The 57,671-nt window shown below is 56.3% G+C and carries 46 protein-coding genes and 1 pseudogene (2 of these 47 running past the window's edge); 24 read left to right on the plus strand and 23 right to left on the minus strand.

Translation table 11 applies throughout. From position 1 onward, the window contains the following. The 3 genes and pseudogenes from aceE to lpdA form a co-directional block, all read left to right on the plus strand. A protein-coding gene (aceE, locus tag ACXIZX_RS02975; protein ID WP_008108564.1) for a pyruvate dehydrogenase (acetyl-transferring), homodimeric type crosses the window boundary here: on the plus strand, positions 1–1,422 show its 3' portion. It extends 1,245 nt beyond the left edge of the window; only the last 1,422 of its 2,667 coding nucleotides appear in the window; its start codon lies off the left edge, out of view; it ends in the stop codon at positions 1,420–1,422. 14 nt (positions 1,423–1,436) lie between these two features. After that, positions 1,437–3,332 carry a pyruvate dehydrogenase complex dihydrolipoyllysine-residue acetyltransferase gene (aceF, locus tag ACXIZX_RS02980; RefSeq protein WP_179451979.1) on the plus strand — a complete coding sequence of 632 codons (1,896 nt, stop codon included), beginning with the start codon at positions 1,437–1,439 and terminating at the stop codon, positions 3,330–3,332. A gap of 173 nt (positions 3,333–3,505) precedes the next feature. Continuing rightward, a pseudogene (gene lpdA / locus ACXIZX_RS02985) lies at positions 3,506–4,929 on the plus strand (dihydrolipoyl dehydrogenase). A gap of 143 nt (positions 4,930–5,072) precedes the next feature. On the opposite strand, the gene ACXIZX_RS02990 reads toward lpdA, so the two are convergent. Then, positions 5,073–5,219: a Hok/Gef family protein gene (locus tag ACXIZX_RS02990; protein WP_137385164.1), complete on the minus strand. Its 147-nt coding sequence runs from the start codon at positions 5,217–5,219 to the stop codon at positions 5,073–5,075. 279 nt (positions 5,220–5,498) lie between these two features. Beyond that, a complete protein-coding gene (locus ACXIZX_RS02995) occupies positions 5,499–6,398 on the minus strand; it encodes a LysR family transcriptional regulator (RefSeq protein ID WP_479403569.1) in 900 nt (299 codons plus the stop codon). A gap of 98 nt (positions 6,399–6,496) precedes the next feature. Between ACXIZX_RS02995 and ACXIZX_RS03000 the strand changes: the two genes are divergently transcribed. The 3 genes from ACXIZX_RS03000 (at position 6,497) to yacL (ending at position 10,863) form a co-directional block, all read left to right on the plus strand. Then, positions 6,497–7,492 (plus strand): aldo/keto reductase, encoded by a 996-nt coding sequence (locus ACXIZX_RS03000; protein WP_479403570.1) that lies wholly within the window; start codon positions 6,497–6,499, stop codon positions 7,490–7,492. Positions 7,493–7,730: 238 nt separating this feature from the next. Further along, complete coding sequence (gene acnB / locus ACXIZX_RS03005) at positions 7,731–10,328, plus strand: bifunctional aconitate hydratase 2/2-methylisocitrate dehydratase (RefSeq protein WP_479403571.1); 2,598 nt, start codon at positions 7,731–7,733, stop codon at positions 10,326–10,328. A gap of 172 nt (positions 10,329–10,500) precedes the next feature. Continuing rightward, entirely contained in the window at positions 10,501–10,863 is a 363-nt protein-coding gene (gene yacL / locus ACXIZX_RS03010; RefSeq protein WP_008108552.1) for a protein YacL, read from the plus strand. A 32-nt stretch (positions 10,864–10,895) separates the two neighbouring features. On the opposite strand, the gene ACXIZX_RS03015 is transcribed toward yacL, so the two are convergent. The 4 genes from ACXIZX_RS03015 to ACXIZX_RS03030 form a co-directional block, all read right to left on the minus strand. Continuing rightward, positions 10,896–12,221 carry an MFS transporter gene (locus ACXIZX_RS03015; RefSeq protein ID WP_154192965.1) on the minus strand — a complete coding sequence of 442 codons (1,326 nt, stop codon included), beginning with the start codon at positions 12,219–12,221 and terminating at the stop codon, positions 10,896–10,898. 44 nt (positions 12,222–12,265) lie between these two features. After that, complete coding sequence (locus ACXIZX_RS03020; protein ID WP_179451981.1) at positions 12,266–13,219, minus strand: phosphoglycerate dehydrogenase; 954 nt, start codon at positions 13,217–13,219, stop codon at positions 12,266–12,268. Positions 13,220–13,381: 162 nt separating this feature from the next. Further along, complete coding sequence (locus ACXIZX_RS03025) at positions 13,382–14,266, minus strand: dihydrodipicolinate synthase family protein (protein ID WP_479403572.1); 885 nt, start codon at positions 14,264–14,266, stop codon at positions 13,382–13,384. Between the two features lie 17 nt (positions 14,267–14,283). Next, positions 14,284–15,432 (minus strand): iron-containing alcohol dehydrogenase, encoded by a 1,149-nt coding sequence (locus tag ACXIZX_RS03030; protein ID WP_479403573.1) that lies wholly within the window; start codon positions 15,430–15,432, stop codon positions 14,284–14,286. A 181-nt stretch (positions 15,433–15,613) separates the two neighbouring features. Here ACXIZX_RS03030 and dtnK point away from each other — a divergent pair, with 181 nt between their 5' ends. From dtnK to ACXIZX_RS03045, 3 genes are read left to right on the plus strand one after another with little or no spacing between them, the layout of a single operon-like run. Next, the gene (gene dtnK, locus ACXIZX_RS03035) at positions 15,614–16,885 is read left to right on the plus strand and encodes a D-threonate kinase (RefSeq protein ID WP_179451984.1); all 1,272 of its coding nucleotides are present in this window, start codon (positions 15,614–15,616) and stop codon (positions 16,883–16,885) included. Then, complete coding sequence (locus ACXIZX_RS03040; protein ID WP_179451985.1) at positions 16,878–17,858, plus strand: D-threonate 4-phosphate dehydrogenase; 981 nt, start codon at positions 16,878–16,880, stop codon at positions 17,856–17,858. The genes dtnK and ACXIZX_RS03040 overlap by 8 nt, the downstream gene beginning before the upstream one ends. Positions 17,859–17,864: 6 nt before the next feature. Then, on the plus strand, positions 17,865–18,623 hold the full coding sequence (locus ACXIZX_RS03045; protein WP_008108534.1) for a DeoR/GlpR family DNA-binding transcription regulator: 759 nt from the start codon (positions 17,865–17,867) through the stop codon (positions 18,621–18,623). 59 nt (positions 18,624–18,682) lie between these two features. Here ACXIZX_RS03045 and ACXIZX_RS03050 read toward each other — a convergent pair whose 3' ends face one another. Further along, positions 18,683–19,030: a YacC family pilotin-like protein gene (locus tag ACXIZX_RS03050; RefSeq protein ID WP_007888732.1), complete on the minus strand. Its 348-nt coding sequence runs from the start codon at positions 19,028–19,030 to the stop codon at positions 18,683–18,685. A 177-nt stretch (positions 19,031–19,207) separates the two neighbouring features. On the opposite strand from ACXIZX_RS03050, the gene cueO reads away from it, so the two are divergent. Beyond that, positions 19,208–20,797 carry a multicopper oxidase CueO gene (gene cueO / locus ACXIZX_RS03055; protein WP_179451986.1) on the plus strand — a complete coding sequence of 530 codons (1,590 nt, stop codon included), beginning with the start codon at positions 19,208–19,210 and terminating at the stop codon, positions 20,795–20,797. On the opposite strand, the gene ACXIZX_RS03060 is transcribed toward cueO, so the two are convergent. Beyond that, positions 20,790–22,079: a cystathionine gamma-synthase family protein gene (locus ACXIZX_RS03060; RefSeq protein WP_179451987.1), complete on the minus strand. Its 1,290-nt coding sequence runs from the start codon at positions 22,077–22,079 to the stop codon at positions 20,790–20,792. The genes cueO and ACXIZX_RS03060 overlap by 8 nt on opposite strands. A 165-nt stretch (positions 22,080–22,244) precedes the next feature. Between ACXIZX_RS03060 and hpt the strand changes: the two genes are divergently transcribed. From hpt to ACXIZX_RS03075, 3 genes are all read left to right on the plus strand, one after another. Next, complete coding sequence (hpt, locus tag ACXIZX_RS03065) at positions 22,245–22,781, plus strand: hypoxanthine phosphoribosyltransferase (protein WP_008108528.1); 537 nt, start codon at positions 22,245–22,247, stop codon at positions 22,779–22,781. 192 nt (positions 22,782–22,973) lie between these two features. After that, positions 22,974–23,900, plus strand: a complete 927-nt coding sequence (locus ACXIZX_RS03070) for an ABC transporter ATP-binding protein (protein WP_008108526.1) — start codon at positions 22,974–22,976, stop codon at positions 23,898–23,900. Further along, positions 23,897–24,667, plus strand: a complete 771-nt coding sequence (locus ACXIZX_RS03075) for an ABC transporter permease (RefSeq protein ID WP_179451989.1) — start codon at positions 23,897–23,899, stop codon at positions 24,665–24,667. Before ACXIZX_RS03070 ends, ACXIZX_RS03075 begins: the two co-directional genes overlap by 4 nt. An 84-nt stretch (positions 24,668–24,751) precedes the next feature. Here the strand turns inward: ACXIZX_RS03075 and panD are convergent, their stop codons facing one another. The 9 genes from panD to thpR form a co-directional block, all read right to left on the minus strand. Continuing rightward, positions 24,752–25,132, minus strand: a complete 381-nt coding sequence (panD, locus tag ACXIZX_RS03080; protein WP_007888760.1) for an aspartate 1-decarboxylase — start codon at positions 25,130–25,132, stop codon at positions 24,752–24,754. 41 nt (positions 25,133–25,173) lie between these two features. Further along, complete coding sequence (panC, locus tag ACXIZX_RS03085; RefSeq protein ID WP_479403574.1) at positions 25,174–26,028, minus strand: pantoate--beta-alanine ligase; 855 nt, start codon at positions 26,026–26,028, stop codon at positions 25,174–25,176. Between the two features lie 15 nt (positions 26,029–26,043). Beyond that, positions 26,044–26,838 (minus strand): 3-methyl-2-oxobutanoate hydroxymethyltransferase, encoded by a 795-nt coding sequence (gene panB / locus ACXIZX_RS03090; protein ID WP_061718097.1) that lies wholly within the window; start codon positions 26,836–26,838, stop codon positions 26,044–26,046. Between the two features lie 42 nt (positions 26,839–26,880). Then, entirely contained in the window at positions 26,881–27,366 is a 486-nt protein-coding gene (gene folK / locus ACXIZX_RS03095) for a 2-amino-4-hydroxy-6-hydroxymethyldihydropteridine diphosphokinase (protein WP_479403575.1), read from the minus strand. Beyond that, a complete protein-coding gene (gene pcnB / locus ACXIZX_RS03100; protein WP_353620989.1) occupies positions 27,363–28,775 on the minus strand; it encodes a polynucleotide adenylyltransferase PcnB in 1,413 nt (470 codons plus the stop codon). Before pcnB ends, folK begins: the two co-directional genes overlap by 4 nt. Positions 28,776–28,813: 38 nt before the next feature. Further along, positions 28,814–29,743 carry a tRNA glutamyl-Q(34) synthetase GluQRS gene (gluQRS, locus tag ACXIZX_RS03105; protein WP_479403576.1) on the minus strand — a complete coding sequence of 310 codons (930 nt, stop codon included), beginning with the start codon at positions 29,741–29,743 and terminating at the stop codon, positions 28,814–28,816. A 70-nt stretch (positions 29,744–29,813) separates the two neighbouring features. Continuing rightward, the gene (gene dksA / locus ACXIZX_RS03110; protein ID WP_007888770.1) at positions 29,814–30,269 is read right to left on the minus strand and encodes an RNA polymerase-binding protein DksA; all 456 of its coding nucleotides are present in this window, start codon (positions 30,267–30,269) and stop codon (positions 29,814–29,816) included. Positions 30,270–30,516: 247 nt separating this feature from the next. Then, complete coding sequence (sfsA, locus tag ACXIZX_RS03115) at positions 30,517–31,221, minus strand: DNA/RNA nuclease SfsA (RefSeq protein WP_179451993.1); 705 nt, start codon at positions 31,219–31,221, stop codon at positions 30,517–30,519. After that, the gene (gene thpR / locus ACXIZX_RS03120) at positions 31,222–31,761 is read right to left on the minus strand and encodes an RNA 2',3'-cyclic phosphodiesterase (protein WP_179452020.1); all 540 of its coding nucleotides are present in this window, start codon (positions 31,759–31,761) and stop codon (positions 31,222–31,224) included. A 36-nt stretch (positions 31,762–31,797) separates the two neighbouring features. On the opposite strand from thpR, the gene hrpB reads away from it, so the two are divergent. Then, positions 31,798–34,272 carry an ATP-dependent helicase HrpB gene (hrpB, locus tag ACXIZX_RS03125; RefSeq protein WP_179451994.1) on the plus strand — a complete coding sequence of 825 codons (2,475 nt, stop codon included), beginning with the start codon at positions 31,798–31,800 and terminating at the stop codon, positions 34,270–34,272. 223 nt (positions 34,273–34,495) lie between these two features. Further along, positions 34,496–37,036 carry a bifunctional glycosyl transferase/transpeptidase gene (gene mrcB, locus ACXIZX_RS03130; RefSeq protein WP_061718092.1) on the plus strand — a complete coding sequence of 847 codons (2,541 nt, stop codon included), beginning with the start codon at positions 34,496–34,498 and terminating at the stop codon, positions 37,034–37,036. A 54-nt stretch (positions 37,037–37,090) separates the two neighbouring features. Here mrcB and ispD read toward each other — a convergent pair whose 3' ends face one another. Then, entirely contained in the window at positions 37,091–38,476 is a 1,386-nt protein-coding gene (ispD, locus tag ACXIZX_RS03135) for a 2-C-methyl-D-erythritol 4-phosphate cytidylyltransferase (protein ID WP_179451995.1), read from the minus strand. 3 nt (positions 38,477–38,479) lie between these two features. Next, positions 38,480–40,306 carry a glycosyltransferase family 25 protein gene (locus ACXIZX_RS03140; protein WP_479403577.1) on the minus strand — a complete coding sequence of 609 codons (1,827 nt, stop codon included), beginning with the start codon at positions 40,304–40,306 and terminating at the stop codon, positions 38,480–38,482. A 26-nt stretch (positions 40,307–40,332) separates the two neighbouring features. On the opposite strand from ACXIZX_RS03140, the gene ACXIZX_RS03145 reads away from it, so the two are divergent. The 5 genes from ACXIZX_RS03145 to fhuB all read left to right on the plus strand — a co-directional run bounded on the left by ACXIZX_RS03145 (position 40,333) and on the right by fhuB (position 46,559). Then, positions 40,333–40,497, plus strand: coding sequence for a hypothetical protein (locus ACXIZX_RS03145; protein WP_155726974.1), 165 nt, complete (start codon positions 40,333–40,335; stop codon positions 40,495–40,497). A gap of 143 nt (positions 40,498–40,640) precedes the next feature. Further along, a complete protein-coding gene (gene fhuA / locus ACXIZX_RS03150) occupies positions 40,641–42,845 on the plus strand; it encodes a ferrichrome porin FhuA (RefSeq protein ID WP_179451997.1) in 2,205 nt (734 codons plus the stop codon). Positions 42,846–42,900: 55 nt separating this feature from the next. Continuing rightward, positions 42,901–43,695 carry a Fe3+-hydroxamate ABC transporter ATP-binding protein FhuC gene (gene fhuC / locus ACXIZX_RS03155; RefSeq protein ID WP_008108501.1) on the plus strand — a complete coding sequence of 265 codons (795 nt, stop codon included), beginning with the start codon at positions 42,901–42,903 and terminating at the stop codon, positions 43,693–43,695. Positions 43,696–43,704: 9 nt separating this feature from the next. Further along, entirely contained in the window at positions 43,705–44,583 is an 879-nt protein-coding gene (gene fhuD, locus ACXIZX_RS03160) for a Fe(3+)-hydroxamate ABC transporter substrate-binding protein FhuD (RefSeq protein WP_265301265.1), read from the plus strand. Continuing rightward, positions 44,583–46,559 (plus strand): Fe(3+)-hydroxamate ABC transporter permease FhuB, encoded by a 1,977-nt coding sequence (gene fhuB / locus ACXIZX_RS03165; RefSeq protein WP_479403578.1) that lies wholly within the window; start codon positions 44,583–44,585, stop codon positions 46,557–46,559. The genes fhuD and fhuB overlap by 1 nt, the downstream gene beginning before the upstream one ends. Before the next feature lie 57 nt (positions 46,560–46,616). Here fhuB and hemL read toward each other — a convergent pair whose 3' ends face one another. Further along, positions 46,617–47,897: a glutamate-1-semialdehyde 2,1-aminomutase gene (hemL, locus tag ACXIZX_RS03170; RefSeq protein WP_008108498.1), complete on the minus strand. Its 1,281-nt coding sequence runs from the start codon at positions 47,895–47,897 to the stop codon at positions 46,617–46,619. A 200-nt stretch (positions 47,898–48,097) separates the two neighbouring features. On the opposite strand from hemL, the gene erpA reads away from it, so the two are divergent. Beyond that, complete coding sequence (gene erpA / locus ACXIZX_RS03175; protein ID WP_007893884.1) at positions 48,098–48,445, plus strand: iron-sulfur cluster insertion protein ErpA; 348 nt, start codon at positions 48,098–48,100, stop codon at positions 48,443–48,445. Between the two features lie 35 nt (positions 48,446–48,480). On the opposite strand, the gene ACXIZX_RS03180 is transcribed toward erpA, so the two are convergent. The 3 genes from ACXIZX_RS03180 to mtnN all read right to left on the minus strand — a co-directional run bounded on the left by ACXIZX_RS03180 (position 48,481) and on the right by mtnN (position 50,342). Beyond that, positions 48,481–48,732 (minus strand): hypothetical protein, encoded by a 252-nt coding sequence (locus tag ACXIZX_RS03180; RefSeq protein WP_479403579.1) that lies wholly within the window; start codon positions 48,730–48,732, stop codon positions 48,481–48,483. 109 nt (positions 48,733–48,841) lie between these two features. Further along, on the minus strand, positions 48,842–49,651 hold the full coding sequence (btuF, locus tag ACXIZX_RS03185; protein WP_479403580.1) for a vitamin B12 ABC transporter substrate-binding protein BtuF: 810 nt from the start codon (positions 49,649–49,651) through the stop codon (positions 48,842–48,844). Continuing rightward, a complete protein-coding gene (gene mtnN, locus ACXIZX_RS03190) occupies positions 49,644–50,342 on the minus strand; it encodes a 5'-methylthioadenosine/S-adenosylhomocysteine nucleosidase (protein ID WP_008108495.1) in 699 nt (232 codons plus the stop codon). Before mtnN ends, btuF begins: the two co-directional genes overlap by 8 nt. Positions 50,343–50,439: 97 nt before the next feature. On the opposite strand from mtnN, the gene dgt reads away from it, so the two are divergent. The 3 genes from dgt to ACXIZX_RS03205 form a co-directional block, all read left to right on the plus strand. Next, the gene (gene dgt / locus ACXIZX_RS03195; RefSeq protein WP_479403581.1) at positions 50,440–51,933 is read left to right on the plus strand and encodes a dGTPase; all 1,494 of its coding nucleotides are present in this window, start codon (positions 50,440–50,442) and stop codon (positions 51,931–51,933) included. A gap of 136 nt (positions 51,934–52,069) precedes the next feature. Next, positions 52,070–53,518, plus strand: a complete 1,449-nt coding sequence (degP, locus tag ACXIZX_RS03200; RefSeq protein WP_154192928.1) for a serine endoprotease DegP — start codon at positions 52,070–52,072, stop codon at positions 53,516–53,518. 243 nt (positions 53,519–53,761) lie between these two features. Next, positions 53,762–57,671, plus strand: the 5' portion of a protein-coding gene (locus ACXIZX_RS03205) for an invasin domain 3-containing protein (protein WP_479403582.1). It continues 911 nt past the right edge of the window; only the first 3,910 of its 4,821 coding nucleotides appear in the window; it begins with the start codon at positions 53,762–53,764; its stop codon lies beyond the right edge, outside the window.

Raw genomic sequence — 57,671 nt, forward strand, 5'->3', positions numbered from 1 at the left:
ATGGATGGCGTTCGCTACATCCGCGATCGCTTCAATGTGCCGGTTGCCGACGACAAAATCGAAGAGCTGCCATACGTCACCTTCGAGAAAGGTTCTGAAGAGTACAACTATCTGCACGGTCAGCGTGAGAAGTTGGGCGGCTACCTGCCAACCCGTCAGGCGGAGTTCAGCGAGAAGCTGGAAATGCCTACGCTGGAAGAGTTCCGTCCGTTGCTGGAAGAGCAGAACAAAGAGATCTCAACCACTATCGCTTTCGTGCGTGCCCTGAACGTGATGCTGAAGAACAAGTCGATCAAAGATCGTCTGGTTCCGATCCTCGCGGACGAAGCGCGTACCTTCGGTATGGAAGGTCTGTTCCGTCAGATTGGTATCTACAGCCCGAACGGTCAGCAGTACACCCCGCAGGACCGCGAGCAGGTTGCTTACTATAAAGAAGACGAGAAAGGACAGATTCTGCAGGAAGGGATCAACGAGCTGGGCGCAGGTTCATCCTGGCTGGCTGCGGCGACCTCTTACAGCACCAACAACCTGCCGATGATTCCTTTCTACATCTATTACTCGATGTTCGGCTTCCAGCGCATCGGCGATCTGATGTGGCTGGCCGGCGATATGCAGGCACGCGGCTTCCTGGTTGGCGGTACTTCAGGTCGTACTACCCTGAACGGCGAAGGTCTGCAGCACGAAGATGGTCACAGCCATATTCAGTCGCTGACTATCCCGAACTGTATCTCTTACGATCCGTCTTACGCGTACGAAATTGCGGTCATCATGCAAGATGGTCTGGTGCGTATGTACGGCGAAGCGCAGGAAAACATCTACTACTACATCACCACGCTGAACGAAAACTACCACATGCCTGCTATGCCGCAGGGTGCGGAAGAGGGTATCCGTAAGGGTATCTACAAGCTGGAAACCGTAGACGGTAGCAAAGGCAAAGTGCAGCTGCTGGGTTCAGGTTCAATTCTGCGTCACGTGCGTGAAGCCGCGCAGATCCTGGCGAAAGATTACGGCATCGGTTCTGACGTCTACAGCGTGACCTCGTTCACCGAGCTGGCGCGTGATGGTCAGGATTGCGAGCGCTGGAACATGCTGCATCCAACAGAAACCCCGCGCGTGCCGTACATCGCTCAGGTGATGAACGAAGCACCGGCCGTCGCTTCAACCGACTACATGAAGCTGTTCGCAGAACAGGTTCGCAGCTACGTACCTTCTAGCGATTATCGCGTGTTGGGTACCGATGGCTTCGGTCGTTCCGACAGCCGTGAAAACCTGCGTCACCACTTCGAAGTGGATGCATCGTATGTGGTTGTGGCTGCGCTGGGTGAGCTGGCTAAACGCGGCGAAATCGATAAGAAAGTGGTGGCAGAAGCAATCACCAAGTTCAATATCGACGCCGATAAAGTTAACCCGCGTCTGGCTTAAGAGGTAAGAGAGTAATGGCTATCGAAATTAACGTACCGGACATCGGGGCAGACGAAGTTGAAGTCACCGAAATCCTGGTCAAGGTGGGCGACAAAGTTGAAGCTGAACAGTCGCTGATCACCGTGGAAGGCGATAAAGCCTCCATGGAAGTGCCTTCGCCGCAGGCGGGCGTGGTTAAAGAGATCAAAATCTCTACCGGCGACAAAGTAGAAACCGGCAAACTGATCATGATCTTTGAAGCTGAAGGTGCCGCAGAAGCGGCGCCAGCGCCAGCCGAAGAGAAGAAAGCGGAAGCCGCTCCTGCTCCAGCAGCCGCTGCTGCGGTCAGCAAAGAAGTCAACGTACCGGACATCGGCGGCGACGAAGTTGAAGTCACTGAGATCCTGGTCAAAGTTGGCGACAAAGTTGCCGCTGAGCAGTCGCTGATCACCGTTGAAGGCGACAAAGCCTCAATGGAAGTTCCGGCACCGTTCGCGGGCGTGGTGAAAGAGATCAAAATCGCCACCGGCGATAAAGTGAACACCGGTTCACTGATCATGGTGTTCGAAGCAGAAGGCGCAGCGCCAGCCGCTGCCGCTCCAGCAGCCAAACAGGAAGCCGCACCAGCTGCAGCGCCTGCGGCTTCTGGCGCGAAAGACGTCAACGTGCCGGACATTGGTGGCGACGAAGTTGAAGTTACCGAGATCCTGGTGAAAGTGGGCGACAAAGTCGCTGCTGAGCAATCCCTGATCGTGGTTGAAGGCGACAAAGCCTCAATGGAAGTGCCTGCACCGTTCGCCGGTACCGTGAAAGAGTTGAAAGTGGCGACTGGCGATAAAGTCAGCACCGGTAAACTGATCATGGTGTTCGAAGTGGAAGGCGCTGCACCGGCTGCGGCACCTGCAGCTAAGCAGGAAGCGGCTCCGGCGGCAGAAGCAGCGAAACCTGCAGCGGCCCCAGCAGCAGCGAAAGCAGATGCGAAAAGCGAGTTTGCTGAGAACGACGCTTATGTACACGCTACGCCGGTGATTCGTCGTCTGGCGCGCGAGTTCGGTGTGAATCTGGCGAAAGTCAAAGGCACCGGCCGTAAAGGTCGCATCCTGAAAGAAGACGTGCAGACTTACGTTAAAGATGCGGTGAAACGCGCTGAAGCGGCTCCGGCTGCAGCAGCCAGCGGCGGAAGCCTGCCAGGTCTGTTGCCTTGGCCGAAAGTGGACTTCAGCAAGTTCGGCGAAATCGAAGAAGTGGAACTGGGCCGTATCCAGAAAATCTCGGGTGCCAACCTGAGCCGTAACTGGGTGGTTATCCCGCACGTTACGCACTTCGACAAAACCGATATCACCGACCTGGAAGCGTTCCGCAAACAGCAGAATGCCGAAGCTGAGAAACGCAAACTGGATGTGAAATTCACGCCAGTGGTGTTCATCATGAAAGCCGTTGCTGCTGCGCTTGAGCAGATGCCACGCTTCAACAGTTCACTGTCTGAAGATGCACAGAAATTGACGCTGAAGAAATACATCAATATCGGTGTGGCGGTCGATACGCCAAACGGTCTGGTGGTTCCAGTGTTCAAAGATGTGAACAAGAAAGGCATCACTGAACTGTCTCGCGAGCTGATGGCGATTTCCAAGAAAGCGCGTGATGGCAAGCTGACCGCTGGCGATATGCAGGGCGGTTGCTTCACCATCTCCAGCCTTGGCGGCCTGGGCACCACGCACTTCGCGCCAATCGTCAACGCGCCTGAAGTGGCTATCCTCGGTGTTTCCAAGTCAGCGATGGAGCCGGTGTGGAACGGTAAAGAGTTTGAGCCGCGTCTGATGATGCCGATCTCACTCTCCTTCGACCACCGCGTGATCGACGGTGCTGATGGTGCGCGCTTTATCACCATCATCAACAACACACTGTCCGACATTCGCCGTCTGGTGATGTGAAGTTAATCAAGGCCGGCGAAAGCCGGCCTTGTTGTAAGCATTCAATGTTGCCGCGGTTGGCAGTTTGTTAACAATTCTGTAAACTCTCGCGGTGAAATGTCCCGGCGGATATAGGGCATTAGAGCTTGGGAAAAGCTTTCTCCTGACTGCCGGTAATCAAACAAGAGGTCATGATGAGTACAGAGATTAAAACTCAAGTCGTGGTACTTGGGGCAGGTCCTGCAGGTTACTCTGCAGCCTTCCGTTGCGCTGATTTAGGTCTGGAAACCGTAATCGTTGAGCGTTACAGCACCCTCGGCGGTGTTTGTCTGAACGTAGGCTGTATCCCGTCAAAAGCGCTGCTGCACGTCGCCAAAGTGATCGACGAAGCAAAAGCCCTGGAAGAGCACGGTATCGTGTTTGGCCAGCCGCAAACTGACATCGACAAAATTCGTTCGTGGAAAGAGAAGGTTATTAACCAGCTCACTGGCGGCCTCGCGGGTATGGCGAAAGGTCGTAAAGTGAAAGTGGTCACTGGCCTCGGCAAATTCACCGGTGCTAACACGCTGGTGGTTGAAGGTGAAGGTGGCGCAACCACCATTAACTTCGATAACGCGATCATCGCGGCCGGTTCTCGTCCAATTGAACTGCCATTCATTCCGCACAACGATCCCCGCGTGTGGGACTCTACCGATGCGCTGGAACTGAAAGAAGTGCCGAAGCGTCTGCTGGTAATGGGCGGCGGTATTATCGGTCTGGAAATGGCCACCGTTTATAAAGCGTTGGGTTCAGAGATTGACGTGGTTGAGATGTTCGACCAGGTGATCCCGGCTGCCGATAAAGACGTGGTGAAAGTCTTCACCAAGCGTATCAGCAAGAAATTCAACCTGATGCTGGAAACCAAAGTTACCGCTGTTGAAGCGAAAGACGACGGTATCTACGTCTCAATGGAAGGCAAAAAAGCACCAGCCGATGCACAGCGTTACGACGCGGTGCTGGTGGCGATTGGTCGCGTACCAAACGGTAAAGGCCTTGATGCTGGTAAAGCAGGCGTGGAAGTGGACGATCGCGGCTTTATCCGCGTCGACAAGCAGATGCGCACCAACGTACCGCACATCTATGCTATCGGCGACATCGTGGGTCAGCCAATGCTGGCGCACAAAGGTGTGCACGAAGGCCACGTAGCGGCGGAAGTGATCTGGGCCTGAAGCACTACTTCGACCCGAAAGTGATCCCATCCATTGCTTACACCGAGCCAGAAGTTGCCTGGGTTGGTCTGACCGAGAAAGAAGCCAAAGAGAAAGGCATCAGCTACGAAGTGTCCACCTTCCCGTGGGCGGCTTCAGGCCGTGCTATCGCTTCTGATTGTGCAGACGGTATGACCAAACTGATCTTCGACAAAGAAACTCACCGTGTTATCGGTGGTGCGATTGTCGGTACCAACGGCGGCGAGCTGCTGGGTGAAATCGGTCTGGCGATTGAAATGGGCTGTGATGCCGAAGATATCGCTCTGACCATTCACGCGCACCCAACGCTGCATGAGTCTGTCGGCCTGGCTGCCGAAGTGTTCGAAGGTAGCATTACTGACCTGCCGAACCCTAAAGCGAAAAAGAAATAAGTTTCCGCTTTGAATAAATTAACGGCTCCTTTAAGGAGCCGTTTTTTATTAGTGGTTCTATTTAAATAAAGAAATAAAAAAGGCGCGAGAGCTACTTTGTGAGTCATGCCGGAATAGCGGGAGCGAACTCCCGCTAGTGAATTTTACTGTTGTGCTTCGTAAGCCATAACAGCCGATAATTCAGCAGTGAATATCCGTAATCGTAATTCACAGAGTGAGCTGCGATTAACCAGACACAATCCTAATAGAATGAGCCCGCTGATAATCAGCTTGCTGAATATTGACTTCATAGTCACGTTCCTCTTGATTTAGCACGAGCAAGCGACTACCCTGACATTTCTGACGTGTAGGGTAGTTCGCTTGCCCGTGCGGTTAATGAAAGTTAACTGCACGGTTTTACGCTCCACAACCCACCTCAATCTTTTCAGCTTGAAGCAAGTTGCCTCAAGCGCCCGCAGGCAGTCTACGCCAAACTTCTTTTATTTCACCTTAATTTTTAAATTATTTATAATTAATGTATTTATATATTATCTAACCATTTAAATAGAACGCGTAATGGATGTTTTTAATTAAAGGTTAATTTCTTTAAGCCAATCAATAAAATGCCTTAGCGGTGCGGATAGATATTTTCGGCTCGGATAGTAAAGCCAAAAGCCTTCTTCTACCTGAGTGAAGTCCGCCAGTATTTCTACTAACTCACCGCGAATTAAATCTTCCCGCACCGTACCTTCATGCAGAAAGGCAATGCCGACGCCCGCGCGCGCTGCCTGTAATATCCGCTCATTGTTATCCAGCACCAGCGACCCTTTTACCGCCACTTCCTGTTTGCGGCCATCCTGCCAGAATTCCCAGCGATAACGTCGTCCACTGGGAAAGCGTCGCTCAATGCACGGAAATTGCAGCAGCTCAGCCGGTTGCTGTGGCGCGCCATGCTGCGCAATAAACGCCGGGCTCGCCACTGCCAGCGCCCGCATCGCTGTGCCAAACGGCACTGCCACCATATCCTGCGCCAGCACATCGCCGTAGCGCACGCCGGCATCAAATCCGGCCTCTACGATATCCAGCAGTGAATCGTTGCTGTCGATCTCCAGCGTAATCTCGGGATAGCGCAGCAAGAACGGCAAAATCAGCGTATCGAAGAACAGCGCTTCCGCCGATCGCGGCATGCTAATGCGCAATACGCCGCGTGGATCGCTGCGCCAGTCGTTGAGCTCATCCACCGCTTGCGACAGATCGGCAAGCGCAGGCTGAATGCGCTGTAAAAAGCGTTCACCGGCTTCGGTGAGCGCCACTTTGCGCGTGGTGCGATTGAGCAGCCGCACACCTAAACGCGCTTCGAAATGGCGCATCGCGTGGCTCAGGCTGGAAGGTGTGACATTGCGCTCCTCCGCTGCTTTACGAAAGCTCAGATGCTGCGCGATGGCAGCAAACATCTCCAGTTCCTGCATAGACGCACGGTATTTATTCATTGCTGAGTTTTACTCACTAAATCGGCAAAAATGCCTCAATTGTTGCCGTTATTGCTGAGGTTTATAACATTAACACCAACAGCGAAGAGGATTAAACAATGCAACAACGTCAATTAGGCAATCAGGGATTACAGGTTTCGGCGCTGGGATTAGGCTGCATGGGCATGAGTTTCGCCTATGGGCAGAACGATGAAAAACAGGCGCTGAACACGCTGGCGCGGGCGTTTGAGCTGGGCGTGAATTTCCTTGATACCGCAGAAGTATATGGTCCATTCACCAACGAGAGCTTGTTGGCAAAAGCAATTAAAGGGCGCAGCGATATCAAAGTGGCGACCAAGTTTGGTTTTCGCATTACCGATCAGGGAGAAGGTTGGGAACGAATTACTGGGGTGAATAGCGATCCGGCGCATATTCGACGTGCGGTCGAAGGATCTTTGCAGCGTCTCGGTGTGGAAACCATCGAACTGCTCTACCAGCATCGTCTCGATCCGGCGGTGTCGATTGAAGAGGTGGTGGGCGTGATGGCCGATCTGGTGCGGGAAGGGAAGGTGAAGTATCTCGGTTTGTCTGAGGTTTCATCCGCCACCTTGCGCCGTGCGCATGCGGTGCATCCGATTTCGGCGCTGCAAAGCGAATATTCGCTGTGGTCACGCGATCCGGAGCAAGATGTCCTCGCCACCTGCCGTGAACTAAACATCGGCTTTGTGCCATATAGCCCGCTAGGGCGCGGCTTCCTCACCGGGAAATTCCCCGCCGCCACAACCTTAGCGGAAGATGACTTCCGTCGTTCACTGCCGCGTTTTCAGCAGGATGCGCAGGCGCATAACCAAAAGTTAGTGAATCAGCTCACTGAGATGGCTGCAGGTTATGACGCAACCGCCGCTCAGCTGGCGTTGGCGTGGGTGCTGGCCAAAGGCGAGTATATTGTGCCGATTCCCGGTGCCAGCAAAATCGCCCATCTGGAACAGAACTGCGCCGCCGCCGATTTAGCATTACGTCATGCGGATGTCGCCACGCTGAATGAGTTGTTTAGCGAGGAAAACATTCTGGGTGAACGCTATAACGACAGCGAGTTTGTGCTGGTCGATCGTTAAAACTCTCCTCCGAAAATGAGAACTAGCAGGCTTTCAAAGCCTGCTTTTTTATGTGATCCCGCTCAATTTGCAGATGAAGCTGCTAAAAAACGCACGGATGTTGCTTTTTTGTAAACAGATTAACAATCAGGCGAAATGCTGCTATGCTGCCCCACGCGGAACCGGGCACCTCACCCTACTGTTCGACAGCATCAAGGGGTGCACCGGAAAGCTATACAATGAGAGCGAGGAGAACGTCGTGCTAGAAGAATACCGTAAGCACGTTGCCGAGCGTGCTGCCCAGGGAATCGTACCTAAGCCGTTAGATGCTTCCCAGATGGCCGCGCTGGTTGAACTGCTAAAAAACCCGCCAGCGGGTGAAGAAGAATTCCTTACCGACCTGTTGGTCAATCGTGTTCCACCAGGTGTTGATGAAGCGGCGTATGTTAAAGCCGGTTTCCTGGCAGCTGTCACTAAGGGCGAAGCCCACTCTCCTCTGGTTACTCGCGAAAAAGCCGTTGAGCTGCTGGGCACCATGCAGGGCGGTTATAACATCCATGCGCTGATTGAAGCGTTAGAAGATGAAGCCTTAGCCCCCATCGCTGCCGAAGCCCTGTCTCACACGCTGCTGATGTTCGATAACTTCTACGATGTCGAAGAGAAAGCCAAAGCGGGTAACCCACACGCGAAAAAAATTATCCAGTCCTGGGCCGATGCCGAATGGTTCCTGAAGCGTCCAAAACTGGCTGAAAAAATCACCACCACCGTGTTCAAAGTGACCGGCGAAACCAACACCGACGACCTCTCTCCGGCGCCGGATGCATGGTCACGTCCGGATATTCCACTGCACGCGCTGGCAATGCTGAAAAACGCCCGTGAAGGCATCGAACCCGACGATGCTGGTAACATTGGCCCGATCAAACAGATCGAAGCACTGCAGACCAAAGGCTTCCCGCTGACCTATGTTGGCGACGTGGTCGGTACCGGTTCTTCGCGTAAATCCGCCACCAACTCGGTGCTGTGGTTTATGGGCGACGATATCCCTTACGTGCCGAACAAAAAGGGCGGCGGTCTGTGCCTCGGCGGTAAAATCGCTCCAATCTTCTTCAACACCATGGAAGATGCGGGTGCCTTGCCAATCGAGCTTGACGTTGATCGTCTGAACATGGGCGATGTCATCGACGTTTACCCATACAAAGGCGAAGTGCGCAATCACGAAACTGATGAAGTGCTGGCGACCTTCGAGCTGAAGACCGACGTGCTGCTGGACGAAGTCCGTGCTGGCGGTCGTATTCCGCTGATCATCGGTCGTGGCCTGACCACCAAAGCGCGCGAGTTATTGGGTCTGCCGCACAGTGATGTGTTCGTGCAAGCCAAAGATGTTGCCGCCAGCACCCGTGGTTACTCACTGGCGCAGAAAATGGTTGGCCGCGCGTGTGGCGTAGACGGTGTTCGTCCGGGCGCGTACTGCGAACCAAAAATGACTTCAGTCGGTTCTCAGGACACCACCGGTCCAATGACCCGTGATGAACTGAAAGATCTGGCGTGCCTCGGCTTCTCCGCTGACCTGGTGATGCAGTCATTCTGTCACACCGCCGCCTATCCGAAGCCGGTTGACGTGACCACGCACCATACGCTGCCAGACTTCATCATGAACCGTGGCGGCGTGTCGCTGCGTCCGGGCGATGGCGTTATCCACAGCTGGCTGAACCGTATGCTGCTGCCAGATACCGTTGGTACCGGCGGTGACTCGCACACCCGTTTCCCAATCGGTATTTCATTCCCGGCGGGTTCTGGTCTGGTAGCGTTTGCTGCAGCGACCGGCGTAATGCCGCTGGATATGCCGGAATCGGTGCTGGTGCGCTTCAAAGGCGAAATGCAGCCGGGCATCACCCTGCGCGATCTGGTACACGCTATTCCGCTTTACGCGATCAAAGCGGGCCTGCTGACCGTTGAGAAGAAAGGTAAGAAAAACATCTTCTCTGGCCGCGTGCTGGAAATTGAAGGTCTGCCGAAACTGAAAGTTGAGCAGGCATTTGAGCTAACCGATGCCTCGGCTGAGCGTTCTGCAGCTGGCTGTACCATCAAGCTGGATAAAGAGCCGATTATCGAGTACCTGAACTCGAACATCGTGCTGCTGAAGTGGATGATCTCGGAAGGCTACGGCGATCGTCGTACGCTGGAGCGCCGCATTGAAGGCATGCAGAAATGGCTGGCCGATCCGCAACTGCTGGAAGGTGATGCGGATGCGGAATACGCGGCGGTGATCGACATCGATCTGGCCGAGATTAAAGAGCCGATTCTGTGCGCACCGAACGATCCAGACGACGCGCGTTGGTTGTCTGACGTGCAGGGCGAGAAGATCGACGAAGTGTTTATCGGTTCGTGCATGACCAACATTGGTCACTTCCGCGCGGCCGGTAAACTGCTGGATGCCCATAAAGGCCAGCTGCCAACCCGCTTGTGGGTTGCGCCGCCAACCAAAATGGACGCCGCCCAGCTGACCGAAGAGGGCTATTACAGCGTCTTCGGTAAGAGCGGTGCGCGTATCGAGATTCCGGGCTGTTCACTGTGCATGGGTAACCAGGCGCGTGTGGCGGACGGCGCGACGGTGGTTTCCACCTCAACCCGTAACTTCCCGAACCGTCTGGGTACCGGCGCGAACGTCTTCCTGGCGTCGGCTGAACTGGCGGCGGTCGCTTCGCTGCTTGGCAAGCTGCCAACGCCGGACGAGTATCAGCAGTTCATGCTGCAGGTTGATAAGACCGCGGCTGACACTTATCGCTATCTCAACTTTGATCAGCTGGGACAATACACTGAAAAAGCGGATAGCGTGATCTTCCAGACTGCCGTTTAATCGGCTATCGGGATGAACAAGGGGACGATGAAGATCGTCCCTTTTTTTATGCCCTTTTTTCCGCTGACATCTCCAGGCATAATGCGAGCGCGATCCCACTTTATTCAGCGTGCTGCGCACAAAATGCACTAACACGGTGCCGCACGGCGCGTCATCAGTATGAGGCAAACCCATGGAGTACGAATTTCTGCGTGATTTGACCGGTCAGGTCAAAGTGCGTATGTCGATGGACCACGAAGCGGTGGGGCACTGGTTCAACGAAGAGGTCAAAGACAATCTGCCGTTGCTGGATGAGGTTGAGGCCGCCGCCCAGCAGGTGAAAGGCACTATTAATCAGTGGCAGCGCGTTGGACATGAATACACGCTGTGGCTGGATGAAGAAGAGGTGATGATTCGTGCCAACCAGCTGGCGCTGGAAGATGACGGCATGGAAGAGGGCATGACCTATTACGACGAAGAGAGCCTCTCTTTTTGCGGAGTCGAAGATTTTCTCGCGGTGATTGCCGCTTATCGGCTGTTTATCGCCGGTAAATAACGTAGGGCCGCCATTCATGGCGACCCAGCCGATTACCGTGCCGCGCCGCTTGCAACGGAATGTGAATGTGAAACCTGCTCCTCATCGACGATAGGTTCAACTTTACCCATCAGGAACAGATAGTTAAGAATACCAATCACCACCAACACCGCCGAGAACACCAGCGCCCAGGTAAAGTGGCCGGTTGCGCCAACAATCGCGCCGGTAATAATCGGTCCCACCGCACCGCCCATGTTGGATACGGTATTCTGCAGGCCCGCGACAATCGACACGCTGTTTTGCGGCGCAACATCGCCCGGCAAGGCCCACACTTGTGATGCCGCCACTGTGGTGCCGGATTTGGCGATACACAGCAGCAGCACGGTCATAAACACCGAATCAGTGAACGGAGCAAAGCCGATGCACAGCGCCATCAGCAGGCCGATGGTGAGGAACAGTTTGCGTGTGGCGGTCAGCGACAGCACTTTGTTATGCACCATACGATCCGATGCCCACCCCGCCAGCACTTCAATCACCATGCCGCAGATCAGCGGCAGCGCGGCTACCATTCCCATTTTGAGGAAATCCATGCCTTTATCTTTCACCAGATAGGTCGGCAGCCAGGTGATAAAGAAATAGGAGGTGTAATTGATGGTGAAGAAGCCAATGCACATCGCCCAGATATTGCGGTAGCGCAGCAGTTTGTACCACTTCATCGGACGCACGCTTTTATCGCCGTGCTTCTGCGCCTGGCCGTCACGGATGAAGCGCACTTCTTCTTTACTGATCGACTTATGATCTTCCGGGTTCTCGGCGTAGATAAAGTACCAGGCAATCACCCAGAACAAACCGAGCGCACCAATGGCGAGGAAGGTCAGACGCCAGTCGAACAGGGCGATCATAAAGACAATCAGCGGCATAGCCACCGCACCACCAAACTTGGAGGCGCTGTCGAACAGGCCAGAAACCGTGGCGCGTTCGCGGTCCGGGAACCAGCGCGCGGTAATGCCCGCGTTGCTGGGATAGGCGGCGGCTTCACCGACGCCGAGGGCTAAACGCAGCGCCAGCAGCGATTTAAAGCCGGTTGCGAGGCCCATTGCCATGGTCGCGATTGACCACCAGCCGACGGCGATGCCAAGGCCTTTTTTCTGACCGAAGCGATCGGCGAACCAGCCCGCCGGGATCTGCAATAGCGCATACGACCAGAAGAACGCCGCCATGATGAAGCCCATCATTTCAGGATTGATATCGAGCTCTTTGATCAGATGCGGTGCCGCTGCCGAGAGCACGGTGCGGTCAATGTAGTTAATGGCGATGGCCAGCCACATCAGGCCAGCAATCCACCAACGGATACGACTCGAGCGCGCAGAGTTAGTCATAATAATTATCCACTCGAAAAAGGGTTACAGAGAAAGGCGGGGTGTTATTCCAGCCCGTTCATCACGTTGATTGGGCGTTCGCCCTGTTGGATGCACTGCACAATTTGCGACACGCAACGTTCACCAATCGCGCTGATTGCGCCGTCGGTGTAACCGGCAATGTGCGAAGTGGGAATGAAGTTGTTGAGCGTAAACAGTGGATGCTCGCTCAGCGGTTCCTGCACAAACACATCAGCTGCAGCACCGGCAATCACGTTATCCAGCAACGCCTGATAGAGATCCTGCTCGTTCACCACGCCGCCGCGTGAGGCATTAATCAGGAAGGCAGTTTTCTTCATGCGTTTGAGGCGTGCGGCATCAAATAAATTCTGCGTCTTGTCGGTAAGCGGCATGTGCAGAGTGATGAAATCGCTGGTTTCGGTCAGATGATCCAGCGTGACGAATTCGATGCCGTGCTCGGCAGCAAACTGCTCATCGGGATAAAAATCGAACGCGATAACCCGCATGTTGAAGCCTTTGGCGCGCAGCGAGACCTGCTTGCCGATATTGCCCAGCCCAATGATGCCTAACGTTTTGCCGTAGACGTCGGTGGCAAAAATTCGCGGCCAGCTGCCCGCGCGGGTTTCAATGGCGGCTTGGGTGATCTGACGCGCGCTGTTGAGGATCAAAGCAAAGGCGAAATCGGCAACCGCGTGTTTGTTGGCATCGGGCACGTTAGTGACGTAAATACCGCGTGCGCGCGTCGCTTCCAGATTGATATTGTCGACGCCAACGCCGTGCTTACAGACGATTTTCAGTTGCGGCGTTAATGCCAGCAGTTCTTCATTGATGTCGGTAAAGGCCACAATCATCGCTACGGTGTCAGCCAGATGTGGCTCAAGTGCGCTCAGCGGCGCATCGGCGGGCAGTGCAATCAATTCGAAACCGTGCTGTTGCAGCACCTCAATCGGCGCTGCGTCGTATTTGGCGAATGACGGTGAAGTACAGATGACTTTCATGATTCTTCCCGGGATTAGTAAATGCTGCCAAATTGGGCAGGTCACCATAAATGGCGACCCTACAAAACCGCATTCATATGTGCGTTCGTACCCGCATTCATATGCGCATTCATACGCCGCAGGGTCGCCCTTTAGGGTGACCAAACCAACGGCGCACCTGCATTACTGCAAATACTGATTCACAATCTGGCGGATCTTCTGCTCTTCTTCGGCAGAGAAACTCACCGCATAGCGGCTGTCGCCAACCTCAAAGCCCAGCAGCGTCACCGCTTTTTTCACTGCGGCGGGAGAGAAGCCCACGCTATACAGATCGGTGCGCAGACCGGTGACGTTTTCCTGCGCCAGGCGCGAACCTTCGATATCGCCGGCATGAAAGCGTGCCCAAATCGCATTGATCTCTTTAGGCGCCACGTTAGCGAGACCAGAAATACAGGCCGAGCAGCCGTCGACAAAGCCCTGATGAATCAACGAATCCGGACCGTTCAGCACATCAAAACTGTCGATTCCTGCAGCCGCTTGCAGAAAGCCGCTCAGGCTTTCATAGCTGCCGGCGCTGTCTTTAATGCCGATGATGTTCGGGTGCGCGGCCAACGTGCGCACGGTTTCCGGCTGCAGCGTGTTGCCGGTGCGTGCCGGAATGTTGTAGAGGAACAGCGGCAGGTCGATGGCATCGGCCACCGCGCGATAGTGGGCGATCAGCTCTTCCTGCTTTAGCGGCACGAAATAGGGCGTGATCACTGAAACCGCATCCACGCCCAGCTTCGCCACTTGTTTCCCAAGGCGAATGGTTTCACGCGTGGAGATCTCGCCAATGTGCGCCACCACCGGCGCGCTGCCGTTCACTTCATCAACGCAGGTTTGCGTCACCGTCAGCTTCTCCTGTTCGTTCAACACGAAGAATTCGCCGTTGGTGCCGCCGCAGAAGATGCCGTTGCCGGCGCTTAACTGACGTTTAACCTGTTCGCGTTGGACGGCTGGATTGAATGCGCCGTCGCGATCGAAGGTGGTGACGATGGCGGTTAACACGCCCTGAATTTTCTTGCTCATGTTGTCCTCGATAATCCTTAGTGATTCAAAGCCGGAAATAGCGTCAGGTAGACGTTGCGTACGTCATCGGCGCCCACTTTCATCGGTACATTCTTCATCAGGCGCTGCACGTCGAGCGCGGCTTCCACCAGATACGGCAGATGATCCGGGCCGATACCCAGCTCTTCCAGGCTGGCGGGCAGCTTCAGGCGTTTCACCAGCGCGGCAAAGTACGCCACCAGCGCGTGGGATTTGGCTTCGTCGTCCAGCGAGGTATCGGCATCCGGTAGCAGATCGTAAGCCTGAGCGAATTTGCTCACCGCCGCCGGACGCACAAAGCGCATGCAGGGCGCGAGCAGAATGGCGTTGGCGACGCCGTGCGGCAGGTGATATTTGCCGCCCAGCGGATAAGACATTGCATGTACCAGATGCGTACCGGCATGCGCAATCGATGCGCCACCGTAATAAGACGCCCACAGCATATTCAGGCGCGCCTCAAGATTATCCGGCTCCGCGATGGTGGTTTCGAGGCTGGCAAACAGCTTTTTCATGCCGATCAGCGCATAGTTATCGCTCACCGGATTCGACACGGTTGCGGTAAAACACTCGATTAAATGGCACAGCGCATCGATACCGGTGGAAGAGGCGATATGTGGCGGCATGCTGGTGGTGAGTTCCGGCACCAGCGCGACATAATCTGGCAGCATCACCGGCGTGATAATGCCGACCTTGGTCTCTTTCTCGGGGATCGCCAGAATCGCATTGGGCGTGGCTTCTGAGCCAGTACCTGCGGTGGTGGGAATCAGCAGCGAAGTGGTGCGTGTTTGCGGCTTTTCACCCGCCAGCAGCGCCTCCAGTGTTGGCGCGCCTTCAACACACAGAATCGACAGCAGCTTGGCGACATCCAGTACGCTGCCACCGCCGACGCCAATCACCAGATCCACATCGGTGCTCGGCAGCGCGGCAACAATGGCTGCCACATCGTGCTGGCTGGGCTCTGGCGGCACCGTATTGACGATGCTCAGGCTGGCAATCTGCTGCTTCAACTGGGCGATCAGCGTCTGCACCGCCGGAATGCCTTCAATATTCTTATCGGTCACCAGCAGCGCTTTTTCTTTACCTTGCAGTAAATAGCTGAGGTCATTAAGCGCTTGAAAGCCACTGATCACGGTGCTGTTGATATTCATCTCTTACCCTTACGTTTTTTGCGCTGAATGATTAAGTTTGCTCATGCAGCACGAGGTCTATCACTACAGTGCTAATTTTATAGGACAAATTGATTTCGATTAATTTGATCTTGCTCACATATAATCAATCATGATTGAATATAATCATTGCAGCACGGCAGCGGCCGGAACAGGAGAGAGCATGACTTTACCGCCATGGAAAACGCCAGTCCTGGTGATTGCCGATGATTTCACCGGCGCCAATGACGCGGGCAGCGGGCTGGCACAAGCCGGGGCGCGAGTGCATGTGCTGTTTGATAGCAGCACGCCGCATGACGCTGATGCCGCCGATGTGCTGGTAATCAGCACCGATAGCCGTGCGCTCAGCGAACAGGAAGCAGCCCGGCGCACGCGAGCGGCGATTGAGCAACATCGGGCCATCGCTAACGATGGTTGGTTGTTTAAGAAGATTGATTCCACGCTGCGCGGCAATCCCGGCGCGGAAATCGAAGCCGCGATGCAGGCCAGCGGCAAATCATTAGCCTTAGTGGTGCCGGCGGTGCCGAAGCTTGGACGCACCACGCGAGCGGGTGAAGTGTGGATCCATCAGCAACGTCTGATCGACAGCGAATTCGCCAGCGATCCTAAAACGCCGGTCACCAGCGGCCATGTGCTGACGCGGTTGCAGATGCAGAGCACATTGCCGGGTGAAACCCTCGATCTCGCTACGCTGCGCGGCGGCCAGTTGGCGCAGGTGCTCGGCAGCAAGCAAGGTTTGCTGGTGGTGGATATCGAGCAGGACGGCGACATTGCCTTATTAATGGCCGCGGCAGCCACGCTGGAGACGCGTCCATTGCTGGCCGGTGCGTCCGGGCTCAGCGATGCGCTTGGCGCGATGCTGGCGGCGCGTCAGCCTCGTCCGGTGCTGGCGGTGGTTGGCTCGATGAGCGCGATTGCGCAGCAGCAGATTACGCGCCTCGCCAGCCAGCGCGACATCCGCATTATCGACATTGATATCCGCCAGCTGTTTGCCCAACCGGCCTGGCCGCTGGCTGAACAGTGGCAGCAGGCAATGCAGCAGGCTCTGTACGACGGCGCGCATTGCGTGGTGCGTACTACGCAACACGCCGATCAGCGCCACGAGATCGAGCAGTTGTGCCAACAACATCAGGTTTCACGTCAGTTATTGGGCGAGCGCATCTGCCAGTTTCTCGCGCAGTTAACCCGCAGCGTGTGCCGCGAGGTGCAGCCTGCTGGACTGTATCTCTCTGGAGGTGATGTGGCGATTGCCGTGGCGCAGGCGTTTGGCGCGAGCGGTTTCCAGATTCAGGGCCTTGTGGCGGGCTGCGTGCCGCACGGGGTTTTGCTTAACAGTGAATTACACCTGCCGGTGATGACCAAAGCAGGTGGCTTTGGTGACGAAAACACCCTGGTAGAAGCCATTCGTTTTATTGAGGAGAAGTCGAGTGAGTAAAATTATTGCGATTACCATGGGCGATCCGGCGGGCATCGGCCCGGAGATCATCATTAAAGCGCTGGCAGAAGGTGAGTTAGCGGGCGTACCAGCGGTGGTGGTGGGTTGCGCCAACACGCTGCGTCGGGTGATGGGACTCAATATCACGCCGCAGGCTGAACTGCGCGTGCTCGACCAGGTCAATGATGCGCACTTCGCGCCCGGCATTATCAACGTAATAGATGAGCCGCTGGCGGATGCCGCCGCGCTGCAGCCCGGCGTGGTGCAGAAAGCGGCGGGCGATTTGGCCTGGCGCTGCGTGAAACGTGCTACCGAACTGGCGCTGGCTGGCGAGGTGCAGGCGATCGCCACCGCACCGTTAAATAAAGAGGCGCTGCATTCGGCGGGACATCTTTATCCCGGCCACACCGAACTGCTGGCGCAGCTGACCAACACCAAAAATTACGCCATGGTGCTCTACACCGATAAGCTGAAAGTGATTCACGTCACCACGCATATTGCGCTGCGAAAGTTCCTCGATACCTTAAACGGCGAACGCATTCAGACGGTGATCGGCATGGCCGACAGCTTCCTGCGCCGCGTCGGTTTCGACAAGCCGCGCATCGCCGTGGCGGGCGTCAATCCACATGCCGGTGAAAACGGCTTGTTTGGCGATGAAGAGATCACCATCGTCGCGCCTGCTATCCAGGCGATGAAAGCGCAGGGCATTGATGTCAGCGGTCCATGCCCGCCCGATACCGTGTTCCTACAGTGTCAGGAAGGGCAGTACGATATGGTGGTAGCGATGTACCACGATCAAGGACACATCCCGCTGAAATTATTAGGTTTTTATGATGGTGTAAATATCACCGCTGGCTTGCCGTTTATCCGCACTTCGGCGGACCACGGCACCGCGTTTGATATCGCCTGGACAGGTAAAGCGAACTCTGCGAGCATGGCGATCTCCATTAAACTCGCGATGCAGCTTGCATAGGGAAATATGAAGGGACAAAGCCGTCTCGACCAGATTATGGACTATCTGAAGAGCCATAATTTGGTCACTGTTGAACAACTGGTGAGCGCTATTTCTGCCTCGCCAGCGACGATCCGCCGCGATCTGATCAAGCTGGATAAAGAGGGCGTTATTAGCCGCAGCCACGGCGGCGTCACGCTGAATCGCTTTATCCCCAATCAGCCGACCACGCTGGAGAAGATGCAGCGTAACCTCGCCGAGAAGCAGGCCATCGCGCAGTTTGCCGCCAGCTACGTGCAATCGGGTGATGCGGTGGTATTGGATGCCGGTACTACCATGCTGGAGCTGGCGCGCCAGCTAACGCACCTCAAGCTGCGGGTGATCACTGCCGATCTGCACATCGCGCTGTTTCTTTCCGAATTTAAGCAAATCGAAACCACCATTATTGGTGGACGCATCGATGATTCCAGCCAGTCGTGTATTGGTGAACATGGACGTCGCTTGCTGCGCAGCATCAATCCCGATATCGCGTTTGTCAGCTGCAACTCTTGGAGCATCGAACGCGGGATTACCACGCCAACCGAAGATAAAGCCGGATTGAAAATGGATCTGCTGGCTAATGCGCGCCGCCGTGTTCTGCTGGCTGACAGCAGCAAGTACGGTTCATGGTCGCTGTATTGCGCCGCGCCGATTGATAGCCTGACTGATGTGGTAACGGATGCGCGTCTGGATGAAGCGGTGTGCCGCGACCTGCGCGAGCGTGGATTGGGTTTGCAATTAACTTAACATTCTCCTCTCCTGTGGGAGAGGAATGGGGTGAGGGCATCAGCCCGCACCCAATCTGATTACTTAACGTAAGCCAGCAAACTCAGCGAATCGCGCGCCAGCGACTTACACTTTTTGTCATTGGTGATGGCGATGCCGCTCAAATCCTTGTAGCTCTCTTCGCCCAGCGACTTCATGTTGTAATTGCTGTAGTTGCTTAAATCCCAACGGTTTTGTTGGGCGAAAAACACCAGCGCTTTACGAATCTGTGCGTCCGGCAAATCCTGATAGCCACAATCGTTCTTGAGATAAACGAACACGGCGGTGAGGTCGGCCAGATCTTCTGCTTCGGATTCGCTCAGGGCAAAACTGGTGGAGGAGAAGCCAAGGAGTCCCGCCAGCAGCAGGATCTTGATGCTTTTCGTCATAATGATTCTCAACAAGGGACAATTTATTGACGTTAGCACAGTTATTGCCGGTATTCCGCTAAATTTGCCCTTTCGGGCCATTCCCACCATTTTTATCAGCGCATTCTGTTTCAGGGCTTGACCCTCCCGCAGGGTAAAGGTTTACGCTGTGCCCTTATTCACGACAAGGATAAGAATATGCAACGTCGTCATTTTCTAAAGTTGACTGCCGCACTCAGCGCCGCCGGTGCGCTGCCGCTGTGGAGCCGCTCACTAATGGCCGCCACACGCCCATTATTGCCGATTCCCTCTATTTTGCAGCCTGATGCCCGCGGGCAATACAACTTAACCGCGATGATCGGCAGCAGCCAATGGAATGGCAAAGCGGTGCCAACCTGGGGATACAACGGTGGATTGCTCGGGCCTGCGCTGCGTCTGCAACGCGAAAAAACGGTTACGGTGAATATCCATAACCAGCTGCCAGAAGCCACCACCTTGCACTGGCATGGTCTGGAAATTCCCGGCGATGTCGATGGCGGCCCGCAGGGGATTATTGCGCCCGGTGCAACCCGTCAGGTGAGTTTCACGCCCGACCAACCCGCCGCAACCTGCTGGTTCCATCCGCATCAACACGGTAAAACCGGTTATCAGGTGGCGCAAGGTCTGGCCGGTTTGGTACTGCTGGAAGATGAAGCTTCCGGCAAGCTGCGTCTGCCGATGCAATGGGGCGAAGACGATGTGCCGCTGATTTTCCAGGATAAGCAGTTGAATAAAGCGGGAACGCAAATCGATTATCAGCTCGATATCATGCGTGCCGCCGTCGGCTGGTTCGGCGACCTGATGCTCACCAACGGCGTGCAATATCCGCAGCATGCGGTGCCGCGCGGCTGGCTGCGTCTGCGTTTACTCAACGGCTGTAACGCGCGTTCGCTGCATATCGCTACCAGCGATCAACGTCCGCTGTATGTGATCGGCAGCGACGGCGGTTTGCTGGCCGAACCGGTGAAAGTGGAGAGCTTGCCGCTGCTACCGGGCGAGCGTTTTGAAGTGCTGGTGGATACTTCAGATGGCAAAGCCTTTGACGTGGTGACGCTGCCGGTCACGCAGATGGGCATGACGCTGGCGCCGTTCGATCAACCGCTGCCGCTGGTCAATATTCTGCCGCTGCGCGTGCTGGCTAGCGGCACATTGCCGGACAAACTGGTGGATCTGCCGCCGATTCCTGCCACCGAAGGTCTGCAAAGCCGCTGGCTGCAGCTGATGATGGATCCGCAGCTTGATCAGCAAGGCATGCAGGCGTTGATGGATCGCTACGGCGATAAAGCCATGGGCGGCATGAAAATGGATCATGGCAACATGGATATGACTAACAGCGCCAAGCCGATGGATCATGGCGATATGGCGATGGATCACGGCAACCACGGCAAAACCGCTGGCTATGATTTCCACAACGGCAACAAGATCAACGGCCAGGCGTTCAACATGACCAAGCCAATGTTCAATGTTGAGTTGGGCAAGCTGGAAAAGTGGACGATTTCCGGCGAAGGCGATCAAATGCTGCATCCGTTCCACATTCACGGCACGCAGTTCCGCATCCTGTCAGAAAATGGCAAGCCGCCCGCGCCGCATCGCGCCGGCTGGAAGGACATGGTCAGCGTTAACGGCTGGCGCAGTGAAGTGTTGGTGCGCTTCAACTATGTCGCTAACGCCGACAATGCCTACATGGCGCATTGTCATCTGCTGGAACATGAAGATACCGGCATGATGCTCGGTTTTAGCGTCAGTTAAGCGAGGCTTCCAGCGCCAGGCGCATGTCTTCAATTAAGTCGTCAGGATGTTCGATTCCAATCGACAGGCGCACGGTCGCATCGGTGATGCCAATACGTTGCCGAACATCCTGCGGCACGCCCGAATGGGTGGTGCTGGCAGGATGGCTGGCGAGCGATTCGGTGCCGCCGAGGCTCACCGCCAGCTTGAACAGTTCCAGCGTGTTGAGAAAACGGAACGCCGCCGCTTGCCCGCCACGAATATCAAACGAGAAGGTTGAACCCGCGCCGCTGCACTGGCGCTGATACGTTTTGCCCGCCGGACTTTCAGCCGTCAGATATGGCAGCCAATGCAGTTTTTCCACCTGCGGATGATCGCGTAAAAACGCCGCCACTTTTTCGGCATTGCTGGTGGCTTTCTCCATGCGCAGCGATAGCGTTTCCAGCGAGCGACCAATCATCCAGCTGGAGTGCGGATCCAGCTGCGTGCCTATGGCGCTGCGCAGCGAACGTACTTTGCCGACCAGCGCTTTGCTCCCCAGCACTGCACCGGCAATCAGGTCCGAATGGCCGCCAACATATTTGGTCAGGGAATAGAGCGACAAATCCGCGCCGTGCTGCAAGGGACGTTGAAACAGCGGGCCGAGCAACGTGTTATCACAGGCTAGAATTGGCCGCGATCCTTGCTGCTGCGCGATCACATCCGCTACCTGCTGCATCAACTGAATATCCACCAAGCTGTTGGTTGGATTGGCAGGCGTCTCAATCAGAATCAGCGCCACGCGTCCGCGCTGCCACGCCAGTTTCGCCGCCTCATGCACCTTATCTTCGTCGGTGCCATCGCTGAAACCCACCGCTTTGATCTCCAAATCGTGCAGCGTTTTACTCAGCAACGTTTCGGTGCCGCCATACAGCGGCTGGGAATGCAGAATCACTTCACCTGGACGCGCAAACGTCAGCAGCGTGGTGGCAATTGCCGACATGCCGGAAGAGAACAGCGCCGCGCTTTCCGCGCCTTCGTACACCGCCAGCCGATCCTCCACGATTTCGCTGTTGGGATGGTTGAAGCGCGAATAGACCAGCCCGCCACTTTTGCCTTCTGGCGGTTGTTTACGCCCAGCGACGAAATCGAAAAAGTCCTGTCCCTCTTCGGCGCTGTTAAACACAAAGGTGGAGGTGAGAAATACCGGTGGTTTCACCGCGCCTTCCGATAACTGCGGATCGTAACCGTAATTCAGCATCTGCGTTTCCGGGTGCAACTCGCGCGTACCAATCTTGGTTTTTTTACTGGATGAAGCGGTCATAGGAACTCCAGAACTCGGCGGTGAAGGGGCGGACAGGTTCCTACAGTTAACGCCAGCGCGATAAATTTCGCCACGGAATCGTTTGCGTTCTGTGCGCGGCGTTAGACGCTGGCTCGACTATGATAGACTTCGTGGCTTTCCAAAAACCGTAACTGGACGCATGCAATGAAACATACCGTCGACGTGATGATCTCCGAGCAAGAGATCGCAACCCGAATTGCCGAACTGGGCAAGCAGATTAACGAGCACTACCGCGACAGCGGCAGCGAAATGGTGCTGGTGGGTTTGCTGCGCGGCTCCTTTATGTTTATGGCCGATCTGTGCCGCGCCATCGACGTGCCGCATGAAGTCGACTTTATGACTGCGTCAAGCTACGGCAGCGGCATGTCGAGCACCCGCGATGTGAAAATCCTCAAAGATCTCGATGAAGATATTCGTGGCAAGGACGTGCTGATCGTGGAAGACATCATCGATTCCGGCAACACGTTGAGCAAAGTGCGTGAGATCCTGCGCCTGCGCGAGCCAAAGTCATTGGCGATTTGTACTTTGCTGGATAAACCCGAGCGCCGCGAAGTGGACGTCACCGTCGAATACGTGGGCTTCACCATTCCCGATGAGTTCGTGGTGGGCTTTGGTATCGATTACGCCCAGCGCTATCGCCATCTGCCGTATATCGGCAAAGTTATCCCGACCGGTGAATAACCGCACAATCGTCCAAGGCTAATCTTCCCCGCCTGCGATACACTGCGCAGCCCGTGAGTCAACGACTTATGGGCTGGCTTCACTCTCTGCTAAACTCCATTGATTTCTTAATGTTAATGACCGCGACATCGTTCGTGCGCATTATCATTTTCATAGGCCTTTGATGTCTCTACAACAAGGTATGGATTCGCAATGACATATGCACTGGAAATTTCCGGGCTGACCAAAACCTATCCCGGCGGCGTACAGGCGCTGAAAGGACTCGATCTCAACGTGGAAGCGGGCGACTTTTACGCCTTGCTGGGGCCAAACGGCGCCGGAAAATCCACTACCATCGGTATTATCAGCTCGTTAGTGAATAAAACCGGCGGCAGCGTGCGCGTGTTTGGCTATGACCTGCAAAAAGACGTGGTCAACGCCAAGCGCCAGCTCGGGCTGGTGCCGCAGGAGTTCAACTTCAACCCGTTTGAGACCGTGATGCAGATTGTGGTTAATCAGGCTGGTTACTACGGCGTTGAACGCGCCGAAGCAAACAAGCGCGCGGAAAAATACCTCAATCAGCTCGATCTGTGGGGCAAACGCAACGAACGCGCGCGCATGCTCTCGGGCGGTATGAAGCGTCGCCTGATGATCGCGCGTGCGCTAATGCATGAGCCGAAGCTGCTGATCCTCGACGAACCGACCGCGGGCGTGGATATCGAACTGCGCCGTTCGATGTGGAGCTTCCTGAAAGAGCTGAATATCAAAGGCACCACCATCATCCTCACCACGCACTATCTGGAAGAGGCGGAAATGCTGTGCCGCAATATCGGTATTATTCAGAGCGGCGAGCTGGTGGAGAACACCTCGATGAAAGGGTTGCTCTCTAAGCTGCAATCCGAAACCTTTATTCTCGATCTGGCACCGCGCAGCCCGCTGCCGCAGTTGGAAGGCTTCCAGTATCGTCTGGTCGATACCTCTACGCTGGAAGTGGAAGTGATGCGCGAGCAAGGTCTCAACAGCGTGTTCAGCCAGCTGAGCGCGCAGGGCGTGCAGGTGCTGAGCATGCGCAATAAAGCTAACCGCCTTGAGGAGCTGTTCGTCAGCCTGACACAGGGAAAAACAGGAGTGAAAGCATGACGCACTTGTATTGGGTGGCGCTCAAGAGCATCTGGAGCAAAGAGATCAACCGCTTCGCCCGCATCTGGATTCAGACGCTGGTGCCGCCGGTGATCACCATGACGCTCTATTTCATCATCTTCGGCAACCTGATTGGTTCACGCATCGGCGATATGCACGGTTTCAGCTACATGCAGTTTATCGTGCCGGGCCTGATCATGATGGCGGTGATCACCAACGCTTACGCTAACGTGGCGTCATCGTTCTTCAGCGCCAAGTTCCAGCGCAACATTGAAGAGCTGCTGGTGGCGCCGGTGCCAACGCACATCATCATCGCCGGTTATGTCGGCGGTGGCGTGGCGCGCGGCGTGTGCGTGGGGATTTTGGTGACCGCGATTTCGCTGTTCTTCGTGCCGTTCCACGTGCATTCGTGGTCGATGGTGGCGGTGACGCTACTGCTGACGGCGATTCTGTTCTCGCTGGCAGGCCTGCTGAATGCGGTGTTCGCGCGCACCTTTGACGATATCAGCCTGATTCCGACTTTTGTGCTGACGCCGTTAACCTATCTCGGCGGCGTGTTCTACTCGCTGACGCTGCTGCCACCGTTCTGGCAAGCGGTGTCGAAGCTGAATCCGGTGGTGTATATGATCAGCGGCTTCCGTTACGGTTTCCTTGGTATTAGCGATGTGCCGTTGGTGTTTACCCTGTCGGTGTTGGTCGCCTTTATCGTGGTGTTTTATGTGCTGGTGTATTCGCTGATTCAGCGTGGGCGCGGGTTGCGTACGTAGGTTTTAGAGTGATATTCAAGAAGGTCGCCATGAATGGCGACCCTACAAATAACAAGGGCGGGATTTAATCCCGCCCTTGTTGTATCAGGCGACCTGAACCGGCAGCGCCTTGGCGAGGCGCTTCATTTCGTTATCGCCTTCAAAGTAGGCGACTTTCGGCTGCCAGCTACGCGCGACTTCATCTTCGACCTGCACGTAAGAGCAGATGATCATGATATCGCCAGCGCAGGCGCAACGCGCGGCGGCACCGTTGACTGAGATGATCTTCGAGCCACGTTCAGCGGCAATCGCGTAGGTGGAAAAACGCTGGCCGTTGGTGACGTTGTAGATGTCGATGGCTTCGTATTGCAGAATGCCGGAGGCGTCGAGGAAATCCTGGTCAATGGCGCAGGAACCTTCGTAATGCAAATCTGCCTGAGTGACTTTAACGCGATGCAGTTTGCCTTGAAGTACGGTGCGAATCATAACTGTCTAACCTTGTTAAGCTGCCAATAAACGACGGAAAACTACTCCGTCAGATCCACTTGCTGATTATCAATCAGACGCGCATTGCCCAGCCATGCGGCCATCAGAATCACCGCGCGCTGGCTGTCCACGTTCAGCGCTTGTAAGGTTTCGGCATCGCAAATCGCCAGTCCGTCCGGACGAAAACCCTTCTCACGCAACGCCACTTCCGCGTGCTCGATAATCTCTTCGACATGCCGCTCGCCGTTGTTCAGACGTTCGGCCATGCTGTTCATCACCTGGCTGAGACCAGCGGCGATGTTACGCTCGTCGGCGGTGAGATAGCCATTGCGCGAACTCAGCGCCAGGCCATCTTTCGCGCGCACCGTTGGCACGCCCACAATCTCAATATCGAAGCCCATATCCGCCACCATCTTGCGGATGATCGCCAGCTGCTGGAAATCCTTCTCGCCAAAGCAGGCGATGTCGGGCTGCACCAGATTAAACAGTTTGCTGACGATGGTGGAGACGCCACGAAAATGTCCCGGACGGCTGGCACCTTCCAGCAGCGATGATAAACCCGGCACTTCCACGAAGGTTTGGCTATCAAGGCCTTTTGGATAGACATCAGCCGGCGCGGGTGCGAACACCAGATCTACGCTATGACGATTCAGCTTCTCGCAATCGTCCTGCAGCGTGCGCGGATAGCGCGCCAGATCGTCGGGACGATCAAACTGCATCGGGTTAACGAAAATCGAGACCACCACAACGTCGGCGCGCTCGCGCGCTTCATCGACCAACGTCAGATGACCGTCGTGCAGGTTGCCCATGGTGGGCACCAGCGCGATACGTTTGCCTGCCTGACGCCAGCGACGAATTTCTCGACGCAGCATCGGCAGTGTTTCAATGATCAGCACTGCAAATCTCCTGATTTACTGGAAACTGTGTTCAGCGGCTGGATAGAGGCCCGCTTCAACGTCGGCGATATATTGGCGAATCGCCGCGCGAATGTCGCCGGTTTCAGCGAGGAAATTTTTGGCAAATTTGGGAATATGGCCGCCGGTAATGCCAAAGGCGTCGTGCATCACCAGAATCTGTCCGTCAGTGACGTTGCCCGCGCCGATGCCGATCACCGGCACCGACAACGCTTTGGTGACGCGTTCCGCCAGCGCCACCGGCACGCACTCCAGCACCAGCAGCTGCATACCAGCGGCTTCCAGCGCCAGCGCATCGGCCAGTAGACGCTCAGCGGCGGCTTCATCGCGGCCCTGCACTTTATAGCCACCGAAGATATTCACCGACTGCGGCGTCAGACCCAGATGGCCGCATACCGGCACGGCGCGTTCGGTCAGCATACGCACGGTTTCCGCCAGCCACTCGCCGCCTTCCAGCTTCACCATATTGGCACCCGCGCGCATCAGCTGTGCGGCGTTAGTGAACGTCTGTTCCGGCGTGGCATAACTCATAAACGGCAGATCGGCCATCAGCAGCGCCAGCGGCGCGCCACGACGCACGGCGGCGGTGTGATAGGCGATATCGTCCACGGTGACCGGCAAGGTCGATTCGTGTCCCTGCACGGTCATGCCGAGCGAATCACCAATCAGCATCACCTGAATGCCTTCATCGGCAAACAGGCGGGCAAAACTGAAGTCGTACGCCGTCAACGTGGCAAATTTGCGACCGCTGGTTTTGAGTTGGCGTAAATGGGAGAGGGTTGTTGGTTTCATCACACGCTCCAGAGTTTTCTGATGCGCGCAGTGTACTACGGCTTACTCAGACCACAAACGGATAGCGCTGCGATCCAGAGTGGCGAGAATGGCAGACAAGGCTTGCCCGTTCGGCAGCGATAATTGCGGGGCAATTTCCAGCAGCGGCACCAGCATAAAAGCGCGATTGTGCATGTCGTAATGCGGTACGGTCAGACGCGGCGTGGAAATGGTTTCGTTGCCAAACAGCATGATATCGAGATCCAGCGTACGCGGTCCCCAGCGTTCGGCTTTGCGCACACGACCGTGCTCCAGCTCAATGCGCTGGGTATGATCGAGCAGCGCGTCGGCCTCCAGCGCGGTGTCCAGCGCCACAACCGCATTAAGATAATCGGGCTGATCCGGCGGACCGTACGGCGGTGTGCGATACAGCGATGAAGTGGCGATGCGCGTAGTATGCGGAATGGCGTCTAGCGCGGCCAACGCTGCATCAACCTGATGCAGCGGATCGGCCAGATTACTGCCTAAAGCGAGGTAAACGCGGGTCATTGCGGGCTGTTAGTGCGAGGCCCGGTTGGACGGCGACGCGGACGGCGCGGTTTGCGGCGCGGCGCCGGATCATCGCCAAGCGTGGTCATCATGGTTTTCTGCTGCACCGGTGCCGCCGCCTGGAACTCGCCCCACCAATGCGTCAGCTTTTGCAGCTCAGGATTGTTTTCCACGTCGGCACGCAGTGCCATCAAATCGTAAGCGGCACGGAACTTAGGATGCTCCATCAGCTTCCACGCACGCTTGCCGTGACGGCGCGACATGCGTAGCTGCAGCTGCCAGATATCACGAATCAGCGTAGTAATACGCTTTGGAATCGCCAGCGCGCGGCAGGCTTCGTCCAGGGTTTCGTTCATCGACAAGGCGAAAGCATCGTAATAGGTCAGTCCGCTTTCCTGCGCAATGCGTTCGGCGGATTCCAGCTGCGGATACCAGAACATCGCGGCAAACAGGAAGGCCGGATTGACGCGCATATCATTTTGAATGCGGGTGTCGGTATTTTTCAGTACCTGCGCCACCATACGTTCCATCAGGCTGTCGCTTTCGGAGGTGAAACCGCGCGTCAGCGTAGGGAACAGCGGCTGGAACAGCTGATATTCACGCATCATCTGATAGGTGCGGTAGCCGTAACCGGCCTGCAGCAGCTTGAGCGACTCTTCAAACATACGCGCTGGCGGAATGTCATTCAGCAGCGTCGCCAGACGCGGGATCGGCTCGGCAGTTTCTGCCGCGATACGCATCTGCAGCTTGGCGGCAAAGCGCACCACGCGCAGCATACGCACCGGATCTTCGCGATAGCGGGTTTCCGGGTCGCCAATCATGCGAATGATGCCTTCGTGCAGATCGTGCAAGCCACCGACGTAATCACGTACGGTGAAATCGGCCACGCTGTAATAGAGGCTGTTGATGGTGAGATCGCGTCGCTGGGCATCGTCTTCAATGCTGCCGAAAATGTTGTCACGCAGCAGCATGCCGTTTTGGCCGCGCTGCGAGCTGTTGCGATCTTCTTCGCTCTCTTCATGATGATGACCACGGAAGGTGGCGACTTCGATCACTTCAGGACCGAACATCACATGCGCCAGACGAAAACGACGACCCACCAAACGGCAGTTGCGGAACAGCTTACGCATCTGTTCAGGCGTGGCGTTGGTGGTGATATCAAAGTCTTTCGGCTTACTGCCGAGTAACAAATCGCGCACGCCGCCGCCCACCAGGTAGGCTTCGAATCCGGCTTTGTTCAGGCGATAGAGCACTTTGAGGGCGTTTTCGCTGATATCTTTGCGTGAGATGTTGTGGCTTTCTCGTGGAATGACAGTCATCTGACCAGGACTTTCAGCTTCCACCTCTTCAGGCGCCTCCTCATCACGCTTGAGGACTCTCCGGCAAAAATTAGCGACTCGGGTAAAAATGGGACACCTCGACAGTGAGAAAAAGGGTGTTAATAAAATCAGCGGCTAATCATAGCCTGTTGAGAACCATTTAGGAATGGTGATGTCGTTTCATCCTCTTTAAGACCGTTCTGCAACGGAATCAGACGGATATTCCACTGCGCGACCGCCTGTTTCAACAGGCTTTCCAGCGATTCATCCTGCCAGCCTGACGAAACCGGCTGACCAAGAAAGCGCAAAGCTTGCACCAACAACGGGCGCGCATCACCATCGGGCAGCGCGGGCGCATGATTCTGCTTGGAAAGCTTGTTGCCATCGCGATTAACCGCCAGCGGCAAATGCAGGTAATCCGGCACTGGCCAGGCAAACTGCTGATACAAGGCAATCTGGCGCACCGTTGGCTCAATCAAATCCGCGCCGCGCACAATTTCCGTCACGCCCTGAAAATGGTCATCAACCACTACCGCGAGGTTGTAGGCAAAAAGCCCATCACGGCGATGGATAATAAAATCTTCTTGCGCAAGCTGCGGTTCCGCCTGCAAATGGCCGCGCAGGCGATCGTTAAAGCCGCTAACCGGCGCATGTTGACGCAGGCGCAGCGCGGCATTATCCGGCGGCAGCTGCAAATCGCGGCAGTGACCATCATAAAAGCCGCCCAGCTGCTGGATGCGGCTGCGTGTGCAGGTGCAGAAGTAACTTTGACGATGCGTTTGCAGCCAGCTCAGCGCGGCGCGATAGGCGTCGTGGCGCTGTGACTGCCACAAAACCTCGCCATCCCAATGCAGACCATAATGTTCCAGCTGCTGCAAAATACGCGTTGCAGCACCGGGAACTTCACGTGGGGGATCAATATCTTCAATGCGCACCAGCCAGCGTCCCTGTTGCGCGCGCGCGCTCAGGTAACTGCCTAATGCAGCAATCAGCGAACCAAAATGGAGGTCACCAGAAGGAGAGGGAGCGAAACGCCCAATGCAGAGTGAAGGATTCATAACGAAGTGTACCGCACGTCGGGAAAACAGGGATTTTCCCGGCTGTGCGGTAGCAATTTGCTCACGGCCATTAGCCAGCCATCTGCTTCTCGCGGATTTCTGCCAGCGTTTTGCAGTCAATGCAGAGATCGGCAGTCGGACGCGCCTCAAGGCGGCGAATACCAATTTCTACACCGCAGGAGTCGCAGTAACCGAAATCGTCGTCATCCACTTTCTTGAGCGTTTTCTCAATCTTTTTAATGAGTTTGCGCTCACGATCGCGGTTACGCAATTCCAGGCTGAACTCTTCTTCCTGCGCAGCACGGTCGACCGGATCCGGGAAGTTAGCAGCTTCGTCCTGCATATGTGACACAGTGCGATCTACTTCATCCCGAAGTTGGTTGCGCCAGGCTTCCAGAATTTTACGGAAATGGCCTAGCTGGGCGTCGTTCATATACTCTTCGCCCGGTTTCACCTGATAAGGCTCAACTCCAGCGATGGCGAGGATACTCAGGGACGATGTTTTACGGTTTTGCCCTTCTTGCATGTTGTTTCTCCTGGATAACACGCACTTCCCTAAATACGTCAAGTTGCATGTGCGTTAACTGTGTGCCTACAACCCGAACGATTTAGGGCTTATCGATTCCCATAAAGGGAAAAAAACAGGCCGCTATAAATAGCAGAAGCAATCAAGGTTGGCAATTATTCCTGACCACTACTTGACAAGCCTCTGAACAATCGCGTATTCAGCGCCTCGCCCAGAACATTCCTATCACACCAAATTGCTATAAATATTACAACGCTACGTTAATCGGATGCGTCAGTAATATCTTTAACGGTGAGATTTGAGCTTGATACGCTAAAATTTCCACACCACAACGCTGCGCCTGTTCCAGTAGTTCTGCGTAGTGCACGTCGATATGGCGTGCCGGGGAAACGTCCTCAATCCCCGTATGCAAAACTGCGAACAACAAAACGGCTCGATGACCTTCTGCCACGATAGTGCTCAATTCGCGCAGATGTTTCTGTCCACGAGCCGTCACCGCATCCGGAAAATAGCCTTTACCTGCCTGTAACAGGGTGACGGACTTGACTTCAATATAGCAGTTCGATCGGCCATCCGCTTGCAGCAGGAAATCAATTCGGCTTTTTTCCGTGCCGTATTTCACTTCAGGCTGGCAGCGGCTGTAAGCGGATAATTCCGGAATGTTATCGAGCGTCAGCGCCTCGCGCACTAGCTGATTGGCGCGCAGCGTATTGACGCAGATCCAGTGGCCTTGTTGGGTCTCGGTGAGTTCCCAGCTGTGCGGATATTTTCGCGTGGCACTGTTGGATGTCGAATACCACACGGTATCGCCCGGCGTGGCGCAGCCGGTCATCGCGCCGGTATTGGCGCAGTGAATGGTCAGCGTTTCACCTTCTGGCGTAACCACATCGGCTAAAAAGCGTTTGTAACGGGCGATCAAGCGGGCGGGTTTGAGTGGCGGATCGAACTCCATTTACTCTCCTGTGGATGATAGTAGCGGCCAGCGGGCCAGCGCCTGATAACGCGTGCGGCCGCGCGTGACGTTCGAAGCGAACAGCGCAAAATGGCGGATATCGGCGCGCCAGTGAAAGCCGCGCGGCGGTAGCGCAATCTGTGGCACCACGTGGCGCAACAGCGTGATGTGCGGATGAAACGGTTGCGGGCTCTGCGCGCAACCATGACGCGCCGCTTGCGCACGCAGCAGGCTGGCGAGCTGCAGTAATCCGCGCGGCGCGCGCTGGCAGCCGAGCCACACCACGCCGGGACGCGGCCAGTGGCCGGCGTCATCCAAATCGAGGGAAAAACCCGGCTGTTCGATGCGTGAGGCCAGCAGCTGCAGCTTACGTGAGGTCTCATCGCTGACCTCGCCAAGAAACGCCAGCGTCAGGTGCAGGTTGGCCGCCGCCACCGGTTTCCCGGCTTCGGCAGCAAAATTATCCGCGCGCCACTGTACCAGCTGTTGCTGGAGCGGAGCGGGCAGTTCAAGAGCAAAAAACAGACGTTGCGTTGCCAGGTTGGCCTCCGGTAATCCGCGCCTCAGAGTGCTACAATGCGCGCCATCTTAGCACAGGCATTTTGGGAGTTGAGTTTGAGTGAGTTACCGGTAAGCGAGGTGCTGCCTGCGTTGCTGGCCGCGCTGGCGCAGTCGCCGCAGGTGTTGCTGGCGGCGCCGACCGGCGCAGGTAAATCGACCTGGCTGCCGTTACAGCTGCTAAAACACGCCCAATTGCCCGGCCGCATTATCATGCTGGAGCCGCGTCGGCTGGCGGCGCGCAACGTGGCGCAGCGCCTGGCGGAACTGCTTGGCGAGCAGCCGGGCGGCACCGTTGGCTATCGCATGCGCGGTGAAAACTGCTGCGGTGCCAACACGCGCCTCGAAGTGGTCACCGAAGGCATTTTGACGCGCATGCTACAGCGCGATCCGATGCTGGAAGGTGTTTCGCTGGTGATCCTCGATGAATTCCACGAACGTAGCCTGCAGGCCGATCTGGCGCTGGCGCTGCTGCTCGATGTGCAGCAAGGATTGCGCGACGATCTGAAAATCCTGCTGATGTCGGCCACGCTCGACAATCAGCGTTTGCGTCAGCTGCTGCCGGATGCGCCTTTTGTCGTCTCGCAAGGCCGCAGCTTCCCGGTCACGCGCCGCTATGCTTCGCTCAACAGCCAGCAACGTTTTGAGGAAGCGGTGGCACGCGAAGTGGCACAACTGCTGCGCGACGAGTCAGGATCGCTGCTGCTGTTCCTGCCGGGCGTAGCAGAAATTGAAAGAGTGAAGCGCGAGCTGGAAGCGCGGGTCGGTGACGAGGTGGATCTCTCTCCTTTATATGGTGCGCTGTCGCTGGAGGCGCAACGCCGCGCCATCCTGCCGTCTCCAGCGGGTCGACGCAAAGTGGTGCTGGCGACCAACATTGCCGAAACCAGCTTGACCATCGAAGGTATCCGTTTAGTGGTCGATAGCGCGCTGGAACGCTCGGCGCAGTTTGACGTGCGCAGCGGCGTGACGCGGCTGCAAACGCAGCGTATCAGCCAGGCATCGATGACGCAGCGTGCCGGTCGCGCCGGGCGATTAGAACCGGGCATCTGCCTGCATTTGCTGCCGCAAGAGCAGGCGCTGCGCGCGGCAGCGCAGAGCGAACCGGAAATTCTCCAGAGCGATCTGACCTCGCTGCAGATCGATATGCTGCAATGGGGTTGTCAGGATGCGACGCAGCTTACCTGGCTTGACGCGCCGCCGCCGCGCAACTTGCGAGCGGCGTGCGAGCGGTTAACTCAGCTAGGCGCGCTGGAGAATCACCAGCTCAACGCGCGCGGTCGAAAAATGGCCGCGCTGGGCAGCGATCCGCGCCTGAGCGCGATTCTGGTGGCCGCCGGGCAAAACAACGATGCCATCGCCAGCGCCGCGCTGCTGGTAGCGATTCTGGAAGATCCTCCACGCAGCGGCAGCGTCGATCTGCGTGATGCGCTCAATCATCCGCAGTCGCACTGGCAGCGCCGTGCGTGTCAGTGGCAGAAACGCCTCAACGCCAGCGGCGGCACCATTAATCCAGATCTGTTCCCGCAGCTATTAGCCGCCGGTTTTGCCGATCGTCTGGCGCAGCGTCGTGGCGATAGCGCGCGTTATCAGCTGGCGAACGGCATTGGCGCGATGCTCAACGAGCAGGATGGTTTAAGCCGCTATGAATGGCTGATTGCGCCGACGCTGCTGCAGGGCGCCAGCGCTGCCGATGCGCGCATGTTGCTGGCGCTGCCGGTGGATATCGACGCGCTACGCCGCGCGTGTCCAACCTTAGTTGAGCAGCGCACCGACGTGGAGTGGGACGAGGAGAAAGGCACCTTGCGCGCGTGGAAACGCGAACTCATCGGCGCGCTGGTCCTGAAAGCACAGCCGCAGGCGCGTCCGGAAGCCGAAATATTGCATCCGGCGATGCTGCGCTGGATCCGCGAAAAAGGATTGTCGGTGCTGGGCTGGAAAGAAGACGCTGAGCAGCTACTCTTGCGGGTGCACTGTGCCACGCAGTGGTTGCCGGAAGAGGCGTGGCCGCCGCTTGACGATGAGAGCCTGCTCGAAACGCTCGAAAGCTGGCTGCTGCCGGAGATGAGCACGGTGCGCGATCTGAAAGGATTGCAGAGCATCAATCTTGTCAGCGCATTATTACATTTGCTGACATGGTCACAACGTCAGCGGCTGGATACTGTGCTGCCAACTCATTACACTGTGCCGACCGGAAGCCGCCTGCCGATCCGCTACGATGCAGAGAAGCCACCCGCGCTGGCGGTGCGGATTCAGGAGATGTTTGGCGAAGCACAGAATCCGGCGGTGGCCGATGGCCGCGTACCGCTGGTGTTAGAGCTGCTTTCGCCCGCGCACCGTCCGTTGCAGATCACCCGCGACCTCGCGGCGTTCTGGCGCGGTGCCTATCCCGAAGTGCAGAAAGAGATGAAAGGGCGCTATCCAAAGCATCCGTGGCCGGACGATCCGGCCAACGCCTTACCCACAAGGCGGACCAAGAAATTTTCATCGTGAAACGCTGTGGATCGAATTCAGAGGGTTCTGCCATGCGCAGCACGAGAAAGCAGTTGTAGACTAAATAATTCGATTTGCAGGAAGGCAGCAAACGAGAGAATCCCGATGAGCTTACTTCAGTAAGTGATTCGGGTGAGCGAGAGCAGCCAACGCACCTGCAAATCGAATTATGACGTATATAGAGTAACGGCCGCCGCCGTAGCAATGCCTGGAGAATAAAAGCATGTCTGGGAACGATCGCGAACCTATTGGGCGCAAAGGAAAAGCGCCAAAGCCGCCGCGCAGCACTGCGCGTCGGGGTCGCCGCAGGGAACTTGATGATGATATCGATCAGGACGATTTTGATGAAGAAGATGAGGAGAGTGGACCGGTGCCACCAAAAAGTAAAAAACGTCCGCCACGCGGTAAACGTCGCTGGTTAGGCTGGTTGATTAAACTCTTCCTGGTCTTTGTGGTTGTGATGGCTGCCTGGGGCGTCTATCTCGACTCGGAAATCCGTAGCCGCATCGACGGTAAAGTGTGGCAACTGCCGGCCGCCGTTTATGGCCGCATGGTAAGCCTTGAACCGGGCATGCCGTACGACAAAAAAGAGATGATTGCGCTGCTGGAAGGCACGCAGTATCGCGAAGTGTCGCGCATCACCCGTCCGGGCGAGTTTAGCGTCAAAGGCAACACCATTGACCTGCTGCGTCGTCCGTTTGATTTCCCGGACAGCAAAGAAGGGCAGATCAACGCGCGCCTGACGTTTAGCAACGATGAGCTGAGCGAGATTAAAAACCTCGATACCGGCCGCGACTTTGGCTTCTTCCGCCTCGATCCGCGCCTGATCACCATGTTGCAGTCGCCGAACGGTGAACAGCGTCTGTTCGTGCCACGCGCCGGTTTCCCGGATCTGCTGGTCAGCACCTTGATCGCCACTGAAGACCGCCATTTCTACGAGCACGACGGCATTAGCCCGTACTCGATTGGTCGTGCGTTCCTCGCCAACATCACCGCCGGTAAAGCGGTGCAGGGCGGCAGTACGCTGACGCAGCAGCTGGTGAAAAACCTGTTCCTCACCAACGAGCGTTCGCTGTGGCGTAAAGCGCGTGAAGCCTATATGGCGGTGATCATGGATGCGCGTTACAGCAAAGACCGCATCCTCGAGCTGTATCTCAACGAGGTGTATCTCGGCCAGACCGGTAACGATCAGATTCGCGGCTTCCCGCTGGCGAGCTTGTACTACTTCGGTCGTCCGGTGGATGAGCTGAGCCTTGATCAGCAGGCGATGCTGGTCGGCATGGTGAAAGGGGCGTCGCTGTACAATCCGTGGCGTAACCCGAAACTGGCGCTGGAGCGACGTAATCTGGTGCTGCGTTTGTTGCAGCAGCAGAACGTCATCGACCAGGAACTGTATGACATGCTGTCGGCGCGTCCGCTGGGCGTGCAGCCAAAAGGCGGCGTGATCACGCCACAGCCGGCGTTTATGCAGATGGTGCGTAACGAGCTGCAGGCTAAGCTCGGCGACAAAATGAAAGATCTCTCCGGCGTGAAGATTTTCACCACGCTGGATGCGATCTCGCAGGATGCCGCCGAGAAAGCGGTGGTTGAAGGCATTCCGACGCTGAAAAAACAGCGTGGCCTGAAAGATCTGGAAACCGCGATGGTGGTGGTTGACCGCTTCAGCGGTGAAGTGCGCGCCATGGTTGGCGGTGCCGATCCGCAGTTTGCCGGTTACAACCGCGCATTGCAGGCGCGTCGTTCGATTGGCTCGCTGGCAAAACCGGCGACCTATCTCACCGCGCTGAGCCAGCCGAACAGCTATCGCCTCAACAGCTGGATCGCCGATGAGCCGATTGCGCTGAAACAGCCGAACGGCACCATCTGGAAACCGATGAATGACGATCGTCGTTTCAGCGGCAAAGTGATGCTGGTGGATGCGCTGACCAACTCAATGAACGTGCCAACCGTCAACCTCGGTATGACGCTGGGACTGGATGCGGTGGTCGATACCTGGAACAAACTCGGCGTGCCGAAAGATCAGCTGCATCCGGTGCCATCTATGCTGCTGGGTGCACTGAACCTGACGCCGATTGAAGTGGCGCAGGCGTTCCAGTCGATTGCCAGCGGCGGTAACCGCGCTGAGCTGTCGGCGGTGCGTTCGGTGATTGCGGAAGATGGCACGGTGCTGTATCAGAGCTATCCGCAGGCGCAGCGCGTTGAACCAGCGCAGGCCGCGTATCTCACGCTCTACACCATGCAGCAGGTCGCCGATCACGGTACCGCTCGTGCGCTGGGTGCGCGTTATCCTAAAGCGCATCTGGCGGGCAAAACCGGTACCACCAATGACCTGATCGATAGCTGGTTCGCCGGTGTCGATGGCAAAGAAGTGGCGATTACCTGGGTTGGTCGTGATAACAACCAAACCTCGAAACTGTACGGTGCCAGCGGTGCGATGCAGCTTTATCGTCGCTATCTCGACAACCAGGCGCCGATGCCGTTGGTGTTGACGCCGCCGGAAGATATCACGCAGATGAACATCGATTCCGCCGGTAACTTCGTTTGCGGTAGCGGTAGCAGCACATGGCGTTCGCTGCCGGTGTGGTCGCTGGATCCGAATGCGCTGTGTCAGCAGCAGCAACAGCAGGTTCAGCAACAACAGCAGCAGTTGCAGCAGCAACAAGAGCAGCAACAACAGCAACAACAACAGCAGCAGCCACAGAATGAGCAGAAAGATTCTGACGGCGTCGCGGGTTGGATAAAGGATATGTTCGGCAGCAAGTAAGTTGCCGAAAAAATACAAGGGCGCTGCGGCGCCCTTTTTCATTGGGATAGGTGGTTAGCCGGGCTGGTTCTTACCGCTATTTTTGCGAATATCAATAACCATACCAGTACTCTGCGTTACGAGAACTTCCAGGCTTTTTACTGCAACGTCTCGTGCATGTAGCAGTGAGTCTGCCGGTTCCTCGCCAAAATTAACGGTTCTCATCGGCGTTGCGGTTCGCTCAGGATTAATGCAGTTCACTTTGACTTTATCCTCAATCCACTCTTCTGCCAGCGCCTGAGTCAAATTGACTACCGCAGCTTTTGCAGAGGAGTAAAGGGCATAAAAGGCCCGTCCGCGCGTATAGGAACTGGATGTAAAATTCAATAACATGCCGGAATTACAGGTTAAGCGCTCTTTTGCCGCAATCGCCACGTTTACTGCCCCGAGATAATTAATGTTAATCAGCGCCATAACTTCTTGCTTAGTTAGCGTGGAAAGCGGTTTCTTAATTAATATACCCGCAGTGTTGACGATATAATCAATATTGCCATGCTCGGCAATGATGTTATTTAAATAGTTTTTAATGCTGTCGAGCTGAGTGATATCGATATCATTATGTGAACGGCTGGCAATATGCACTTTTGCCCCGCACAGCGTGGCAACTTTCATCATCTCCAAACCAATTCCACTACCGCCACCAAAAATAACCAAATGCTTATCGCGCAGGAAATCGAGATTTGCGGCATTCAGCGAGTGTGAACTTCTTTCCTGCAGCAATTTCTCTGCGATATAGAGATCAAGTGGATGGGTGATTTTGATATTGTCCTCATCGCCCTCGACGGTAATTACACGCGTTTCAGGCAACATATTACGCAGCACGCCGCAGTCGCAGGTAAACGTAAACTTACCCATGGCCGCCGCTTTCTCATAAGCCTGACGAATTTTATCCAGACGGAATGCCTGAGGTGTCTGGCCACGGCGCATGCTGGCACGATGAGGAATATTGGCAATGCAGCCATCATCGTGCACTTCTACTAAGGTATCTGCTGAGGGGATCACCACATCTACGGCGTCAAAGGATTCCAGTGCATCTACGCATTTACGAATTATTGTGTCGCTAATTAATGGCCGCACGGCATCATGCAGTAAGATTTTGCATTGACCGTCATAGTTGATAAGGGCTTTCAGCGCGGAATATGTCGAGTCAAAGCGTTCCTTGCCGCCGTGCACCACTTTACTAACTTTATGCCACTGATTTTTAGCCACCAGCTCCCACATATAATCGATGTACTCATTTTGCGAGACAATAATAATCTCATCAATGTCGACCGAAGTTTCAAAACGCTCGATGGTGTATTCAATCACCGCACGTCCCGCCAACTTAGCAAATTGTTTCGGCTTATCACTGCCAAAGCGGGTTCCTGTACCGCCAGAAAGTATTATGGCTACATTTTTCATTTTTTATTCCGCCGCTTGCGGTCTTAGTGATGAACAAATAATTTCAGCGATCTTTTCGCCCGCCGTTTTCTTTTCTATCTGCAATTCCTCTTGCAGCACCTGTTCCCGGCACATTTTCATTGCATCGCGCCCCGCGACAATATTGTTAACAAAGTTGAAAATATCCTCCTCACACCAGGCCACGTCGTAGGCGTCATAAATGAAATCTGCAGTGCGATTCAAACCGTGGCATGTTTCGTGAGTGAGATAGAGGATGGGTTTTTTTGACGGCAGATATTCCAGCAGGAAGGAACCGGCGTCCGCGATGAGTGCATCGGAACGTGCAAAAGTAAGCGTGTAATCATGCCCGTGATCCCACTCGAGATTGGCGTGTTGCTGTGCTGCGCGCAGTAACTGCTGATAAAGGCTTTGCGCCGTTGGGCTGGCTTCGCCTATCCATTGGCTTAGCAGCGGATGAGGGCGAATAATCAGATGAATATCCTGACGCTCAATCAGCTTCAGGAACGCGCTGCCGTAAAGGTTGAAAGTGGTGTACATCTTCTGGTCGCCCGGCAACACGAAATGCGGTGTCCACAGGAAAGTGGTTACTGTGCGTGGCTGCGGCTTGTCTGAAAGAGGGAAACGACGCTGGTAGTGGTCAAATTTGGGATGGCCGGTAACGTGCACATGGCGATTTCCTGCCTGACATTGCAGTGCAAACTCAGCTTTATGTTTTTCTGAACGGGCGAATATCCACGTCGCCAGATTCTGACAGAGCAAATTATATTGATACACCATACTTTCAGCGCCAATTCCGGTGTCGAGCGCGTAAGGGATGTAGGCGATTTTCACGCCGCGTTCATGCAGGTAGTCGCTGCGAAAGGCTTCGGGTCGCGCTTCGTCGTAAGGGTTTTGCAGGAACACCACATCCGGCTGACGCTCCTCCAATTGATAATCTTCAAAACCTGTGTAATCGAGCCCTCTTTCGCGCAGAATCTCACGCTGAATATCGCCCTTAACATCGCTGGCTTTCCAGTTCAGGTAAGGCACAACTACGATGCGGCAATCGAAGGCGGGATTAGCCTGCATCGCCTCAATCACCGATTCAAAGTTTGTCCAACCCGGCGGCCACTGAAAGTAAAAATCGACCTTAATTGGACCGCTAATGGAGGGCATGAATTTGGCGGGCGAAACGATTTGACTCAACGGCTTTCTGAAGAGGGCGCGGTAATCTACCGTTCTATTTTCGATATCGCTTTTGTCGAGCCGTTGTGCACCGGCGTTGGGGAATATGCCCAGCCACAGATCCTGCTGCATCAGGCTATTCCAGTGCACATCAAGGGCATATTGTGCCTGCGCGCCACCTTGCAATTGTGCCTGCAGCGCTGCGCGAAAGTTATCAATCAGCGTGGCGTAATAGCGGTGATTGACAATATACGCGCAGGCGCACCACGCTAAATTAGCGCGCACGATATAGTCCACGCTTTTCAGCGGCGTCACGCGACGATAATTGGCCGCCAGAAAAGCCACTTGCCAGTTGATTTGCGGCAGGGCGGCAAAGTAGCGGTTGAGATTGTCATAATTCGCCTGGTTTTCATCAAAGCTGAAGTCATCTTCCAGAATCAGCACCCGCTCCCAGCCGTTATCGCGTGCCATCTCCAGCGCGGCAATATGCGATTGCGTGCAGCCGATGTAGCCCTTTTCATGCTTGATCGCATCCAGACGAACGATTTTTTCAGCGGTTAGACCCAACTTTTTAAGTTGTTTAGTGATGCGGGTTAATCGGTCTTTGCGTTTCTTCAAATTGATGAAAATAACGCGATCAACAATGTTCCAGTTTATAACTGCCATGACGGTTTCTGTAGGAAGGAGAATGCATGACAAAAGCAATTAGCGGGCCAGATTTTAAAATAATGATTTTATTCATTATTTTTGATTGTGAGCTCTATCGGGATGAAATGAATTTCCGCTTTGCGGCAGTGCAATTTCCCGATTGCTGGCCTCCATTTCCTTCATCGCTAATTTATTATTCGCGATCATGAATAGGCGCGATCTGGCTGCAAACACCGCGCTAATGGGCATTAGTCGTTGCGAATATGACGCTATTTCGCCTAAAATCCGTGCGTCATAATAATCATTCTCGTTTGTATTCGCCTGCATCGACTTTTTTCGAGAGACCTCACTTATGAATACGCGAAACACCAATCCTTGTTTTTTCCGCCCGCGTTCGCTGGCTTGGCTTATTTCACTGACTCTGGGTACGTTCAGCGTGCAGGCGTTGGCAGAAGATACCGTGGTTGTCAGCGCCGATGGCGGCAGCGGCGTGGCGCAAGAGAATGCATGGGGCCCGTCGCCAACCATCGCCGCCAAACGCAGCGCCACCGGCACCAAAACCGATACTCCGATTGAAAAGAACCCGCAGTCGATCTCTGTAGTCACGCAAGAAGAGATGGCGATGAAAAACGTCACCAGCGTGAAAGGGGCTTTCAACTATACGCCTGGCGTATTGACCGGCAACCGCGGTAGCTCCAATGTCATTGATGCGCTTTCTATTCGCGGCTTCAGCGAAACCAACACCAATCAATATCTTGATGGCCTGAAGCTGCAGGGTGATAACTACTCTGAGTTTGCTATCGATCCCTATTTCCTCGAGCGCGCTGAGCTGTTGCGCGGTCCGGTTTCGGTGCTGTACGGCAAGAGCAATCCGGGCGGCGTCGTTTCGCTGGTGAGTAAGCGTCCGACGCAAGAGACGCTACGTGAAGTGCAGTTCCAGATGGGCACCAATAATCAGTTCTCCACCGGTTTCGACTTCGGCGGCTCGCTGGATGATGACGGCGTTTACAGCTATCGCCTGACCGGCCTCGCGCGCAGCGCCGATGCGCAGCAGGAGATGAACAAAGAGAAGCGCTACACCATTGCGCCATCGTTCAGCTGGCGTCCGGATGAGAACACGCGTTTTGATCTGCTGACCTACTTCCAGAACGAACCGGAAACCGGTTATTACGGCTGGTTGCCGCGTCAGGGCACCGTTGTGGGCATTACGCGTCCTGACGGCAGCAGTTACAAGCTGCCGACCAACTTTGATGAAGGCGAAGACAGCAACAAGATTTCGCGCAACACCAAGATGGTGGGCTACAACTTCGAGCACAGCTTCAACGATACCTGGACGGTGCGACAGAATCTGCGCTATGCGGATTTGAGAACGGATTATCGCAGTATTTACGGTAATGGCTTTAACTCAGAAACGCAGCAAATCACGCGCGGTTCAGCGGTTTCTGATGAAAAGCTCAATCAGTTTGCCGTTGATAACCAGGCGCAGGCTAAATTTGCGACGGGGCAGGTTGATCACACGCTGTTGTTGGGTGTCGATTTCCAGCGCACCCGCAACGATATTGATGCGCAATTTGGTACCGCATCACCGCTGAATGCTGTTAATCCGCAATATGGCGATGACAGCGTAACGCCGTTCGCGACACCTTATCAGCACCTCAATAAGCAGCGGCAAACCGGTTTATACGCACAGGATCAGATGGAGTGGAATCGCTGGGTGTTGACCCTCGGCGGTCGCTACGATTATGCGATGAACTCGGTATACGATCGCGTGGCCGATAGCGTTGATCGCCAGAACGATCAGGCTTTCACCTGGCGTGGCGGTCTGAACTATGTGTTTGATAACGGTATCGCGCCTTACTTCAGCTATAGCGAGGCCTTTATCCCGAATGCGGGTGCGACTTTTGGCGGTGAAGCCTTTGATCCTTCGCGCGCCAAGCAGTATGAAGCCGGTGTGAAATACGTTCCTAAAGATCGTCCGGTGGTACTGACGGCTGCGGTATATCAGCTGACCAAAACCAAAAACCTGACGGCCGATCCGGATACGGTTAACCATCCATTTGCCAGCATTCAGAGCGGTGAAATCCGTTCACGTGGCGTTGAACTGGAAGCTAAAGCGGCGCTGAATGCCAACATCAACATGACCGCGTCTTATACCTACACTGATGCGGAATATACCGAAGACACCAATCTGAAAGGTAAAACGCCGAATCAGGTGCCGAAGCATATGGCATCGCTGTGGGGCGATTATACCTTCCATGAAACTGCGCTTTCAGGCGTGACGCTTGGTGCAGGTGTACGTTATGTCGGCGAAAGCAAAGGTATTTACAGCGCCAATGACCCGGCGAACGAGAACCAAAACTTCGACGTCGCCGGTTACACCACGGTTGATGCCGCGCTGAAATACGATCTCGCACGCTTTGGCATGCCGGGATCAAGCATCGGCGTTAACGTCAATAACCTGTTCGATCGTGAATACGTCGCTAGCTGCTACCGCGATTACGCCTGTTACTGGGGCGCTGAGCGCCAGATCGTCGGTACTGCGACCTTCCGTTTCTAATCGTGTTACGTAGGTCGCCATAAATGGCGACCCTACAGATTAACCAGGGATTATCATGCAGCATCCGCACCACGCAGAAACCACCTTCAGGCTGGATAACGTCAGTTTTCGTGTGCCGGGCCGCACGCTACTTCATCCGCTGTCGCTAACATTTGCACCGGGTAAAGTCACCGCGTTGATTGGTCATAACGGTTCCGGCAAATCCACGCTGTTGAAAATGCTTGGTCGTCACCATGCGGCGAGTGAAGGGCGCGTATTGCTGAATGAGGACGCGGTCGATAACTGGGGCAGCAAAGATTTTGCGCGCCAGGTAGCGTATCTGCCGCAGCAGCTGCCAGCGGCGGAAGGCATGACGGTGCGCGAGCTGGTGGCGATTGGCCGCTATCCGTGGCACGGCGCGCTGGGCCGTTATGGTCAGGAAGATCGCGATCGGGTGGATGAAGCGATTACGTTAGTGGGATTAAAACCTTTTGCTGGTCGTTTGGTCGATAGCCTTTCCGGCGGCGAGCGCCAGCGTGCCTGGCTGGCGATGCTGGTAGCGCAGAACAGTCGCTGCCTGCTGCTGGATGAACCGACGTCGGCGCTGGATATCGCCCATCAGGTTGATGTGCTGGCGCTGATTCAGCGTCTCAGCCGCGAACGTGGGCTGACGGTGATTGCGGTGCTGCACGATCTCAACATGGCGGCGCGCTATTGCGATCGTTTGGTGGCGCTGCGCGGTGGCGAAGTGATTGCCGAAGGCGGCCCTGAGGTGATCATGCAGGCCGATGTGCTGGGCAACATTTACGGTATTCCGATGGGCATTTTGCCGCATCCGCTGGGCGGCGCGCCCGTCAGTTTCGTTTATTAAGGCCTCGCCATGTTCGACATTTCTCGCCGCCGCCTGCTGACGGCGCTGGCGCTTTCCCCGTTGATGTCCGCGTTGCCGCTGCGTGCTGCCGTGCCAGATGCGCAGCGCATTCTGGCGCTGGAGTGGCTGCCAGTGGAGCTGCTGATGGCGCTCGGCGTGACGCCACTCGGCGTGGCCGACATGCACAACTACAACATTTGGGTCGGCGATCCGCAGCTGCCGTCCGGCGTTATCGATCTCGGTCTGCGCACCGAACCCAATCTGGAGCTGATGACGCAGCTCGAACCTTCGCTCATTCTGCACTCCAATGGTTACGGCCCGGCGCTGGATAAGCTGCAGCGCATCGCGCCAACCATGGGTTTTGACCTTAATAGCGGCGACGGCAAACCGCTCAGCACCGCGCGTCACTCGCTGCAGGCGCTCGGCGCGCGTCTTGGCCGTGAAGCGCAGGCCGTGCAGCATCTGCAGTATGTGGATGAGCAGCTGGCGGCGGCGCGTGAACGCCTCAAACCGTGGGCCGACCGTCCGGTGCTGCTGATGTCGCTGATGGACAGCCGCCATGCGATTACCTTCGGCAAAAACAGCCTGTTCCTCGAGGTGATGGAGATCCTCGGCTTGAGCAACGCGTGGCAGGGCGAAACCAACTTCTGGGGCAGCGCGGTGGTTGGGCTGGAGCGGCTGGCGGAAGTGGGCGATGTGCAGGTGATCTGCTTCGATCACGATAACGATCGCGATATGCAGCAAGTGATGGCTACCGCGCTGTGGCAGGCGCTGCCGTTTGTGCGCGCGCAGCGTTTCCAGCGCGTGCCGGCGGTCTGGTATTACGGCGCAACCTATTCGGCGCTGAAATTTGTCCGCGTGCTGGAACACGCGCTGGAGTCGCACTGATGCGCAATCGTCTCTTTCCCGTCGCGCTGCTGAGTGCGGTCTTTCTGCTGGCGCTGGCCTTAACCTTGATCAATCTGCGCCAGGCGCTACCAAGCGATCAGTGGTCACAGGCGTTTTTCGCGCCTGACATCAACAACATCCAGCAAGTGGTGTTTCATCATAGCTTGCTGTCGCGGCTGGCGCTGTCGCTGCTGGTTGGTGCGGGCCTTGGCCTCGCTGGTTTACTGTTTCAACAGGTGCTGCGCAATCCGCTGGCGGAACCCACCACGCTGGGCGTGTCGTCGGGCGCTCAACTGGGGATTACCGTCGCGACCTTATGGCATTTGCCGGGTGGCGAGCTCACGCAGCAGTTTGCGGCGATGGGCGGCGCGGTGCTGGTCGGCATTCTGGTATTCGGCGTTGCCTGGGGCAAACGTCTGTCGCCAGTAACGCTGATCCTGGCTGGGCTGGTATTGAGTTTGTACGCCGGTTCAGTGAATCAAATCTTCGCTATCTTCAATCACGATCAGCTGCAAAACATGTTCCTGTGGAGCACCGGCGCGCTCAACCAGCTGGATGGACATAACGTGGCCCAGCTGTGGCCGCGTCTGCTGCTGGCGTTTGTGGTGGCGCTGGCGCTGCTGCGCCCGCTGACGTTGATGGGACTCGACGATGGCGTAGCAAAAAACCTTGGCCTGGCGCTGTCGGCGGCACGTATTGCCGCGCTGGCGCTGGCGATTTTGCTCAGCGCGCAGCTGGTTAATGTTGCGGGCATCATCGGCTTTATCGGCCTGTTTGCGCCGCTGCTGGCGAAGATGCTCGGCGGACGTCGCCTGCTGAGCCGCATGATGCTGGCACCGTTGATTGGTGCGCTGCTGCTGTGGCTGGCCGATCAGTGCGTGCTGTGGCTCACCAGCCACTGGCGCGAAGTCTCTACCGGCACGGCGACCGCGCTGATCGGCGTGCCTATTCTGCTGTGGCTGTTGCCGCGCTTGCGTACCGGATCGGTGCCGCCGGCGCTTAATCAGGGCGATAGCGTGCCGGCTGAGCGGCAGAACGTCTTGCGCTGGTGCCTGATTGGATTGCTGATTCTGGGCGTGTTCAGCTGGGTTGGTATTACCTTTGGTCGCGATGCGCACGGCTTTGCGTGGGTGGGCGGCGATGTGCTGCAGCAGCTGCTGCCGTGGCGCGCACCGCGCGTATTGGCCGCGCTGATTGTGGGCATGATGCTCGGCGTGGCAGGTGCGCTGATCCAGCGTCTCACCGGCAATCCGATGGCGAGCCCGGAAGTGCTGGGCATTAGCTCGGGTGCGGCGTGCGGCGTGGTGGTGATGATGTTCTTTGTGCCGGGCGATGCGGTGGCTTGGCTGTTGCCTGCAGGTGCGCTGGGGGCGGCATTGACGCTGTTGATTATTATGCTGGTGGCGAGTCGCGGCGGCTTCTCGCCGGAACGTATGTTGCTGGCGGGCATGGCGCTCAACAGCGCGTTCGTCACTATTTTGATGGTGCTACTGGCCAGCGGCGATCCGCGCATGGGCGGTTTGCTGAGCTGGATTTCCGGTTCAACCTACAACATCAATATGCAGCAGGCGTTGCAAAGCGCGGTGGTGGGTTTGGTGCTGATTGCGCTGGCACCGCTGGCGAGTCGCTGGTTAACGCTATTGCCACTCGGCAGCGCCACCGCGCGTTCGGCGGGCATGGCGCTGACCACCTCGCGCCTTAGCTTGCTGTTGCTGGCGGCGGCATTGACCGCCACGGCAACCTTAACCATCGGGCCGCTGAGTTTTATCGGGCTGATGGCGCCGCATATCGTGCGTATGCTTGGGTTCCGCCGTGCGTTACCGCAGGTGTTGATGGCCGGTTTGTTAGGCGGCGGTTTGATGATTTTCGCCGACTGGTGCGGCAGGATGCTGGCGTTTCCGGATCAGATTCCAGCCGGGTTGATGGCGACCTTCTTCGGTGCGCCGTATTTTATCTGGTTGTTGCGGCGGGCTTAATGTTGGTCGCCATTAATGGCGACCCTACGAAAATGCGTAGGATCGCATTTAGCAATTTTACAGTTTCGCGAAGCTGCGACGTGCAGCATCAATGGTGCGCTGAATATCTTCTTTGCTGTGCGCCAGCGACATAAAGCCGGCTTCGAAAGCGGATGGCGCGAGGTAAACGCCTTCTTCCAGCATCAGGTGGAAGAAGCGCTTGAAGCGTTCCACATCACACTGAGTCACGTCCTGGTAGCAGGTGACTTCATCGGCGTCGGTGAAGAAAATCCCGAACATGCCGCCAACGTGGTTGATCACGAGCGGAATATTTTCGGCCTTCGCCGCAGCCAGCAAGCCTTGCGCTAACTGCGTGGTCAGATCGGTCAGTGTGCTATGCGTACCCGGCTGCGCAATCTGCGACAGACATGCAAAGCCCGCCGCCATGGCAATCGGGTTACCGGACAAAGTACCGGCCTGATAAACCGGACCGGTTGGCGCCAGCGCATCCATCACATCGCGACGACCACCAAACGCACCAACAGGCATGCCACCGCCGATGATTTTACCCAGGCAAGTCAGATCGGGCGTCACGTCGTAATAGGCCTGAGCACCGCCCAGCGCGACACGGAAGCCGGTCATCACTTCGTCGATGATCAGCAGCGCGCCGAATTCGTCACACAGCGCACGCAGGCCCGGCAGGAAGTCCGGCTGCGGTGGAATGCAGTTCATGTTACCCGCGACCGGCTCAACGATGATGCAGGCGATATCCTCAGGGTATTGCTCGAAAGCCGCACGCACGGTGCTGAGATCGTTGTAGGTGCAGGTCAGCGTGTGTTTTGCGAAATCTGCCGGTACGCCCGGCGAGTTTGGCTGGCCCAGCGTCAGCGCGCCGGAACCGGCTTTCACCAGCAGGCAATCGGCGTGGCCGTGATAGCAGCCTTCGAACTTAATGATTTTATCGCGATGGGTGAAGCCGCGCGCCAGGCGAATGGCGCTCATGGTGGCTTCGGTGCCGGAGTTAACCATACGCACCATGTCCATGCTCGGCACCAGCTCGCACACCAGCTCGGCCATTTTCACTTCCATCTCGGTCGGCGCGCCGAAGCTCAGACCGCGCGCGGCGGCTTCAATCACTGCGTTACGGATGTTGGCGTTGTTGTGACCCAGCACCATCGGGCCCCACGAACCGACATAATCGATATAGCCTTTGCCGTCGGCGTCATACAGATACGCACCGTCAGCGCGTTCGATGAACAGCGGCACACCGCCCACACCGGTAAATGCACGTACCGGGGAGTTCACACCGCCGGGGATCAGGCGTTGCGCTGCGGCATACAGGTTTTCTGACTTACTCATTGTTCTGCTCCTGCTGTTCGGGAAAAAATCTGGCGCCATTCTACGGGAATAACGGCTTGCGCTAAAGTTTAGGGTATATACTTTCCTGCGCATGCGGCGGCACGCAGTGTCAAGCTTGAGACTTGATTGCACTGGACGGCTGGCAGATAATAGCGAGATTAAGGTCGTTTTCTGACCTCGACGTTTACCCGGAGTAAAAGATGAGTGACGACTTAGCAGCGCTGCCTTTGCAATTCACTGATGCAGCAGCAAAAAAAGTGAAAAACCTGATTTCTGATGAAGAGAATCCCGAGCTGAAATTGCGCGTCTATATTACCGGCGGCGGTTGCAGCGGTTTCCAGTACGGCTTCACGTTTGACGATCAAATGAATGACGGCGACATGACCATCGAGAAACAAGGTGTGGCGCTGGTGGTGGATCCGATGAGCCTGCAATATCTGGTGGGCGGTTCCGTGGATTACACCGAAGGCCTGGAGGGTTCACGTTTTATCGTGACCAACCCGAATGCCAAAACCACCTGCGGTTGCGGTTCTTCCTTCAGCATCTAATGCTGCTTCTGGCTGCCGTTCTGGTAGCCAGATTCCTACCACTCAATTGTTACCAGGCGCGCAGATTCACGGCGCTTGGCATCGCGTTTTAACACACGTTCGGTAATGCGCGGCTGTGCGCTGAAATGGCGTCCACAATCCACGGTGGGCAGAGTGTGTTCATTCTGGCGTGAGATATCGCAACGCGAGAATAACGTCAAGGTGACGGCGATAGAGCCGGTCGACGTGGCCGCACTCAGTGGTGCAGCGATCACGAGCCCTATGGCCAGCAGCAGTGCTCTGGTCATGAATAGTTCCTGGTGAAGACAAAATTGCGCTAAGCGCTAAAAAATGAGCACAGAGCATACGTGGCCGCTGCGCCTTGTATTATGATTTACGACAATTTCTGCCGGATCTTTAATCTTTATTGGTGCTTTTTTTCGTCGGATGTAAATCTGCACACAGCTGTTTCGCCGCCAGCAGCATGCGAGGCCCCGGACGGCTCAGCCAGTCGTCATTGATGGCGATCACCGGCACATCCAGCTGCGGCTGCCAGAATTTGGCAATGCTGGCGGCGTGTGCGGCGTTACCGCCAATCACAATCGCCTGCGGATGGCGCATCAGTACTTGTTCACGGCTCACCTGCGGCCAACTGACGCTGCTATCGGCAAAAATATTCCTGCCCCCGCACAGCTCAATCACCTGGTTTTGCATGGTGTTACGCGAAGCGGTAAACAGCGGTTGCTGACCAAACTGCAAAAACAGCGGGATCGGCGTGCTTTGCTGATACTGCTTGCGCAGCGCCGCTTCCTGCGCGCGTAATGTCTGCGCTGCGTCAATCGCTTGCTGTGGCTGCGAGCTCCAGTGCTGTAACGCCGCCAGCGCATCGATCATTTGATCAATGGTTTGTGGATCGATCCACTCAACCTTAATCCCGAAACGCTGCAGCTGTTCGATTTGCCGCTGCGGATTACCGCCACGCCACGCCAGCACCACATCCGGCTTGAGTTGCAGAATGCGTTCTACTTTGATGCCTTGCCAGTTCGCCACCTGTTCCAGCGCGTTAGCCTGCGCGGGATAATCGGAGAAGGCGCTGACGGCCAGCGGCGTAATGCCTGCGGCGAAAGCCAGTTCCGTCAGATGGGGCGAAAGCGTAATAACGCGCGGCGCGGCGGCGAACAGGCTGTTGCACAGCAGCAACAGCCCAAGCAGCAGGATTTTAGCCACGCGCCAGCTGAACCAGCAGGTTTTCAACCATCAGCGAAGACTGTTTTGCCGCAACGCTGAGGAACTCGTCAAAGCTCAGGTGTGATTCCTGATCGGCGACGTCAGAAATCGCGCGCACCACCACAAAAGGCACCTTGAACTGATGGCAAACGTGACCGATCGCGGTCGCTTCCATCTCCACCGCAATCGCCTGCGGGAAGGTGGTGCGGATACGTGCCAGCGGTGCAGCACCGTTGATAAAGGCATCGCCGCTCACGACCAAACCGCGTACCGCGTTGAGGTCGAGCTGCTTGATAACCCGCTCAGCGGCGGCAATCAGTTTGTCATCTGCCACGAAAGCCGCGGGGCAACCGGCCATCTGGCCTGGCTCGTAACCGAAGGCGGTGACGTCGGCATCGTGATAGCGCACTTCATCGGACACCACGATATCGCCCACTTTCAGCGTTGGCGCCAATCCGCCAGCAGAACCGGTATTGATCACCACATCCGGCTTGCACAGCTGGAGCAACAAGGTGGTGCCGAGCGCGGCAGCCACTTTACCGATGCCTGATTTCAGCAGCGCCACTTCAACGCCGTTCAGCGTGCCGGTGTAAATTTCGCAGCCGGCCAGCGTCAGTGTCTGGCGGTTTTCGATTTTGTCACGCAGCAGAGTAACTTCCTGCTCCATCGCGCCAATAATGCCTACTTTCATAAGAATCTCGCTAATTTAATGGATGTAACCCGCAAAAGTGAGGCATAGTCTAACATGGCTGATTGAGGAAGAATTCACGAAAAAATAAGGGGTAATTATGGCGACGATCAATTTCAGGAAGAAGATCAGTTTCACCCGCCCTTATACCAGCCGCAAAGATCCCGAAGGGGAATACTTTATTACCCGCCACTTTGAAAGCGATCGCGGACGTATTATTAACTCCGCCGCGATTCGTCGTCTGCAACAGAAAACCCAGGTATTCCCGCTAGAGCGCAACGCGGCGGTGCGTTCGCGTTTGACACACTCGCTGGAAGTACAGCAAACCGGGCGATATATCACCAAAGAGATTCTGCAAGCGCTGAAAACGCAGGGCGGCGGGCTGGCGAATTATGGACTGGATGAGTTCGAAGGTGCCTTCGAAAGCCTGATTGAGATGGCCTGTTTGCTGCACGATGTTGGCAATCCGCCGTTTGGTCACTTTGGTGAGGCGGCGATCAATGACTGGTTCGATGATAATCTGCCTGCCGAGCTGGTCGATCCGCTGGTGGCGGGTGTTGCCGATGAATCAGAGCGATCTGCTTTTGACCAGTTAAATGCAATGATTCGTCAAGATTTATGCCATTTCGAGGGTAACGCCCAGGCGATTCGCCTGGTGCATACGCTGCTGCAACTCAATCTCAGCTATGCGCAGGTCGCCTGTATTTTGAAATATACCGCGCCGGCATGGTGGCAAGGCGATAAACCGGCTGAATTTAGCGTATTAATGAAAAAACCGGGTTTCTATTTATCTGAGCGCGAATATGTGGCTGAGTTACGCGAGGCAACGAATATAAAAGAGCACCATCGTTTTCCGCTCACCTGGATAATGGAAGCCGCCGACGATATCTCTTATTGCATTGCCGATCTGGATGACGCCGTAGAAAAAGACATCTTCCATGTTGAAACGCTGTATAAGCATTTACTTGATGCCTGGGGCACGGTAAAAACCGGCGATGTATTCAGCCGCACCATCGGCGATGCCTGGAAAGAGGCTAATCAGAAAAAACGCCGCAGTATCAGCGATCAATTCTTTATGTCGCTGCGGGTTAACGTGCAAAACGTGCTGGTTAGCCATGCGGTTAAGCGTTTCATCGACAACTTGCCGGCTATTTTCGCAGGCGATTTTAATCATGCTTTGCTGGAAGATGATGGCGAAGAAGGGCGCTTGCTGAAACTATTTAAAACGGTGGCGCGTCAGCAGGTGTTTAATCATCCGGAAGTTGAACAACTGGAATTGCAGGGATATCGGGTGATTAAAGGTCTGCTCGAAATATATCAGTCGTTGCTGTTACTGGATTACGAGCAATTTACCACTTTGATGAACGAGGATTTTCTGGCAAAGCATCCGATTGAAACCCGGCTGTTTCATAAGCTTTCCGGCAAACATCGCAAAGCCTATCAGCAACACATGCGTTCATTAATTGTTGAGCATAAATATCAGCGCTTATTGTGGGAACGTTATTATCGTGCGCGTCTGATTCAGGACTACATTAGCGGGATGACGGACAATTATGCCTGGGACGAATATCGTCGTTTAATGGCGGTTGAATAAGCGCAGAATTGTAAAGACGAAGAACAATTTTTTACCTTTGCCTAAAACTTTATTAGGAACTTCGCGCTAAAAACTTAATCTCACCATCACGACCACAGCAATGGTCTGGCCGTAATTCTTAGAGAGACACAGATAAATGAAAAAAAACACAATTATGCTGGCGTTGGCGCTGAGTTTCGGCGCGACGGCGTTGAGCCCTGTGAGTGTATTTGCCGCAGAGACCGCTTCTTCTTCCAGCCAGCAGTTGCCAAGCCTGGCACCGATGCTGGAAAAAGTCATGCCGTCCGTGGTGAGTATCAGCGTTGAAGGCACGACGACGGTTAAAACACCGCGTATGCCACAGCAGTTCCAGCAATTCTTTGGTGATAATTCTCCGTTCTGCCAGGACGGATCACCGTTCCAGAGTTCGCCAATGTGCCAAAACGGCGCGGGCGGTGACGGCGGCGGCGCGGATGGCGGTGCTAACGCGCAGAAACAGCAGTTCCGAGCGCTCGGTTCTGGCGTGGTGATTAACGCGGATAAAGGCTATGTGGTGACTAACAACCACGTGGTGGATAACGCGACCAAAATTCAGGTTCAGCTCAGCGATGGCCGTCGTTACGACGCCAAAGTAATTGGTAAAGATCCGCAGTCAGATATCGCGCTGATACAGCTGCAGGATGCGAAAAACCTCACCGCAATCAAAATTGCCGATTCTGACAACCTGCGCGTCGGTGATTACACCGTGGCGATCGGTAACCCGTACGGCCTCGGCGAAACCGTGACCTCGGGGATTGTTTCAGCGCTGGGCCGTAGCGGTCTGAACGTTGAAAACTATGAAAACTTCATCCAGACCGATGCGGCGATCAACCGGGGTAACTCCGGCGGCGCGTTGGTTAACCTTAACGGTGAGCTGATCGGGATTAACACTGCGATTCTGGCGCCGGACGGCGGCAACATCGGTATCGGCTTTGCGATCCCAAGTTCAATGGTGAAAAACCTGACCGCGCAGATGGTTGAATACGGCCAGGTGAAACGCGGTGAGCTGGGCATTATGGGCACCGAGCTGAACTCTGAGCTGGCGAAAGCGATGAAAGTCGATGCGCAGCGCGGCGCCTTTGTTAGCCAGGTGCTGCCGAATTCCGCTGCGGCGAAAGCCGGCGTGAAAGCCGGTGACGTAGTTGTGTCAATGAACGGTAAAGCGCTAACCAGCTTTGCAGCGCTGCGTGCAGAAGTCGGCTCGCTGCCGGTCGGCACCAAACTGCAGCTGGGTCTGCTGCGCGATGGCAAACCGGTGAACGTCACGGTTGAATTGCAGCAGAGTTCGCAGGATAAAGTGCAGTCCGCCACCATTTACACCGGCATTGAAGGTGCCGATCTCAGCAATATCGATACTAACGGCCAGAAAGGCGTGCGTGTCGATAGCGTTAAGCCGGGCAGCGCAGCAGCGCGTATCGGTCTGAAGAAAGGTGACGTGATTCTCGGTGTGAACCAGCAAGCCGTGGCTAACCTTGGCGAGCTGCGCAAAGTGCTTGATACCAAACCTTCGGTGCTGGCATTGAACGTACAGCGCGGTGACAGCAGCCTGTATCTGCTGATGCAGTAAGTTTTCCAGCAGTAGCATACCAATAACTATTTTCATATGCCGGTTAAGTTGAGTAGCCGGCATTTTTTTAACGCATTTTGAACATTCCCACCAGCACTATCCAAGACCAGTCCTGACGTATCCCTCTCCGAAGTTTAGGAAAATTCCTGCAATTACACAGTTCAGCTGAAGGAAAAGCCGCTTTACCAGGCGCCTGCTCCTACGCCGCTGCGCCATTTTTCCTTCACTATCGGAACGTTACTTATGACTTCAAACTCTTCTCCGACCGGACACTCCGCCGCCACGCGGCGCTTTGTGCTGGCGCAGATTGCCGTACAGGTTGGCATGGCGCTGACGCCGTTTTGGGCGCTGACCGTGCAGGCGGCGATAACGCCTGAGCGGGATGACCGCTTCCTCAGCAGCGGCGCGCAGGCGGCCAGTGGGCTGGCGCAGGCGCACCAGTCGGGCAACGCCGCTGGCTATTTCAGCCAGCAGGCGACGTCCGCCGCCAGCGCGCAGGCGCAGCAGTGGCTGCAGAACTTCGGCACCGCGCGCGTGGAGCTCGGCACCGACGACCGCTTCAAACCGCGCACCGGCGCTGCAGATCTGCTGGTGCCGCTGTACAAAAGCGACGAGCGTCTGTTCTTTACCCAGAACGGCATTCGCAACCTCGACGGCCAGTTCACCGGTAACTTCGGCCTCGGCCAGCGTCATTTTTCCGGTGACTGGATGCTGGGCTACAACGCCTTCTACGACCAGAACTTCAGCCACGGCCACAAGCGCGTGGGCACCGGCGTTGAGGCGTGGCGCGACTACCTGAAGCTGTCGGGCAACGGCTACTGGCGCGTTTCCGGCTGGAAAAACGCCGTGGACGTGGAGGATTATGACGCGCGTCCAGCGAACGGCTTTGACCTGCGCGCCGAGGCCTGGCTGCCGGCCTGGCCGTCGCTCGGCGGTCGCCTGATGTATGAAAAATATTACGGTAATGAGGTCGCGCTGTTTGGCAAAGATCAGCGGCAGAAAAACCCGGGCGCGGTTACCGCCGGTCTGAGCTACACGCCGGTGCCGCTGGTGTCGCTTTCGGCAGATCACAAGCGCGGCGGCAGCCAGAACGAGACGCGTTTCGGCCTGGAGATGAACTGGCAGATCGGCCAGCCGCTGGCGGCGCAGATCGATCCGGCCGCGGTGAGCCTGCAGCGCACGCTTGCGGGTAGCGGCATGGATCTGGTCGAACGTAATAACAACATCGTGCTGGAGTACCGTAAAAAGCAGCTGATCGATCTGGTGCTGCCGAAGGAGATCAGCGGCGTCAGCGGGCGCGCGGTGCCAGTGGCCTATAAGCTCGCCAGCAAATACGCGCTGGACAAAATTGTCTGGAACGACGCGGCGCTGCTGGCGGCGGGCGGTAAGGTTGAGGATTTGGGCAGCGGCGGCTATCAGGTGGTGCTGCCGACCTACGTCGCGGGCGCGATGAACGAATACGCGCTGAGCGGCGTGGCCTACGACGTGCGCGGCAACGGCTCGAAAACGGCGTCCACACGCGTAATCGTGGCGCGCCCGGCGGTGAGTACTGATCTGAGCTCGGTAAGCGCCGCACCAGAGATTATTCTGGCCAACGGCACGGCGACCTCGGTGGTCACCGTGACGCTGGTGAACGAAGATGGTACGCCGGCGACCGGCCTGGCGGCGGAGCTTGCGGCAGCGGTGCAGGACGATGGCGTAGCGACAGCTCGTGCGAAAGCTGTACCCGCACCGGCAGCACCGGCGACACTGGGCGACGTGACCGAGCAGGGCGACGGCGTGTATACGCTGCAGCTGACGGCGGGGACGCGTCCTTCAGTGATAACTGTGAGCGCGGCGCTGAGCGGCGTGGCGCTGCAGCCGGTGACGGTGAAGCAGATTAGCGACGCGTCGAACGGCGTGGTGGCGGACGACGATCTTCTCCTGCTGCAGGACGGCGTGGTGGCCGACGGTGTGGCGACCAACCGGGTGCAGGCGCGCGTTACCGATGCCACCGGCAACCCGGTGGCGGGCGTGACAGTGACCTTTACTCTGAGCGGCACGGCGCAGGCGGCGGCGGGAAGCAGCCTGACCGGTGTGAGCGACGAGAACGGCTTTGTGACCCTGGCGTTTACCAACACCTTTGCAGAAGCGGTAACGGTAACGGTGACCACGACTGGCGGTGGCAGCACGCAGGCCACTGCGATGTTCGTTTCCGATAGCGCGAGCGCGAAGCTGGCTGACGGCAGCCTGAGCGCCGACCGCAGCACGGCGCTGGCGAACGGCAGCGACAGCATTATTTACTACGCGCAGGTGCAGGATGCGCACGGCAACCCGGTGATGGGCGAGAGCGTAAACTGGAGTGCCGACGGCGGCAGCCTGAGCGGGGTGACCAGCGTCACGGATAAGGACGGCCGCGCCACTATCGGCCTGACCAGCCTTAAAGCGGTGGCGGTGGTGGTAAGTGCAGCGCTGAACGGCTCGTCGCTGACGGCCGCGCCGGTGAACTTCACGGCGGACGCGGGCAATCTGGACGCGGGCAAATCGGCGTTAGCGACGGCCCCGGCGACCATTATCGCCAACGGCGCGGCGGCGTCGGTTATCACCCTGAGCCTGAAGGACGTGAACGACAACCCGGTAAGCGGGCAGAGCGTAACCTTCACCAGCGACCTTGCGGGCAGCAGCGTGAGCGCGGTGACCGACAACGGTGACGGCAGCTACACGGTTCAGCTGACGGGCATCAAAGCGGGCGACGCGAACGTCAGCGTGAGCGTGGCGGGCGTGGCCTTTGGCGTAACGGCGGCGGTGACGCTGGTTGCCGACGGCAGCAACCTGGACGCGGGTAAATCCGTGCTGGCGGCGACGCCTTCGAGCATCGTGGCGGACGGCGCGGCGGCCTCACAGATTACGCTGAGCCTGAAGGACATTAACGACAACCCGGTAAGCGGGCAGAACATCACCTTTAATACCACGCTGGCAGGCAGCACCGTCAGCACCGTGACCGACAACGGTGACGGCAGCTACACGGCGCAGCTGATGGGCACCACGGCGGGCAGCGAAAGCATCACCGTAAGCGTCGGCGGCGCGGCGCTGGGCGTAGCGGCGGCGACAGTAACGCTGACGGCGGACGCGGGCAACCTCGACGCGGCCAAATCTGCGTTAGCGGCAATGCCGGCGACCATCGTGGCGGACGGCGCGGCGGCGTCGGTGATTACCCTGAGCCTGAAGGACCGCAACGATAACCCGGTGAGCGGGCAGACGGTGACGTTCAGCAGTTCTCTGGGCGGCAGCAGCGTGGGCGGGGTGACAGACAACGGCGACGGCACCTACAGGGCGCAGCTGACGGGCACTGCGGCGGGCGCGGCGATCATCAGCGTCAGCGTGAACGGCACGGCCTACGGCGTGGCGGCAGCGGCGGTGACGCTGACGGCGGACGCGGGCAACCTGGATGCAGGTAAATCTGCGTTAGCGGCGATCCCAGCGATCATCGTGGCAAACGGCACGATGGGATCGGCGATTACCCTGAACCTGAAGGACAAAAACGATAACCCAGTGAGCGGCCTAAACGTGACCTTTAACACTCTGCTCAGCGGCAGCCGCGTGAGCGCAGTAACTGACCACGGCGACGGCAGTTACACCGCGCAGCTGACGGGAACCACGGCGGGTAGCGAGAGCATCAGCGTGAGCGTTAACGGTACGGCCTTCGGCGTGATAGCGGCGGCGGTAACGCTGACGGCGGACGCGGGCAACCTGGATGCGTCGAAGTCAACGCTGGGCGCGACGCCAGCGACTATAGTGGCAAACGGTACGGCGGCCTCGCTGATTACCCTGAACCTGAAGGACGTCAATAGCAACCCGGTAAGCGGGCCGACGGTAACGTTCAGCAGCACGCTAGGCGGCAGCACCGTTGGCGCGGTGACCGACCACGGTGACGGCAGTTATAGTGCGCAGCTGACCGGTATTACGGCGGGCAGCGCCAGCATCTCTGCCAACGTGAACGGCTCGGCGTTAGGTGCTACGGCGACGGTGGTGACGCTGACGGCGGACAGCGGCAATCCTGACGTAAGTCAATCTACGATGAATGCTGCACCGTCTGAAATTCTGGCCGACAACCTTGAAAGCACAGTATTAACCTTCAGCCTGAAAGATCGTAATGGTAACCTGGTTAGCGGGC

This window comes from Candidatus Pantoea symbiotica (assembly GCF_056491525.1).

Excerpts from the sequence above, each read along its gene's own strand:
- gluQRS (WP_479403576.1), bottom strand. The coding sequence starts at position 29,743 with ATGAATCCTTCACTCTGCATTGGGCGTTTCGCTCCCTCTCCTTCTGGT.
- hpt (WP_008108528.1), top strand. The coding sequence starts at position 22,245 with ATGAAACATACCGTCGACGTGATGATCTCCGAGCAAGAGATCGCAACC.
- ACXIZX_RS03045 (WP_008108534.1), top strand. The coding sequence starts at position 17,865 with ATGAAGGGACAAAGCCGTCTCGACCAGATTATGGACTATCTGAAGAGC.
- dksA (WP_007888770.1), bottom strand. The coding sequence starts at position 30,269 with ATGCAAGAAGGGCAAAACCGTAAAACATCGTCCCTGAGTATCCTCGCC.
- ACXIZX_RS02990 (WP_137385164.1), bottom strand. The coding sequence starts at position 5,219 with ATGAAGTCAATATTCAGCAAGCTGATTATCAGCGGGCTCATTCTATTA.
- mtnN (WP_008108495.1), bottom strand. The coding sequence starts at position 50,342 with ATGAAAGTAGGCATTATTGGCGCGATGGAGCAGGAAGTTACTCTGCTG.
- yacL (WP_008108552.1), top strand. The coding sequence starts at position 10,501 with ATGGAGTACGAATTTCTGCGTGATTTGACCGGTCAGGTCAAAGTGCGT.
- ispD (WP_179451995.1), bottom strand. The coding sequence starts at position 38,476 with ATGAAAAATGTAGCCATAATACTTTCTGGCGGTACAGGAACCCGCTTT.
- ACXIZX_RS03025 (WP_479403572.1), bottom strand. The coding sequence starts at position 14,266 with ATGAGCAAGAAAATTCAGGGCGTGTTAACCGCCATCGTCACCACCTTC.
- fhuD (WP_265301265.1), top strand. The coding sequence starts at position 43,705 with ATGTTCGACATTTCTCGCCGCCGCCTGCTGACGGCGCTGGCGCTTTCC.
- cueO (WP_179451986.1), top strand. The coding sequence starts at position 19,208 with ATGCAACGTCGTCATTTTCTAAAGTTGACTGCCGCACTCAGCGCCGCC.
- ACXIZX_RS03060 (WP_179451987.1), bottom strand. The coding sequence starts at position 22,079 with ATGACCGCTTCATCCAGTAAAAAAACCAAGATTGGTACGCGCGAGTTG.
- panB (WP_061718097.1), bottom strand. The coding sequence starts at position 26,838 with ATGAAACCAACAACCCTCTCCCATTTACGCCAACTCAAAACCAGCGGT.
- ACXIZX_RS03180 (WP_479403579.1), bottom strand. The coding sequence starts at position 48,732 with ATGACCAGAGCACTGCTGCTGGCCATAGGGCTCGTGATCGCTGCACCA.
- folK (WP_479403575.1), bottom strand. The coding sequence starts at position 27,366 with ATGACCCGCGTTTACCTCGCTTTAGGCAGTAATCTGGCCGATCCGCTG.
- ACXIZX_RS03145 (WP_155726974.1), top strand. The coding sequence starts at position 40,333 with ATGACAAAAGCAATTAGCGGGCCAGATTTTAAAATAATGATTTTATTC.
- aceF (WP_179451979.1), top strand. The coding sequence starts at position 1,437 with ATGGCTATCGAAATTAACGTACCGGACATCGGGGCAGACGAAGTTGAA.
- ACXIZX_RS03020 (WP_179451981.1), bottom strand. The coding sequence starts at position 13,219 with ATGAAAGTCATCTGTACTTCACCGTCATTCGCCAAATACGACGCAGCG.
- dgt (WP_479403581.1), top strand. The coding sequence starts at position 50,440 with ATGGCGACGATCAATTTCAGGAAGAAGATCAGTTTCACCCGCCCTTAT.
- ACXIZX_RS03075 (WP_179451989.1), top strand. The coding sequence starts at position 23,897 with ATGACGCACTTGTATTGGGTGGCGCTCAAGAGCATCTGGAGCAAAGAG.
- ACXIZX_RS03140 (WP_479403577.1), bottom strand. The coding sequence starts at position 40,306 with ATGGCAGTTATAAACTGGAACATTGTTGATCGCGTTATTTTCATCAAT.
- degP (WP_154192928.1), top strand. The coding sequence starts at position 52,070 with ATGAAAAAAAACACAATTATGCTGGCGTTGGCGCTGAGTTTCGGCGCG.
- hemL (WP_008108498.1), bottom strand. The coding sequence starts at position 47,897 with ATGAGTAAGTCAGAAAACCTGTATGCCGCAGCGCAACGCCTGATCCCC.
- mrcB (WP_061718092.1), top strand. The coding sequence starts at position 34,496 with ATGTCTGGGAACGATCGCGAACCTATTGGGCGCAAAGGAAAAGCGCCA.
- hrpB (WP_179451994.1), top strand. The coding sequence starts at position 31,798 with ATGCGCGCCATCTTAGCACAGGCATTTTGGGAGTTGAGTTTGAGTGAG.
- ACXIZX_RS02995 (WP_479403569.1), bottom strand. The coding sequence starts at position 6,398 with ATGAATAAATACCGTGCGTCTATGCAGGAACTGGAGATGTTTGCTGCC.
- ACXIZX_RS03050 (WP_007888732.1), bottom strand. The coding sequence starts at position 19,030 with ATGACGAAAAGCATCAAGATCCTGCTGCTGGCGGGACTCCTTGGCTTC.
- sfsA (WP_179451993.1), bottom strand. The coding sequence starts at position 31,221 with ATGGAGTTCGATCCGCCACTCAAACCCGCCCGCTTGATCGCCCGTTAC.
- fhuB (WP_479403578.1), top strand. The coding sequence starts at position 44,583 with ATGCGCAATCGTCTCTTTCCCGTCGCGCTGCTGAGTGCGGTCTTTCTG.
- panD (WP_007888760.1), bottom strand. The coding sequence starts at position 25,132 with ATGATTCGCACCGTACTTCAAGGCAAACTGCATCGCGTTAAAGTCACT.
- ACXIZX_RS03015 (WP_154192965.1), bottom strand. The coding sequence starts at position 12,221 with ATGACTAACTCTGCGCGCTCGAGTCGTATCCGTTGGTGGATTGCTGGC.
- ACXIZX_RS03000 (WP_479403570.1), top strand. The coding sequence starts at position 6,497 with ATGCAACAACGTCAATTAGGCAATCAGGGATTACAGGTTTCGGCGCTG.
- fhuC (WP_008108501.1), top strand. The coding sequence starts at position 42,901 with ATGCAGCATCCGCACCACGCAGAAACCACCTTCAGGCTGGATAACGTC.
- erpA (WP_007893884.1), top strand. The coding sequence starts at position 48,098 with ATGAGTGACGACTTAGCAGCGCTGCCTTTGCAATTCACTGATGCAGCA.
- fhuA (WP_179451997.1), top strand. The coding sequence starts at position 40,641 with ATGAATACGCGAAACACCAATCCTTGTTTTTTCCGCCCGCGTTCGCTG.
- ACXIZX_RS03030 (WP_479403573.1), bottom strand. The coding sequence starts at position 15,432 with ATGAATATCAACAGCACCGTGATCAGTGGCTTTCAAGCGCTTAATGAC.
- dtnK (WP_179451984.1), top strand. The coding sequence starts at position 15,614 with ATGACTTTACCGCCATGGAAAACGCCAGTCCTGGTGATTGCCGATGAT.
- ACXIZX_RS03070 (WP_008108526.1), top strand. The coding sequence starts at position 22,974 with ATGACATATGCACTGGAAATTTCCGGGCTGACCAAAACCTATCCCGGC.